At 64.0% G+C, this 54544-nt stretch carries 55 protein-coding genes and 1 riboswitch (2 of these 56 only partly in view); of the genes, 26 read left to right on the forward strand and 29 right to left on the reverse strand.

The window, feature by feature from the left end:
• Both tssC and tssB read right to left on the reverse strand, forming a co-directional pair.
• On the reverse strand, window positions 1-223 hold the 5' portion of the coding sequence (gene tssC, locus ACFOKJ_RS00675; RefSeq protein ID WP_390276055.1) for a type VI secretion system contractile sheath large subunit. Its footprint begins 1313 nt before the window's first position; 223 of the gene's 1536 nt are visible here — the first part of the coding sequence; its start codon is at window positions 221-223; its stop codon lies off the left edge, out of view.
• Between the two features lie 19 nt (window positions 224-242).
• Window positions 243-746, reverse strand: coding sequence for a type VI secretion system contractile sheath small subunit (gene tssB, locus ACFOKJ_RS00680; protein WP_390276056.1), 504 nt, complete (start codon window positions 744-746; stop codon window positions 243-245).
• Between the two features lie 415 nt (window positions 747-1161).
• On the opposite strand from tssB, the gene tssK reads away from it, so the two are divergent.
• The 7 genes from tssK (at window position 1162) to ACFOKJ_RS00715 (ending at window position 9965) form a co-directional block, all read left to right on the forward strand.
• Window positions 1162-2508 carry a type VI secretion system baseplate subunit TssK gene (gene tssK, locus ACFOKJ_RS00685; RefSeq protein ID WP_390276057.1) on the forward strand — a complete coding sequence of 449 codons (1347 nt, stop codon included), beginning with the start codon at window positions 1162-1164 and terminating at the stop codon, window positions 2506-2508.
• Window positions 2505-3185: a DotU/TssL family secretion system protein gene (locus ACFOKJ_RS00690; protein WP_390276058.1), complete on the forward strand. Its 681-nt coding sequence runs from the start codon at window positions 2505-2507 to the stop codon at window positions 3183-3185. The genes tssK and ACFOKJ_RS00690 overlap by 4 nt, the downstream gene beginning before the upstream one ends.
• Window positions 3182-4807: an OmpA family protein gene (locus tag ACFOKJ_RS00695; protein WP_390276059.1), complete on the forward strand. Its 1626-nt coding sequence runs from the start codon at window positions 3182-3184 to the stop codon at window positions 4805-4807. Before ACFOKJ_RS00690 ends, ACFOKJ_RS00695 begins: the two co-directional genes overlap by 4 nt.
• 47 nt (window positions 4808-4854) lie before the next feature.
• A complete protein-coding gene (locus ACFOKJ_RS00700) occupies window positions 4855-5340 on the forward strand; it encodes an Hcp family type VI secretion system effector (protein ID WP_390276060.1) in 486 nt (161 codons plus the stop codon).
• Between the two features lie 104 nt (window positions 5341-5444).
• On the forward strand, window positions 5445-8087 hold the full coding sequence (tssH, locus tag ACFOKJ_RS00705) for a type VI secretion system ATPase TssH (RefSeq protein ID WP_390276061.1): 2643 nt from the start codon (window positions 5445-5447) through the stop codon (window positions 8085-8087).
• A gap of 128 nt (window positions 8088-8215) precedes the next feature.
• Window positions 8216-9601 (forward strand): nicotinate phosphoribosyltransferase, encoded by a 1386-nt coding sequence (locus ACFOKJ_RS00710; protein WP_390276062.1) that lies wholly within the window; start codon window positions 8216-8218, stop codon window positions 9599-9601.
• A 1-nt stretch (window position 9602) separates the two neighbouring features.
• Entirely contained in the window at window positions 9603-9965 is a 363-nt protein-coding gene (locus ACFOKJ_RS00715; protein ID WP_390276063.1) for a nuclear transport factor 2 family protein, read from the forward strand.
• A gap of 96 nt (window positions 9966-10061) precedes the next feature.
• Here the strand turns inward: ACFOKJ_RS00715 and ACFOKJ_RS00720 are convergent, their stop codons facing one another.
• The 10 genes from ACFOKJ_RS00720 to ACFOKJ_RS00765 form a co-directional block, all read right to left on the reverse strand.
• Complete coding sequence (locus tag ACFOKJ_RS00720; RefSeq protein WP_390276064.1) at window positions 10062-10598, reverse strand: hypothetical protein; 537 nt, start codon at window positions 10596-10598, stop codon at window positions 10062-10064.
• Between the two features lie 564 nt (window positions 10599-11162).
• Window positions 11163-11792, reverse strand: a complete 630-nt coding sequence (locus ACFOKJ_RS00725; protein WP_390276065.1) for a VC0807 family protein — start codon at window positions 11790-11792, stop codon at window positions 11163-11165.
• Window positions 11782-12327: a cysteine hydrolase family protein gene (locus tag ACFOKJ_RS00730; protein WP_390276066.1), complete on the reverse strand. Its 546-nt coding sequence runs from the start codon at window positions 12325-12327 to the stop codon at window positions 11782-11784. The genes ACFOKJ_RS00725 and ACFOKJ_RS00730 overlap by 11 nt, the downstream gene beginning before the upstream one ends.
• Window positions 12328-12455: 128 nt before the next feature.
• Window positions 12456-12908, reverse strand: coding sequence for an SRPBCC family protein (locus ACFOKJ_RS00735; RefSeq protein ID WP_390276067.1), 453 nt, complete (start codon window positions 12906-12908; stop codon window positions 12456-12458).
• A gap of 79 nt (window positions 12909-12987) precedes the next feature.
• Complete coding sequence (locus tag ACFOKJ_RS00740; protein WP_390276068.1) at window positions 12988-13254, reverse strand: hypothetical protein; 267 nt, start codon at window positions 13252-13254, stop codon at window positions 12988-12990.
• A gap of 242 nt (window positions 13255-13496) precedes the next feature.
• Complete coding sequence (locus ACFOKJ_RS00745) at window positions 13497-14327, reverse strand: MerR family transcriptional regulator (RefSeq protein ID WP_390276069.1); 831 nt, start codon at window positions 14325-14327, stop codon at window positions 13497-13499.
• Between the two features lie 133 nt (window positions 14328-14460).
• Window positions 14461-18303, reverse strand: coding sequence for a DUF3683 domain-containing protein (locus tag ACFOKJ_RS00750; RefSeq protein WP_390276070.1), 3843 nt, complete (start codon window positions 18301-18303; stop codon window positions 14461-14463).
• Window positions 18304-18603: 300 nt separating this feature from the next.
• A complete protein-coding gene (pdxA, locus tag ACFOKJ_RS00755) occupies window positions 18604-19590 on the reverse strand; it encodes a 4-hydroxythreonine-4-phosphate dehydrogenase PdxA (RefSeq protein WP_390276071.1) in 987 nt (328 codons plus the stop codon).
• Window positions 19591-19797: 207 nt separating this feature from the next.
• Window positions 19798-21075 (reverse strand): peptidylprolyl isomerase, encoded by a 1278-nt coding sequence (locus ACFOKJ_RS00760; RefSeq protein WP_390276072.1) that lies wholly within the window; start codon window positions 21073-21075, stop codon window positions 19798-19800.
• Window positions 21072-23252 carry an LPS-assembly protein LptD gene (locus ACFOKJ_RS00765; protein ID WP_390276073.1) on the reverse strand — a complete coding sequence of 727 codons (2181 nt, stop codon included), beginning with the start codon at window positions 23250-23252 and terminating at the stop codon, window positions 21072-21074. The genes ACFOKJ_RS00760 and ACFOKJ_RS00765 overlap by 4 nt, the downstream gene beginning before the upstream one ends.
• Before the next feature lie 89 nt (window positions 23253-23341).
• Here ACFOKJ_RS00765 and amgK point away from each other — a divergent pair, with 89 nt between their 5' ends.
• The 8 genes from amgK to ACFOKJ_RS00805 all read left to right on the forward strand — a co-directional run bounded on the left by amgK (window position 23342) and on the right by ACFOKJ_RS00805 (window position 29441).
• Window positions 23342-24388, forward strand: coding sequence for an N-acetylmuramate/N-acetylglucosamine kinase AmgK (gene amgK, locus ACFOKJ_RS00770; RefSeq protein WP_390276074.1), 1047 nt, complete (start codon window positions 23342-23344; stop codon window positions 24386-24388).
• 116 nt (window positions 24389-24504) lie between these two features.
• Window positions 24505-25206, forward strand: a complete 702-nt coding sequence (gene murU, locus ACFOKJ_RS00775; RefSeq protein WP_390276255.1) for an N-acetylmuramate alpha-1-phosphate uridylyltransferase MurU — start codon at window positions 24505-24507, stop codon at window positions 25204-25206.
• Window positions 25203-25733, forward strand: coding sequence for a crossover junction endodeoxyribonuclease RuvC (gene ruvC / locus ACFOKJ_RS00780; protein WP_390276075.1), 531 nt, complete (start codon window positions 25203-25205; stop codon window positions 25731-25733). The genes murU and ruvC overlap by 4 nt, the downstream gene beginning before the upstream one ends.
• 82 nt (window positions 25734-25815) lie before the next feature.
• A complete protein-coding gene (locus ACFOKJ_RS00785) occupies window positions 25816-26289 on the forward strand; it encodes a hypothetical protein (RefSeq protein WP_390276076.1) in 474 nt (157 codons plus the stop codon).
• A gap of 49 nt (window positions 26290-26338) precedes the next feature.
• Window positions 26339-27289 (forward strand): prenyltransferase, encoded by a 951-nt coding sequence (locus ACFOKJ_RS00790; RefSeq protein WP_390276077.1) that lies wholly within the window; start codon window positions 26339-26341, stop codon window positions 27287-27289.
• A gap of 16 nt (window positions 27290-27305) precedes the next feature.
• Window positions 27306-27899 carry a Holliday junction branch migration protein RuvA gene (gene ruvA / locus ACFOKJ_RS00795; protein ID WP_390276078.1) on the forward strand — a complete coding sequence of 198 codons (594 nt, stop codon included), beginning with the start codon at window positions 27306-27308 and terminating at the stop codon, window positions 27897-27899.
• A 2-nt stretch (window positions 27900-27901) separates the two neighbouring features.
• Entirely contained in the window at window positions 27902-28648 is a 747-nt protein-coding gene (locus ACFOKJ_RS00800) for an SDR family oxidoreductase (protein WP_390276079.1), read from the forward strand.
• 16 nt (window positions 28649-28664) lie between these two features.
• Window positions 28665-29441, forward strand: a complete 777-nt coding sequence (locus ACFOKJ_RS00805) for an NYN domain-containing protein (protein ID WP_390276080.1) — start codon at window positions 28665-28667, stop codon at window positions 29439-29441.
• Window positions 29442-29641: 200 nt separating this feature from the next.
• On the opposite strand, the gene ribB is transcribed toward ACFOKJ_RS00805, so the two are convergent.
• Window positions 29642-30274 carry a 3,4-dihydroxy-2-butanone-4-phosphate synthase gene (ribB, locus tag ACFOKJ_RS00810; RefSeq protein WP_390276081.1) on the reverse strand — a complete coding sequence of 211 codons (633 nt, stop codon included), beginning with the start codon at window positions 30272-30274 and terminating at the stop codon, window positions 29642-29644.
• Between the two features lie 126 nt (window positions 30275-30400).
• Window positions 30401-30541: riboswitch (FMN riboswitch) on the reverse strand.
• A 209-nt stretch (window positions 30542-30750) separates the two neighbouring features.
• Here ribB and ruvB point away from each other — a divergent pair.
• Genes ruvB through ACFOKJ_RS00825 form a run of 3 tightly spaced genes read left to right on the forward strand, consistent with a single transcriptional unit; the run spans window position 30751 to window position 32961 of the window.
• A complete protein-coding gene (gene ruvB / locus ACFOKJ_RS00815) occupies window positions 30751-31785 on the forward strand; it encodes a Holliday junction branch migration DNA helicase RuvB (protein ID WP_390276082.1) in 1035 nt (344 codons plus the stop codon).
• Window positions 31782-32492 carry a glutamine amidotransferase gene (locus ACFOKJ_RS00820; RefSeq protein WP_390276083.1) on the forward strand — a complete coding sequence of 237 codons (711 nt, stop codon included), beginning with the start codon at window positions 31782-31784 and terminating at the stop codon, window positions 32490-32492. Before ruvB ends, ACFOKJ_RS00820 begins: the two co-directional genes overlap by 4 nt.
• A 43-nt stretch (window positions 32493-32535) precedes the next feature.
• Window positions 32536-32961, forward strand: a complete 426-nt coding sequence (locus ACFOKJ_RS00825) for a hypothetical protein (RefSeq protein WP_390276084.1) — start codon at window positions 32536-32538, stop codon at window positions 32959-32961.
• 249 nt (window positions 32962-33210) lie between these two features.
• On the opposite strand, the gene proB is transcribed toward ACFOKJ_RS00825, so the two are convergent.
• The 3 genes from proB to bioA all read right to left on the reverse strand — a co-directional run bounded on the left by proB (window position 33211) and on the right by bioA (window position 37399).
• Entirely contained in the window at window positions 33211-34329 is a 1119-nt protein-coding gene (gene proB / locus ACFOKJ_RS00830) for a glutamate 5-kinase (protein ID WP_390276085.1), read from the reverse strand.
• A 52-nt stretch (window positions 34330-34381) separates the two neighbouring features.
• Window positions 34382-35968 carry a hypothetical protein gene (locus ACFOKJ_RS00835; RefSeq protein ID WP_390276086.1) on the reverse strand — a complete coding sequence of 529 codons (1587 nt, stop codon included), beginning with the start codon at window positions 35966-35968 and terminating at the stop codon, window positions 34382-34384.
• 72 nt (window positions 35969-36040) lie between these two features.
• A complete protein-coding gene (gene bioA, locus ACFOKJ_RS00840) occupies window positions 36041-37399 on the reverse strand; it encodes an adenosylmethionine--8-amino-7-oxononanoate transaminase (RefSeq protein WP_390276087.1) in 1359 nt (452 codons plus the stop codon).
• Window positions 37400-37655: 256 nt separating this feature from the next.
• Between bioA and ACFOKJ_RS00845 the strand changes: the two genes are divergently transcribed.
• The 4 genes from ACFOKJ_RS00845 (at window position 37656) to ACFOKJ_RS00860 (ending at window position 40847) form a co-directional block, all read left to right on the forward strand.
• A complete protein-coding gene (locus tag ACFOKJ_RS00845) occupies window positions 37656-38090 on the forward strand; it encodes a pilin (RefSeq protein ID WP_390276088.1) in 435 nt (144 codons plus the stop codon).
• A gap of 38 nt (window positions 38091-38128) precedes the next feature.
• Window positions 38129-38560: a pilin gene (locus tag ACFOKJ_RS00850; RefSeq protein WP_390276089.1), complete on the forward strand. Its 432-nt coding sequence runs from the start codon at window positions 38129-38131 to the stop codon at window positions 38558-38560.
• Window positions 38561-38696: 136 nt separating this feature from the next.
• Window positions 38697-40451, forward strand: a complete 1755-nt coding sequence (locus tag ACFOKJ_RS00855) for a PglL family O-oligosaccharyltransferase (protein ID WP_390276090.1) — start codon at window positions 38697-38699, stop codon at window positions 40449-40451.
• Window positions 40452-40514: 63 nt separating this feature from the next.
• Entirely contained in the window at window positions 40515-40847 is a 333-nt protein-coding gene (locus ACFOKJ_RS00860; protein WP_390276091.1) for a hypothetical protein, read from the forward strand.
• Window positions 40848-41017: 170 nt separating this feature from the next.
• Here the strand turns inward: ACFOKJ_RS00860 and pyrE are convergent, their stop codons facing one another.
• Window positions 41018-41662: an orotate phosphoribosyltransferase gene (pyrE, locus tag ACFOKJ_RS00865; RefSeq protein ID WP_174873564.1), complete on the reverse strand. Its 645-nt coding sequence runs from the start codon at window positions 41660-41662 to the stop codon at window positions 41018-41020.
• Window positions 41663-41732: 70 nt separating this feature from the next.
• On the opposite strand from pyrE, the gene ACFOKJ_RS00870 reads away from it, so the two are divergent.
• Both ACFOKJ_RS00870 and ACFOKJ_RS00875 read left to right on the forward strand, forming a co-directional pair.
• Window positions 41733-42506: an exodeoxyribonuclease III gene (locus ACFOKJ_RS00870; protein WP_390276092.1), complete on the forward strand. Its 774-nt coding sequence runs from the start codon at window positions 41733-41735 to the stop codon at window positions 42504-42506.
• Complete coding sequence (locus ACFOKJ_RS00875) at window positions 42506-43102, forward strand: RBBP9/YdeN family alpha/beta hydrolase (RefSeq protein ID WP_390276093.1); 597 nt, start codon at window positions 42506-42508, stop codon at window positions 43100-43102. Before ACFOKJ_RS00870 ends, ACFOKJ_RS00875 begins: the two co-directional genes overlap by 1 nt.
• Before the next feature lie 209 nt (window positions 43103-43311).
• Here ACFOKJ_RS00875 and ACFOKJ_RS00880 read toward each other — a convergent pair whose 3' ends face one another.
• The 5 genes from ACFOKJ_RS00880 to hemF all read right to left on the reverse strand — a co-directional run bounded on the left by ACFOKJ_RS00880 (window position 43312) and on the right by hemF (window position 46881).
• Window positions 43312-43926: a DJ-1/PfpI family protein gene (locus ACFOKJ_RS00880; protein WP_390276094.1), complete on the reverse strand. Its 615-nt coding sequence runs from the start codon at window positions 43924-43926 to the stop codon at window positions 43312-43314.
• A 70-nt stretch (window positions 43927-43996) separates the two neighbouring features.
• Window positions 43997-44845 carry a sulfurtransferase gene (locus tag ACFOKJ_RS00885; RefSeq protein WP_390276095.1) on the reverse strand — a complete coding sequence of 283 codons (849 nt, stop codon included), beginning with the start codon at window positions 44843-44845 and terminating at the stop codon, window positions 43997-43999.
• Between the two features lie 130 nt (window positions 44846-44975).
• Window positions 44976-45374 (reverse strand): HIT family protein, encoded by a 399-nt coding sequence (locus ACFOKJ_RS00890; protein WP_390276096.1) that lies wholly within the window; start codon window positions 45372-45374, stop codon window positions 44976-44978.
• A 53-nt stretch (window positions 45375-45427) separates the two neighbouring features.
• Window positions 45428-45970 (reverse strand): hypothetical protein, encoded by a 543-nt coding sequence (locus ACFOKJ_RS00895; protein ID WP_390276097.1) that lies wholly within the window; start codon window positions 45968-45970, stop codon window positions 45428-45430.
• A 2-nt stretch (window positions 45971-45972) separates the two neighbouring features.
• The gene (gene hemF / locus ACFOKJ_RS00900) at window positions 45973-46881 is read right to left on the reverse strand and encodes an oxygen-dependent coproporphyrinogen oxidase (RefSeq protein WP_390276098.1); all 909 of its coding nucleotides are present in this window, start codon (window positions 46879-46881) and stop codon (window positions 45973-45975) included.
• Between the two features lie 91 nt (window positions 46882-46972).
• On the opposite strand from hemF, the gene ACFOKJ_RS00905 reads away from it, so the two are divergent.
• Window positions 46973-47593, forward strand: coding sequence for a glutathione S-transferase N-terminal domain-containing protein (locus tag ACFOKJ_RS00905; protein WP_390276099.1), 621 nt, complete (start codon window positions 46973-46975; stop codon window positions 47591-47593).
• A gap of 172 nt (window positions 47594-47765) precedes the next feature.
• Here ACFOKJ_RS00905 and ACFOKJ_RS00910 read toward each other — a convergent pair whose 3' ends face one another.
• The 7 genes from ACFOKJ_RS00910 to ACFOKJ_RS00940 all read right to left on the reverse strand — a co-directional run bounded on the left by ACFOKJ_RS00910 (window position 47766) and on the right by ACFOKJ_RS00940 (window position 53244).
• Complete coding sequence (locus tag ACFOKJ_RS00910) at window positions 47766-48356, reverse strand: porin family protein (RefSeq protein ID WP_390276100.1); 591 nt, start codon at window positions 48354-48356, stop codon at window positions 47766-47768.
• Window positions 48357-48483: 127 nt separating this feature from the next.
• On the reverse strand, window positions 48484-49812 hold the full coding sequence (locus ACFOKJ_RS00915; protein WP_390276101.1) for an ATP-binding protein: 1329 nt from the start codon (window positions 49810-49812) through the stop codon (window positions 48484-48486).
• Window positions 49809-50507: a winged helix-turn-helix domain-containing protein gene (locus tag ACFOKJ_RS00920; protein WP_390276102.1), complete on the reverse strand. Its 699-nt coding sequence runs from the start codon at window positions 50505-50507 to the stop codon at window positions 49809-49811. The genes ACFOKJ_RS00915 and ACFOKJ_RS00920 overlap by 4 nt, the downstream gene beginning before the upstream one ends.
• Before the next feature lie 62 nt (window positions 50508-50569).
• Window positions 50570-50935, reverse strand: a complete 366-nt coding sequence (locus ACFOKJ_RS00925; RefSeq protein WP_390276103.1) for a hypothetical protein — start codon at window positions 50933-50935, stop codon at window positions 50570-50572.
• 88 nt (window positions 50936-51023) lie between these two features.
• Window positions 51024-51962, reverse strand: coding sequence for a homoserine kinase (locus ACFOKJ_RS00930; RefSeq protein WP_390276104.1), 939 nt, complete (start codon window positions 51960-51962; stop codon window positions 51024-51026).
• Window positions 51963-51971: 9 nt separating this feature from the next.
• Window positions 51972-52253 carry a DUF2782 domain-containing protein gene (locus ACFOKJ_RS00935; RefSeq protein WP_390276105.1) on the reverse strand — a complete coding sequence of 94 codons (282 nt, stop codon included), beginning with the start codon at window positions 52251-52253 and terminating at the stop codon, window positions 51972-51974.
• 262 nt (window positions 52254-52515) lie between these two features.
• Window positions 52516-53244 (reverse strand): LOG family protein, encoded by a 729-nt coding sequence (locus tag ACFOKJ_RS00940; protein ID WP_390276106.1) that lies wholly within the window; start codon window positions 53242-53244, stop codon window positions 52516-52518.
• 4 nt (window positions 53245-53248) lie between these two features.
• Here ACFOKJ_RS00940 and polA point away from each other — a divergent pair, with 4 nt between their 5' ends.
• Window positions 53249-54544: the 5' portion of a DNA polymerase I gene (gene polA / locus ACFOKJ_RS00945; RefSeq protein WP_390276256.1), read on the forward strand. The gene runs 1530 nt beyond the window's last position; only the first 1296 of its 2826 coding nucleotides appear in the window; its start codon is at window positions 53249-53251; the stop codon falls past the right edge of the window.

Raw genomic sequence — 54544 nt, forward strand, 5'->3', positions numbered from 1 at the left:
GCGCGGAGCCCTGCACCATCTTCAGGAACACATTCACCGCTACCGCGATGCGTTCATCCAGCGAGGATTCGGACAATGCCTCGCTGTTCTGGAAAGTTTCGAATGGCCGGGCATGGCTTACCGGGCTGAGGTTGATGCGGTTACACAGCGATTCATAGACGCTGGAAGGGTTGTCCAGCACCTGCGCGCTGCTCGGCTCTGCCGGTTGGGTAGAAGTATTCATGATCAGGGTTCTCCAGTGCTCAGGCCTCATGGTCCACGGGGGCAATGCGTTCCAGCTCGGTGCGCAGGTTGTCGGTAAGGGCGGGGTCTTTCAGGATTTTTTCCAGTTCGCGGCGGAACGAGGCGTTATCCAGCAGGTTGGATTTCAGGTCGCGCAGCAGATTGCGCATTGCCAGCAGTGCGGAAAGCTGCGGAATGCGACGTGCCACCTCTTCCGGGCTGAAATCCTTCATCGATTTAAAATCCAGGTCTACCGGTAATTCCGAACCGTCGCCGGCCAGTACGTTTTCCACGGCAATCCGGGCTTTGGGATTCAGCTCCGCCAATACGGCATTAAAGTTGTTTTTATTGATAGAGACCTTGGGTCGCTCGGCCACGATACGCGTATCCTGCCCCTGGCTGAAATCACCCATTACCACCAGTTTCAGTGGTAATTCCACTTTCTTCTGTGCGCCGCCGGTATGCAGGTCAAGCTTGATATTGACCCGTGCTGGCGGGACTTCATTCTGGAAACTTTCAGCCATGGCTACCTGACTCCTGAAATGCCTGTTTTTGCGAATCGGTATTATCTGAATACCGCTAGGAAAACAGGTGTATTGATAAATACATCTCGACCATCAACTAAGAATAAATATTTATCAAAATGAAGCGTCGCCAATTGAAGCTGAATTGACGATTGCCATTTCGATTTGGCGGATATTACAATTCGTCCATGACGCTGGCAATATCATTTGACTGTGATGAAGTTTGATTCGGCGCTCATTAATTAATCCGCGAAATAATTGGCATCAGAAAATGCCTAAATATATTTGGCTCAGTAAAAACTAAATTGAAATTATTGCGAGCGGCTTTTTTACTGGCTGCCGCTCGCTGTGAACAAATAAAGCAACCCTTTCCCGGCGATAAGCCGGCACGGGAATGAAATGGAGCGTGGCTGGCATGAATTTGCATCCTCCGCTGTGGCATGAAGGCGCCTTGCTGCTGCCACAGCATTTTCAGCAACAGCAGCTGCTGCATGCTGCGGAAGCCGCATCTGCTGCGCAGCTGGCGGTAGCTCACCCATGGGGGGTGCGAAGAGTGCTGTGGGATAGCGCAGCGCTGGAGACCGGCCACCTCAAGCTGCAACAGTTGCAGCTGCGGCTGCCGGATGGCAGTACGGTGGATAGCCGGCGTGGGCAGCCACTGCCGGCGGCACGGCTGCTGTCGGATGTGCCGGCTCAGCTATCGGCGTTTACCGTGCTGCTTGGCCTGCCACTATGGGAAGCGGAGGGCAATAACGTGGCGCAGCCGGGCGAGCATCACGCCCGTGCCCGGCGTTTTGTCGCCGCGCATGAGCAAGTGGCTGGCCTGTTCGGCGAGGAGCCCAGTGAAATGGGGGTGGCCAGGCTGAACCTGGTGCTGCTGCTGGAGCACGAGCCGCAGGCGGATTACGTGTGTTGTGCGATAGGGCGTTTCGTGCGCAATGCCGCAGGTAGCTTCGAGCCGGATACCGGCTGGCTGCCGCCAGCGCTGACGCTGGATGCCCATGACAGCCTGCAGGGCGTGGCCAGCCGCATGGCGGACATCCTGCTGGCGCGCAGCGTGCGCCTGGCGGCGCGGCGCGGCGAGCGTAATCAGAACCTGGCGGATTACTCGGTATCCGATGTGTCGCTGTTCTGGTTGCTGAATGCGGTGAATGGCGCCTGGCCGGATCTGCTGCACCTCAGTCGCCACCCGGTGCAACACCCCGAGCGGCTGTGGCTGGTGCTAGCCCGACTGGCGGCTGCCTTGGCCAGCTTCTCGCTGGAGCCGGTACTGCCGCGCATTCCACCCTATCGGCACGACGATCTGCAAGCGGTATTCGGCCAGCTGGAGGCGCTGGTGCGCGAGCTGCTGGACACGGTGATTCCGTCGCCGGTGGTGCCGTTGCAGCTGGAGCGGCTGCGGCCAACCTTGTGGCACGCCACGCTGCACGACGAGCGCCTGCTGCAGGATGCCGATTTCTTCCTGTCGGTGCAGGCGGCGGTGCCGGGCCATCAGCTGCAGCAGCAGCTGCCGGTGGTGGCAAAGATCGGCGCGCCGGACGAGGTGGAGCGCATCCTCAATTCCGCGCTGACCGGCGTGCCATTGCAGCCGCTGGAGCGGGTGCCGTCCGCAGTGCCGTTGCGGCTGGAGAACCAGTACTTTGCGCTGGACGGTCAGCACCCTGCCTTCCGCCGCATGCTGGATGCCCGCAGCTGCAGTCTTTATATCCCGGCATCGCTCACCGATGCGGTGCCTGAACTCTTCGCGGTACTGCGTGCATGAGCTCCCAATCGATTCTGCCCCCGGATGCCACCCTGATTGGCACCTTGTTCCGTGATACCGCCATGCAGGTGATCTTGCTGGCGGATGGTGCCACGCCACCGGATGCCGGTAGCTGGCGCGCAAATGCCATCAGTCTGGTGGCACAGCTGCGTAGTGCACTGACCGAAAACCAGGTGCCGGAGGCCATGGTGGACGAGATCTGCTATGCGCAATGTGCGCTGCTGGATGAGCAGGCGCTGGCACAGATGGCGCGTAGCAACGAGGCCGCCTGGTCGGTATGGGCCGCCGAACCGTTGCAAGTGCATTTCTTTGGCAATTACAACGCCGGCGAAGAGGTGTACCAGCGCATTGCCACGCTGTTGCTGCAGCCGACGCCCTCGCCACTGCTGGTCGGCAGCTACCGCACCATGCTCAGCCTGGGTTTTATCGGTAGGCATGGCCGGCTGGATGCGCCTGAACGGCTGGAAGTCTGCCGGGCACTGAATGGCGCCGCCGGCCAGCCGGAGTTGCCATCGTTGCAGGTGGCTGCCGGCGCATCGCGCTGGCTGGCGTTCTGGCGGCGCTATGGCCTGCTGGGCTGGACGTTGACGGCGCTGCTGATCGTACTGTTGCTGTGGCTGCTGCTGGGCTGGCATATGAGCAGCCTGGCAGGACAACTGGCCAGGGGCGGCGCATGAGCAACAGGCGCCTGCGCTTTGTACTGCTGAGCTGCTGGGCGGCGCTGCTGGGGCTGGGCTTGCTGCTGTTCTGCCTGCCGCTGGGCGGCTGGCTGCGCTGGGGGATGGTCGCATTGTTGCTAGCCGTGCTGCTGCTGGCACTGTGGTGGCGGCTGGGGCGCGGGGAACTGGATGGCGAGCGGCTGGCCTGGCTGCCAGTTGGCGTGGATCCGGCAACGCCGGTCATTCTGTGGCGGCTTGCAGCAAGTGCTGATACCGCCCCGGTGGCGGTGCTGCACGATGGCCAGGCGCTGTGGTTGTACGCCGCCGATGGCGACCAGTTGCAGGCCTTGGCCGAAGATATCACCCACTGGCGCGGCCGGCCGCCGGAGGCGGCGTTGCTGCTGGTGGCGCCGGCCTTATGTCAGCAGCTGGGGGCCTTGCATGGCGAAGTCGCCGCCTGGCGTTATGGCCTGCAGCTGCTACGCCAGCGCTACGGCAAGCGTATTTCGCACTGGCTCGGCTTGTATGTTCCTGGGCAGCAGCTGGAGGCCGCATCGCCTGCCTGGCGCGGGGTGCTGTATCACCCGGATCAGCCCGCGCAGCCAGCCGCCGCGCTGCTGGAGCGCGCCATGACGCGGCTGGATCTGGCCGGACGTGCTGCCGTAGCGGATGTCGCCGGCGAAATGCGCACCCAGCTGGTGTTGCGCTGGGCGCAGACGCAGCTACTGCCGGCCTTGTGTGATCTGTCGCGCGGACTGCCGGCTATGCGTTTGCATGGCGTGTTGTGCGGCGAGCTGCCGGGGCAAATGACAAGTAGCGTGCTTGGGCAATGGTCGCAGCAGCAGGCCACGTTGCAGCTCAAAAACATTGCGCACGCCGGGCGTTGGCCACTGCCGGCGGCACTGGTGCCGCTGCTGGTGCCGCTACTGGTGCAACCGCAGCGGCTGGTGGCTGGCTGGCGCAGCCTGCTGCATGCCATACAGTTGGCCGCATTGGCGCTGGTGATTGCGCTGGCCTGTTCCTATCTCGGCAACCGCCAGCTGTTACAGCGAGTAGCGGCGGATCTGGCCAGCTGGCAGCAGTTGCCGGCACAGGCTGGCTCGGCCGAACGGCTGGCTGTGCTGGCGCAACTGCGTGCCGATCGCGCATTACTCAGTGGCTATGCCCGTGACGGCGTACCGCTGCGGCTGGGCTGGGGTCTGTATCGCGGCCAGCAGCTGCTGCAGCCGCTGGAGCGGGCGATTGCCTCCTGGCACCCGCCGGCGCCACCGGCTCCGCCCGTGGTGATCGCGCTGGATAGCCTGTCGCTGTTCGACAGTGGTTCGGCACGGCTGAAGCCGGATGCCGGTCGCGCGCTGGTGGGTGCACTGCTGGCGATCTCCGCGCATCCGGACAAACGGGTGCTGATTGCCGGCCACAGCGACAACACCGGCAACAGCGCGGCCAACCAGCGGCTGTCCGAGGCCAGGGCCGGCGCGGTGCGCGACTGGTTCGTGGCCATGTCCAAATTACCCAGCTCGCATTTTGGCATCCAGGGCTACGGTGACAGCCGCCCCCTGGTGCCCAACGATTCCCCGCAGAACAAGGCGCGCAACCGCCGCGTGGAAATCACCCTGCTGCCGGACGAACCGGCGCATTGAGGCAACCCGGCCCGCCAGAGGGCAGGCCATAAACCAGGAGTAATGACATGGCGATTCCCGCATACATGTGGCTGAAAGACGATGGCGGTGCCGATATCAAGGGTTCCGTCACCATCCAGAGCCGTGAAGGCAGTGTCGAGGTGCTGGCGCTGGATCACAGCGTGCACATTCCCACCGATGGCAATACCGGCAAGCTCACCGGTACCCGCGTGCATGACCCGCTGGTGTTCTACAAGGAAACCGATGCTTCCTCGCCCTATCTGTACAAGGCGGTAACCAGCGGCCAGACACTGAAGGGCGTGGAGATCAAGTGGTACAAGATCGACGACGCCGGCAACGAGGTGGAGTACTTCAACACCAAGCTCGACAACGTCAAGGTTGTGGCGGTTTCGCCGGTGATGCACAACATCAAGGACCCGCTGAAGGACAAGTACAACCACCTGGAAAAAGTGGAGATGCGTTACGAGAAGATCACCTGGGCCTACAAGGACGGCAACATCATTCACTCCGATAGCTGGAACGAAGGTCGCTAAGGCCGCTGCCGCCCGGCGGCGCATACCGCTGGGTGGCCCCGTTTCCTGCCTGCCGCCAGGCAGGCAATTCTGCTTATCGCTTGCCCATTTTCTGGATCGTTCCCATGCCTGTTCGCGACCCCGCCCGCCTGCTGCGTCAACTCAATCCCTACTGTGCCCGTGCGCTGGAAGCCGCTGCCAGCCTGGCGCAAACCCGTGCCCATACCGATATCACCCCGGTGCACTGGCTGATCAAGCTGCTGGAGCCAGGCGATGGCGACCTGCCCATCCTGCTGCGCAGCTACGATTTCGACATGGACACATTATGGGAAGGCTTGCTGGCGGCGCTGGATCGTCTGCCGCATGGCCTGCGTGGCAAGCCGGGCTTGTCGTCGACCCTGAGTGAATGGCTGGAAGAAGCCTGGATGCTGGCATCGCTGCAGGCAGGGGGCGGGCCGATCCGTTCGCTGCATTTGCTGCAGGCGCTGCGGGGCGCCCCGCACCTGCTGCCAGTGCCGGATGCCTGGCCGCTGTTGACGCTGGCGCCGGTGCAGATCGAGGCACGGCGCGCGCAGCTGGACGAAATTTCCTGCGAGTCGTCCACCGCACAGCTGGATAGCGATGCAGCAGACTACACGCCGGCAGAAAGCAGCGCACCAGCTGCTGCCACAGGAGCTGGTACTGCGCCGAGCTCGCCACGTGCCGCCGAGCGCGGCGATGGCGTGCTGGGGCGCTTTACCACCGACCTCACCCAAAAGGCACGCGACGGGCAGCTGGACCCGGTATTCTGCCGTGAAACCGAGATCCGGCAGATGGTCGACATCCTGGCGCGGCGGCGCAAGAACAACCCCATCCTGGTGGGCGAGCCAGGCGTGGGCAAGACCGCGCTGGTGGAAGGCTTGGCGCTGAAGATCGTGGCCGGTGAGGTACCGTCCAGCTTGCAACCGGTGCAGCTGCGGGTGCTGGACCTCGGCCTGTTGCAGGCCGGTGCCGGGGTGAAAGGCGAATTCGAGCAGCGGCTGAAGCAGGTGATCGAGGCGGTACAGGCTTCCACCGTGCCGATCCTGCTGTTTATCGATGAGGCGCATACCCTGGTGGGGGCCGGCAATAGCGCCGGCGGCGCCGATGCGGCCAACCTGCTCAAGCCGGCGCTGGCGCGTGGCGAGCTGCGCACCATCGCCGCCACTACCTGGTCCGAGTACAAGCAGTATTTCGAGCGTGATGCCGCACTGGAGCGCCGCTTCCAGCCGGTAAAGGTAGACGAGCCGGACGATGCTGGGGCCTGCCTGATGCTGCGCGGTCTGCAGCAGCGCTATGCCAGTCACCACGGTGTACACGTGCGTGACGATGCGGTGGTGGCGGCGGTACAGCTGTCGCGGCGTTACATCAGCGGCCGTCAGCTGCCGGACAAGGCGGTGGACCTGCTGGATACCGCCGCGGCGCGGGTGAAGGTAAGCCTGGATGCGCCGCCTGCCGCCATCGAGCAACTGCGCGCGCGGCAGGCCGGGCTGGCGACCGAGATTGCCGCGTTGCAGGCCGACATCGCGCGCGGTGTGCCGCAGCTGGACGCCCGGCTGGCCGATCTGCAACAGCAGGCCGAGACCTGCGAGCAGGCGCTGGCCGCACAGACCGCCGCCCATGCCAGCCAGCTGGAACTGGTACTGACCTTGCAAGGCGAGGAGTTGGCCGCAGAGCAGCGCGAGGCGCTGCGCAGCCAGTTGGCCGAGGCCTGGCAGCAGCACGGTGCCTTGGTGTACCCGGAGGTGGATGCCACGGCGATTGCGCAAGTGGTGGCGGACTGGACTGGCATCCCGCTGGCCTCGTTGCGCAAGGACGAGCAAACCGGCTTGCTGGAGTTGGAGTCCCACCTGGGGGCACGAGTGATCGGTCAGAGCGAGGCGATTGCACAGTTGGCCGCAAGCCTGCGCAGCGCCCGTACCGGGCTGAATACCAGCGATGGCCCTACCGGCGTGTTCCTGCTCACCGGCCCGTCCGGCGTGGGCAAGACCGAAACCGCGCATGCGCTGGCCGAGGCGCTGTTCGGCGGCGAGCGCGCGCTAATCACCATCAACCTGTCGGAATACCAGGAGGCGCACACCGTATCGCAGCTCAAGGGCTCGCCGCCGGGCTATGTCGGCTACGGCCAGGGCGGGGTGCTTACCGAGGCGGTGCGCCAGCACCCGTACTCCATTGTGTTGCTGGATGAGGCGGAAAAGGCGCATCGCGATGTGCTCAACCTGTTCTACCAGGTGTTCGACCGTGGTTTCATGCGTGATGGCGAAGGCCGTGAGATCGACTTCCGCAATACCGTGATCATGATGACCTCCAACCTGGGGGCGGATGCGTTGCTGGAGCTGCACGAAGCTGAACAAGTGCCCAGCTATGCCGAAATGGATGCCGCCGTGCGGCCGCAGCTGGTGGCGCATTTCCAGGCCGCGCTGTTCGCCCGCTTCCAGACGCTGCTGTTCCGCCCGCTGGACGCAGCCGGACTGCTGTCGATACTGGAACTGAAGCTGGCCAAGGTGGCAAAGCGGCTGGCGACACACTACGGGGCCGAGCTGGTATGCGAGCCGGCGGTGCGCGATCAGCTGGTGGCAGCCTGCAGCGCGCCGGATGCCGGCGCCCGCAGCCTGGACCACCTGCTCAACCGCCAACTGCTGCCGGCGGTATCGCAGGCGCTGCTGCAGTGGCAGGCGCAGCATGCCGGCAGCCCCGCCACGGTACGCCTGTATTGGCAGGAGGAAAGCCTGCAGGTGGAGGTGGCGTAGCACGCTGGCCGCCAGGCGCATGCGGCCAAGCTGGGGGGCTGCTGCGTCCGTACCGGCTGTTCGCCGCCATGACAGTGGCAGTACCCCGGCGTATGCTAGGGCGCATTGTGACGCGCACGTGAACTGACATGGCCTTCAATCCCATCCTCAATACCGATTCCTACAAGCTCAGCCACTGGAAGCAGTACCCCCCCGGCACCGACGGCATGTATTCCTATGTCGCCGCTCGCGGTGGTACTGCTTCGCACGTGCTGTTTTTCGGCCTGCAGGCGCTGCTGAAGCAGTACTTCAGCCAGCCGCTGTGCGCTGCGGACATCGACGAGGCGGAGGCGCTGGTGGCGCTGCACGGCGTGCCGTTCAACCGTGCCGGCTTCGAGCGCATTCTCAGCCTGCACGGCGGCTACTGGCCGGTACGCATCCGCGCGGTGGCCGAGGGCGAGCTAGTGCCCACCGGCATCCCGATGATCACCATCGAATCCACCGACCCGGAGCTGTTCTGGGTGGTGTCGTTCCTGGAGACCGCGCTGCTGCGCAGCTGGTACCCGATCAGCGTGGCCACGCGCAGCTTCCGCGCCAAGGAGATCATCCGCCGCTACCTGGCGCAGACCGCCGACAGCCTGGAGGGGCTGCCGTTCAAGTTGCACGACTTTGGCGCGCGCGGCGTTTCCAGCTACGAGAGCGCGCAGATCGGCGGCATGGCGCATCTGGTCAACTTCATGGGTACCGACACCCTGGCCGCGGTGGCGGCGGCGCGGCGCTACTACCACGAGCCCTGCGCTGGTTACTCGATTCCGGCGGCGGAGCATTCCACCATTACCGCCTGGGGCCGCCCGCACGAGGGGGATGCCTTTGCCAATATGCTGTCGCAGTTCGCCAAGCCCGGTGCCATCCTGGCCGTGGTCAGCGATAGCTACGACGTGTTCCATGCGGTAAGCGAGCTGTGGGGCGAGCGCCTGCGTCAGCAGGTCATCGACAGCGGCGCAACCGTGGTGATCCGTCCCGATTCCGGCGAGCCGGTGCAGGTGGTGGCCGAGGTGATCGACCGGTTGGCCGCAAGCTTCGGCACTACCGTCAACAGCAAGGGCTACCGCGTTCTCAACCACGTGCGGGTGATCCAGGGCGACGGCGTGAACCTGGCCAGCATCGAAGCCATCCTGTCGCGACTGGCCAAGCTCGGCTATAGCGCCGACAACGTGGCCTTCGGCATGGGGGCGGAACTGCTGCAGAAGCTGGATCGCGACACCCACAAGATGGCGCTGAAATGCTCGGCCATCCGCATAGCCGGCGAATGGCGCGATGTGTTCAAGGACCCGGTGACCGACCCCGGCAAACGTTCGCTGGGCGGGCGCGTGGTGGCGGCGCGCAACAGCCGCAGTAGCTGGGGGCTGAATACCCTGGAGCGGGTCAGTGATGCCGACCTGCAGATGCGCGTGGTGTGGGAGAACGGCAAGCTGCTGCTGGATGAAGATTTCGCCACCATCCGCGCCCGCGCCGCCGCCCACCTGGAGCATTGAGATGCAGACCCCGGAACAAGTGGTGGCCGCACAGCTGGACGCCTACAACCGTAAGGATCTTGACGCGCTGCTGGCCTGCTATGCCGACGATGCCAGCATGTATGTCTACCCGGCCACGCTGGTGGCCAGCGGCCATGCCGCGCTGCGCGAGCGCATGGCCCTGCGCTTTACCGAGCCCGATCTGCATGCCGAGCTGCGCCAGCGCGTGGTGCTAGGCGAGGTGGTGATCGACGACGAGATCGTGACCCGCAACTTCCCCGAAGGGCGTGGCCACATGCGCATGACCATGATCTACCGCGTGGTGGCTGGCCGCATCGTCGATGCCTCGGTGATTGCCGGCGAGCCGGTGCTGGATGCAGGCTAAAGCCGCAGGCAGAATGATCCGCCGGCAGTATCTGCCAGCCCCTGGCCGCGATGCACCGGGCGCTGGCATCTCCGATCCGCTGGAAAAAGCTGCTACCTAGTCAGGGTAGGCAAGGTTGTCCCAGCAAAGCTGCTTTCTGGTACTAGCCGGTAGGCTATCCATATTGACGATCAGTCTGTCCACGATGTCCGCGGCCGGGGTGCCGTCGGCTCGCTCCTGATCGTATACCTGCACTTTCATGTGATGGATCGCCAATAGCACGTGCTGCAGATGGCAGTCGCAGGCTGCGTGGAGTTGTTCCCCGCTGGCCAGGTAGCGGGGGGCATCACGGTCATGGCATGTGGTATGCAAATCCAGCAACACCGCCTGCAAACCGTGCATGAAAAAGTGCAGCAAGGCTTCCGCCGCCGGCTGGCTGGCATGGGCATCACGGGAAATCCAGCTTTGCCGCGCCTTGTGCAGGGCGGCTGGTGTGTACGCTACCGGTGACACGATATAGGCAAATGCCGGGTCGACAGAGGAGGCCGCCCCCGTTGGCCGCAGCGTGATGCCTGTGAGTGGTTGTGACGCAGGCTCCCACTGGCTGTGTTGCTGCGCGCTATTGTCACTGCTGGAGGGGAATGGGAATTTCATGCTGTGCTCCTGTTGCCGCCAGGCGGCGATTCAACACCTTCGGTTGAGGTGGTGCGTCCTGGCACTGCGCAGCTGACATGGCGGCATGATGTACCACTTCCTCACCACCGCTTACTGCCAGCGGTATCTGGATGATGATGTGCTGACAGCTGGCGGTGATGGTAGTGCAAATGCATATGTCATTGCGAAGTCAGGTTTGGTGATCGCAATCAGCACTTGCCATGCCATAGCAATAGGTGACTGCAGTTTGTAGAACTTTGATGCTGAAAATCAGCAGAATGATCGCTATTGACCATGATGCTTCGCAGTTTCGATAGCGACAGATGCTGCTAGATGCATTGGCGCGGTGGACACAATGGTGTCAGTGGCCGCGCCTGGTTTGGAAACGGCAACAATTGTCGGCGGAAATTGCCTGCTTGCCGTTATGGTTGGTGACTGGCCGCAGAGGGTGAAGCGAGGTGTGGTGGAGTCACAAGACGGCAAGCCGCGCTGGCATTGCACGGCCTGGGGCATGGCGCTGCTGGTTGCTGAATAAAGCTTGGCCGCGGCCAAGCTTTATTGCTTTCAGGCTGCGTGCAGCTGCTGGCGCTGCAAGCGGCGCCGCCACAGCCAGGTAGCTGCCGCCAGCAGTGCCATGATGCCGTAGCTGATCCATGGCCCGATGGCTACGGCGCGGGCGACTGGCCAGTGGAAGGCCAGCCAGATGCGGCTGGCACATTCCGCCAGCAGGCCGCCGCTCCACAGCAGGGTCATGCCGCGCATCACCCGCTGCATTGCCGGCAGTCCCAGCCGGGTCTGCAAGGCTTCGCGCTGTTGCGGCGACTGCCGCGCCGCTGCGGCCAGAGCCAGCCGGCTGATCAGCGGTTGGCGCCACAGCAGGCTCAGCAGGAACAGCATGCCTATAGCGCCGGTTACCAGCGATTCGCGTACCAGCAGCCAGCGGCTATCGCCGTCGCCCAGCATGGCCAGCAGCGACAGCGCGATGCCGACCAGTACCAGCACGCTCATGGCATCCAGCCGACGGTGGCGGTACAGCTCCCAAAAACTCCACAGCGTAGGTGGCAGCGCCGACCACAGCAGCGCGCCGTACTCGCCCCAGCCGGCCACGGTCTGGTCGTAGACCAGCCACGGCAGCAGCAGGTTGACGGCCAGATCGACCAGCAGCGCAAGGCGGGGGCGCCAGTCAGGCTTCATCGTCACCGTCTTGCAGCGCGGTCAGCGGCAGTACGCGGATCGGGTTGCCCGGTACGTCCATATTGGTCCACAGCCAGTTCAGGTGTGCCACCAGCGTCTCGCCGCTGGCATGCGGGCGGTTCTTGCAGGTGTGGGCATCTGCCACCACTGTCACCGCGTAGCCCAGCGAGGCGGCGCGACGCACGGTGGTATCGACGCAGAAATCGCTGGCATAACCGCCCACCCACAGGTTCTCGATCTCCTCGCTGTCCAGGTACTGGCGCAGGCTGGTGTCGAGAAAGCTGTCGCAGGCGGTTTTCTCGATCACCGGGTCGCCCGGCTGGCGGTGCAGGCCGGGATGCAGCTGCCACTCCACGCTGCCACGCGGCAGGTCGTCGGCCACGTGCTGGATGAACACCACCCGGTGGCCGCAGTTGCGGGCGTGGTCGATCAGCTGGTTGAGGGTGGCCAGGGTTTCGGCGCCGCGCGTGGCGCGCGGTTCCATGTCGATCAGGCCGTACTGGAAATCGATGACAAGCAGGGCGGTGTTGCTCATGGCAGTCTCCGGTGGGACCGGCCGGCGGTAGCCGACCGGGGAGGCGGTATGCTAGCAGCAAAGCTACTGGCCGCAACAGCCGCGTTCCGGCCAGGGACGGGACGCTTGCGGCCAACCCTAGGTGCGAGTTAGCAGGCTTTGTCGCGCCAGGCCAGGATCAGGCTGCGCCATTCGGTCAGCATGGCGTCGTAGCCGGCAGCAAACTCGCGGATGGCGGCGTTACCGGCCTCGCTGAGCCCGGTGAGGGTGTAGCTGACGCAGACCCGGGTGTTGGCCGCATCCAGCGCTTGGCACTGAACCGCCACCTGCACGAAGCGCGAGCCGGGGGTGACCCGCACATAGCGGTAGCGGTAGCTGGCGGGGTCGTAATCCGCCAGCGTCCACAGCGTGGTCTCTCCGCCGTGGCCGGTACTGAACACCATGCCAGCGCTGGTGTGGCCATCGGCAGGATGGAAGTACTGCGGTTGCCAGTCCGGTACCCACAGCGTTTCGCCGGCAGGGGTGAACAGCGGATAGACGGTGTCGATGTCCAGCGGCAGGGTGAATTCGCCGCTGAGGTGTTGCTGTAGTGCCTGGAACATGTGTGCCCTTTCCAAAAAAACGGGTACACCGCAGCGCCCCATGGCGTGCGGCATGGCATGTCAGCGGCAAACGACGGGCTCACTCTCCCTTGCGATCCTGCAGGCGGTGGCTGGCTTCGGCGTCCAGGTCCAGGCCGTAGATGGCCTTGAGCTGGGCGATGGTGGCCAGGGTTTCCGGCGAGAACGGCTGCTTGCCGTCGAAGGCGTGCAGCACGATGCCTTCCAGCAGGTCACCCAACGTCATGTCCTTGTGCTCGGCCAGCGCCTTCAGCACCTTGACCAGCCGTTTCTCCAGCCGCACCCCGGTCTGGATGCGTTCCACTGCGATAGCTGCTTGTTCGGGCATGGTGAACCCCGTCATTTCATGTGGTACATATGTACCAAGATAACTTGATTTGGGGCGGGAAGGCAACTGCGGGTGGTAGGGCGGATGCCCCGATACATCGGGGCGATCCGCCGATCAAGGGTTGGCCGCAGCATGGCGGATCGCCCTTGCGGGCATCCGCCCTACGAGTTGGGCTGGCGAATGTGGAGTGAGGTGGCGCCCCGGATGCGCCTGCGGCTTATCCGGGCTACGAGTAATGCCTGTCAGGCATCGTCGTCGGTGGCGTCCATGTTTACCGGGATGTACAGCTCGACCACGCTGTCCGGGTGATCCGGCCCCAGGAAGCGGGCGTCCACCAGCTCGAACTCGATGCCGGGCACTGCCACCAGTCCGGCTTCCGGCAACCATTCGGTATAGGCAGCACTGAAGGTATCCGGCAGCCCCTGCACCGGGCCGTGGTGCTCCACTACCGCGTAGTGCTGCGCCGGGATGTCGATGGCCACCATGCCGGCAGGCACGGGGGTATCGGCGGCGACTTCCAGCCCGGCGATGTAGCGCCAGCTGCCGTCCGGGTGGGCATCGCACACGCCGTAGCTGTTGGCCGACTGCACATTCTGGATTTCCGGGATGCGCGGCACGAAGCGGGTCCACAGTTGGGCGATGGTGCCGCCATCGGCCTGTTGCCATTGCATGCCGATGACGCGAAAGGCGGGGCGGGTAACCAGGGAAGGGGTTTGCATGGTGGTTTGACTCCGTGCGGGATGTTCCAGAAAGTGCGCCAGCTTGCTCAGCTGGCGCTGGCGGGTATCGATTTCCGACTGTAAGAGCCGTGCATGCCGGCTCAGGGCCTGGCGGAGTTGTGCACTGTCCTGCCAGGTATCGTCATGCAGCAGGCTGCCGATCTCGGGAAGCGACAGTCCCAGGCTGCGCAGCCATACGATGCGAGCAAGCCGCTGTACATGCTGTGGCTGGTAGTAGCGGTAGCCATTGTCGTGGCCGGTATGTCCGGGGCCAAGCAGGCCGATGGCATCGTAGTGGCGCAGGGTGCGGGTTGTCAGCCCGAAGCAGCGGGCGAGCTGGCCTATGGTAAGCATGTTGGTAGCGCGGGTGGATGGCTAATGCAGGGTAGTGTCGACGTTAGCGTTACGACAAGGTCAAGCACAAAAAAGCTTGGCCGCCAGCCTGTTACCAGGCTTGCGGCCAACCTTGTTCACATGGCGTGACGGTTTACAGCAGCACGCGTTCGATGCCGCCGTTGCGCGCCTTCTCCACGTAATCCTTCATCCAGTTGTCGCCCAGGATGTGCTTGGCCATTTCCACCACGATGTAGTCGGCCTCGGTGTTGGTGTCGTCGCTGTAGCGGCTCAGACCCTGCAGGCAGGACGGGCAGGAGGTGAGGATCTTCACCGGCTTGTCGGTGTCGCCGAGCTTGGCCAGATCCTTGTTGATCTCCTCTTCCTTGCGGAAGCGCACCTGGGTGGCGATGTCCGGGCGGGTGGCGGCAAAGGTACCGGATTCGCCGCAGCAGCGGTCGTTCTGGATCACGCCGCCGCCCAGCAGCTCGTTCACCACCTTCATCGGCTGGTAGGCCTTGATCGGGGTGTGGCAGGGGTCGTGGTACATGTATTTCTGACCGCTGACGCCGTCCAGCTTCAGGCCCTTCTCCATCAGGTATTCGTGGATGTCGATGATGCGACAGCCAGGGAAGATATCCTCGAAGCGGTAGTTCGCCAGCTGGTCGTAACAGGTGCCACAGCTCACCACCACGGTCTTGATGTCGAGGTAGTTCAGCGTGTTGGCCATACGGTGGAACAGCACGCGGTTCTCGGTGGTGATGGCGTCGCCCTTGTCCTGGTAGCCGGCGCTGGTCTGCGGGTAGCCGCAGCACAGGTAGCCCGGCGGCAGCACGGTCTGGGTGCCCACGTGCCACAGCATCGCCTGGGTGGCGAGGCCAACCTGGCTGAACAGGCGCTCCGAGCCGCAGCCCGGGAAGTAGAACACCGCTTCGGCTTCTTCGCTCAGCTGCGGGTTGCGGATCACCGGGATCACGCTGGCGTCTTCCACGTCCAGCAGCGCGCGCGCGGTTTTCTTCGGCAGCCCGCCCGGCATCGGCTTGTTGATGAAGTGGATCACCTGCGCCTTGATCGGCGGTTTGCCCAGGGTGGCTGGCGGTTGCGCGGTCTGCGCGCCGGTGACGCCCAGCTTCTTGCCGATGCTGTTGCCCAGGCGCTGCGCCTTGTAGGCGAGGCCAACCAGGCCGCCACGGATGGTCTTGATGGTGGCTGGGTCCTTGGCGGTGAGGAAGGCCATGCCCAGTGCGGTGCCGGGATTGAACTTCTTGTTGCCGGTCTTGCGCAGGAAGTTGCGCATCGCCACCGACACATCGCCGAAGTCGATCTTCACCGGGCACGGCTTCACGCAGCGGTGGCACACCGTGCAGTGGTCGGCCACGTCGGACAGCTCCTCGAAGTGCTTGAGGCTCACACCGCGGCGGGTCTGCTCTTCGTACAGGAAGGCTTCGGTGAGCAGGCCCACGCCCAGGATCTTGTTGCGCGGGCTGTACAGCAGGTTGGCGCGCGGCACGTGGGTGGAGCACACCGGTTTGCACTTGCCACAGCGCAGGCAGTCTTTCACCGAGTCGGAGATCTGGCCGATGTCGGATTGCTCCAGAATCAGCGATTCTGCGCCCAGCAGCGAGAACGACGGGGTGTAGGCCATGGAAAGGTCAGCACCCGGCAGCAGCTTGCCCTTGTTGAAGTGACCGTTGGGGTCGACACGTGCCTTGTATTCGCGGAACGGCTGGATTTCGTCGTCGGAGAGGAATTCCAGCTTGGTGATGCCGATGCCGTGCTCGCCGGAGATCACGCCGTTCAGGCTGCGTGCCAGCGCCATGATGCGCTCCACCGCGCGGTGCGCGGTCTGCAGCATTTCGTAGTCGTCGGAGTTCACCGGCAGGTTGGTGTGCACGTTGCCGTCACCGGCGTGCATGTGCAGTGCCACGAAGGCGCGGCCACGCAGCACTTTCTGCTGAATGCTGCGAATGGCGTCCATCACCGGCGCGTCGGCCTTGCCGGCGAACAGGCTTTCCAGCTCGGCCAGCAGCTCGCGCTTCCAGCTCACGCGCAGCTTGAAGTCGCGCATGGCGATGAACACGCTGGCTTCAGTGTTGGCCGCAGCATCTTCCATCGGCGCTTGCGGCCAACGGCCGGTGTAGCTGCCCAGCGGCAGGTCCAGGTTGTCCAGCAGCCACTGCCAGCGGTCGCGCACCTTGCCGATCAGCTCCAGCGCGGTTTCGCGGCGGTCGCCGATCAGCTCGTCGGCAGACAGGGTTTCCTCGCTGTCCACCGGCAGGCGGCCGTGGAAGTAGTCGGTAAGGCGGTCCAGCAGCTTGATCTTGCTGGCGATGGACAGCTCGATGTTGATGCGCTCGATGCCGTCACTGTAGTCGCCCAGGCGATCCAGCGGAATCACCACGTCTTCGTTGATCTTGAAGGCGTTGGTGTGGCGGGCGATGGCGGCGGTACGCGAGCGGTCCAGCCAGAATTTCTTGCGCGCGTCCGGGGTCACGGCGATGAAGCCTTCACCGTGACGGGCGTTGGCGTAGCGCACCACCTGGCTGGCGGCCTCGGCTACGGCGTTTTCGTTGTCCGACACGATGTCGGCGATCAGCACCATCTTCGGACGGCCCTTGGACTTGGCCTTGGTGGCGTAGCCCACCGCACGCACGTAGCGCCAGTCCAGGTGTTCCAGACCGGCCAGTTGCACACCGGCATTCAGCCCGGCGCCGCCCGGCTTGAAGTAGTCGGTGATCTCGACGATGGCCGGGGTGGCCTCGGCCACGGTGCCGAAGAATTCCAGGCACACGGTGCGGATGTGGCTGGGCATGCGGTGCAGCACGAAGCGCGCGCTGGTGATGATGCCGTCGGTGCCTTCCTTCTGCACGCCGGGCAGGCCGGCCAGGAATTTGTCGGTCACATCCTTGCCCAGGCCCACCTTGCGGAAGGTGCGGCCCGGGATGTCCAGCTGCTCACTGGAGATCACCGTTTTGCCGTCGTCTTGCAGGCGGGTAACGCGGAAGCTGGCCACGTCCACGTCGTGGATCTTGCCGTAGTTGTGGTTCAGGCGTTCCACGAACAGCCAGTTGCCGTTCGGGTCCACCATCTTCCAGCTGGCCAGGTTGTCCAGCGCGGTGCCCCACAGTACGGCTTTCTTGCCGCCAGCGTTCATCGCTACGTTGCCGCCGATACAGGAGGCCTCGGCCGAAGTCGGGTCCACCGCGAATACCAGGCCGGCGGCGCTGGCGGCTTCCGATACGCGGGCGGTCACCACACCGGCGCCGCACTGGATGGTGGCATGCTTGCCTTCCAGTCCCGGCAGCGCGATGTATTCCACGCCAATGTGGCGGTCGAGTTTCTCGGTGTTGATCACCGCGCTGCGGCGATCCAGCGGTACGGCACCGCCGGTGTAACCGGTGCCGCCGCCACGCGGAATGATGGTGAGCTTCAGCTCGATACAGGCTTTCACCAGCGGGGCGATCTCGGCCTCGGTATCCGGGCTGAGCACCACAAATGGATACTCGACGCGCCAGTCGGTGGCGTCGGTCACGTGCGATACGCGGGCCAGGCCGTCGAACATGATGTTGTCGCGGCGGGTGATCTTGGCCAGACGCTTGAGGATGGCGGCGCGCAGTTCGCGGGTTTCGCCGAACTGCCGTTCGAAGGTGTCCACCGCCACATGGGCGGCGGCGATCATGCGGCCAACCTTGTCATTGCCGTCGCGGCGCTTTTCCACTTCGGTGAGGCGGTGGCGCATGGCGCCGACCAGGGCGGTGAGACGCTGCGGGTTGTCCAGCAGGTCATCCACCAGGTAGGGGTTGCGGTCCACCACCCAGATATCGCCCAGCACTTCGAAAAGCATACGGGCAGAGCGGCCTGTTTTCCGCTCTGCCCGTAGTTCTTCCAGTAAAAGCCACATCGGCTCGCCCAATAACCGGATGATGATCTCGCGGTCTGAATACGAGGTGTAGTTGTACGGAATTTCCCGTACCCGCTGCTGGGTGGTGGTGCTCATTTTGTCCCTGAACTTCGTCAAGTATTTGAAAACTGTTGCCAATGGTAGCTGAAATGCTGCGTCGCGAAAATTGACGCGTGCGTCAGGGTTATTCGCAGATTGTTGATTGCATACGATCCGGATGGCGGATTTCTGGGCAAATGTCGTCGGGGTACTACAAGAACGGGTCGCAAAGCGGCTTGCAGCCTGCGTTTGCCAGTGTTGCTGACGGTTTTTGTGCGGCGGCCGGGAATATGACTTTGTGCTGATCGGCGCCTTTTTTGCTGCGCTGCAACAAAAAAGGCGCCGATAGCGACAGGCTTAATTGCGCTGGCTGGCTGCCAGCGCCAGGGCCAGCTGGGTGGCTTCGAACAGGCTGCCGGGGTCGGCGCGGCCGCTGCCGGCCAGATCCAGCGCGGTGCCGTGATCCACCGAGGTGCGGATGATGGGCAGGCCCAGGGTAATGTTGATGCCGGTGCCAAAGCTGGCGTGCTTGAGCACTGGCAGGCCCTGGTCGTGGTACATCGCCAGCACCGCGTCGGCGCCGGCCAGTTTGTCCGGGTTGAACAGCGTGTCGGCCGGCAGCGGGCCGATCAGGTTCATGCCTTCTGCCCGCAGCGCGGCCAGCACCGGCTCGATGACATCGATCTCCTCGCGCCCCATGTGGCCGCCCTCGCCGGCATGCGGGTTGAGGCCGGCCACCAGGATGCGCGGCGCTGGCAGACCGAACTTGTGCGTGAGGTCGGCATGCAGGATGCGGATAACCGCGCTGAGGCCATCGCGGGTGATGGCATCCGGCACAGCTCGCAGTGGCAGGTGGGTGGTGGCCAGCGCCACGCGCATGCCGCCGCCGGCCAGCATCATCACCACCAATGGGGTATGGGTGCGCTCGGCCAGGTACTCGGTATGGCCGGAAAACGGCACGCCGGCCTCGTTGATCACCCCCTTGTGCACCGGTGCGGTGACCATGGCGGCGAATTCGCCACGCACGCAGCCGTCGATGGCGGCGTCCAGCGTGGCCAGCACGTAGCGGCCGTTGGCCGCATCCAGCTGCCCGGCCACGGCCGGCGCGGCCAACGGTACGTGCAGCACTTCCAGTGTTCCCGCTGCAGGGTTGGCCGCAGGCTGGTAGTCCTGCAGCTGCACGTTCAGCCGCAGCTCGGCGGCGCGCTGCTGCAGCAGCTGCTTGTCGGCGATCAGCACCAGGCGGGCAGGCAGTGCCAGCTCGGCCAGGCGCAGCACGATGTCGGGGCCGATGCCGGCGGGTTCGCCAGCGGTGATGGCCAGTACGGGCAGGGTAGGGTTCATGGCAGGTGCTATGGCGGAGTACAAAGCAACGGAGCCGGCAGGTGCTGGCTCCGGTCATGCCTTATGGGCTCCTCGAAAAACTCCAGCTTTCGTCGCGATACTGCGTTGCTCACGAAAAATTTCTCCTTACATATCAAATATATGCTGCGTCGAAATTTTTCGTTCGCGCCTTGCCTCGCTTAAAAATCCGGGCTTTTCTAGGCGCCCTTATTTCTCGATCAGGCGATCATCGATGAAGGCGGCGGCGCGTTGCTGCTCCAGCCAGTCGGTATAGCTCTGCTCCATCTTGCGCTGGCGCAGCTGCTGTTTCAGCCCCAGGCGCTCGCGCTCCTCGCTGACATTCTGGCTGCGCACTTCGTCCAGGCGCAGGATGTGCCAGCCGAACGGGGTTTTCACCGGTTCGCTGACTTCGCCAGCCTTCAGCGCATGGAAGGTGCGCTCGAAGTCCGGCACGGTATCGCCATCGGACAGCCAGCCCAGATCACCACCCAGCGCCGCGGTGCCATCCTCGGAGAACTGCTTGGCCAGGTCCTCGAACTTGGTGCCGCGCTTCAGGCGATCCTGCACTTGCAGGATGCGGTTGTAGGCATCGGTTTCCGAGGTGGCTTCATTGGTCTTGATCAGGATGTGGTGCACCTTGTACTGCTGTACGAACTGCGGAGCCTTGTCGTTGCGCTTTTCCACCAGCTTGAACAGGAACAGGCTGCCGCTGGTGCGCACGATGTCGGTCACGCCGCCTTGCGGCAGCTTGTCCAGCATCTGCGAGAAATCGGACGGCAGTGAGTTGGCGCTGCGCCAGCCCATGTCGCCGCCCTGCAGTGCGTTCGGCGCCTCGGAGTAGCTGGCGGCTACCTGGGCGAACGGTTTGCCGGCCTTCAGTTCGGCTGCGGCCTGCAGCAGTTTCTGCCGGCGCTGCTCGAACACGACACTGTCGGCACGCTCCGGTACGTTCACCTGGATCACCGCCAGCCGGTATTCGGTGGTGTTGAGCGTGCTGGTGCTCTTCAGGATCTGGTCGACTTCCTGGTCGCTTACCGTGACGCGGCTGGCGATTTCCTGTTCCCGCAGACGCTGCAGCAGCATGTCGCGGCGCAGCTGATCGCGCAGTTGTTCCAGCGTCATGCCATCTTGTGCCAGCAGTTTGCCCAGGCCCGGCAGGTCGGTCTTGTTCTGCTGTGCCACGTTTTGCAGCGCGTTATCCAGTTCCAGCTCGCCGACACGGATGCCGCTCTTGCTGGCGTACTGCAGCTGCAGCTGTTCGTTGATCATCTGATCCAGCACCTGGCGCGACAGCAGCTGCGCCGGTGGCAGCTCGATGTTCTGGCGCTTGAGGTTGCCGCTGACCAGCGCTTCGCGCTGTTGCAGTTCGGACAGGGTGATCACGCTGTTGTTGACCACGGCAACGATGCGGTCAACGGTGCTGACGGCATGGCTGGGTGCGGACAGGGCGGCAAGCAGGCTGGCTGCAAGGAGAAGCTTTTTCATTCTGTCTCCGGAATGTTGTTGATATCGCTGTAGCCCGGAATGGCCAGGCGCAGCGTTTCCATGGGGTTATTGCCGAGACTGCTCAGGTCTTTCAGTTCCAGCTGCAGGTAGACGGCATTCTTGTACTGGCTGACGTCGGTCAGATAGCGTTCGCCCACCACGCGCACGATCCAGCAACCCTGGTTGTACTCCACGCCAGCCAGACGCTGCAGCACCTTCTTGTCCTGCAGCGAGTAGTTCTGGCGCGCTACCAGGTACCAGTTGCGCGCAATCGGCCACTGGCCGGCGATGTCGACGGTGCGCAGCGGGCCGTAGTTGCCGTCATTGTCCAGCAGTTCGTTACGGCCAAAGCGATAGCGCACGCTCAGGGTCTTGCCTGCGGCCGGACTGTAGCGCAGCTGGGTGGTGAAGCGCTCGGTTTTTTTCAGCGCCTGGTTGTACTGGTAGCTGGCATCCAGCCGCAGCGCGCTGGAGAGGTCGCCCCCCACGCTGGACAGAATGTCGGAACGCTTCTGTTCGCGGCTGGCAGTGCTGCCGCTGAGGGTGATGTCGTCATCGTTCAGATAGAAGCGCTGGCCGATGGCCACGCGCAGTCGTTCCAGCCCGCTCTCGTTATCCTGCAGGCGGCTGGTGACGGCGGCGGTGACCTGCTTGGCGGCATTGATGCGGTCATAGCCGGAAAAGCGGTTTTCGCTGAACAGCTGGGCAAAGCTCAGATCGTTTTCCGAAGTATCGAAGTTCGGCAGCTGGCTCTGGTCTTCGCGTGGGATGTTGACGAAGTACAGCCGTGGCTCCAGCGTCTGGGTCAGGGCGCGGCCCTGGAAGCTGGTGTCGCGCTCGAAGAACAGGCCGCTGTCCAGCGTGGTGATCGGCAGTGTGCGGTTGTGGGTGCTGGCCGCGGCGCCATTGTAGGCATCCAGCGAATAATGGGTGTAATGCAGGCCGGCCTTGGCCAGCAGGAAGCCCCACGGCTTGTCCAGCCTCCAGCTGATGCTGGGGTAGGCGACACTGCGCCAGCCATCCTGCAGCGTGCGATGTTCGAAGCGGGTGGTTTCACTTTCCAGCTGGGCGCGGAAACTGCCGAATTGCCGGCTGCTGGCAATGGTCAGCTTGGGTACCCGCGCATATTGCTCGGTGCCGCCAGCCAGGGTCTGGTAGCGCGAGGCGCTGAGATTGAAGCTGGCCCAGCCTGGGTTGTAGTTCATCCAGGCCTGGCGCAGCAGGTTGCTGCTGGTGGCCGCGGCGGTGCTGTTGCCGAAGTCGTCGTAGTAGTCCGGGTCCGACACGATTCTGCCGTCCAGCCCGAAGGTCAGTTGCTGGTTCAGCTGCTGCTGGTGTTCCAGCTGCCACATGTGGCGATCGGTATTGGCTTTCTTGTCGCCCGGCAGCTGTTCGGTATACACCCGACCCTGGTAGCCCGGCTGCAGGTAGCGGGCTTCCAGTCCCAGCATGGTGCCGCGCTGTTCGATATAGCGCGGGGTGATGGTGGCATCGTAGTTGGGGGCGATGTTCCAGTAATACGGTACTGCTACCTGCAGGCCATCGCTGCCGGTGGTGATGGTGGGGAACAGCAGGCCGCTCTTGCGGCCGCCATCCAGCGGGAAATCCATCCACGGCGTGTACAGGATGGGTACCCCCTCGAACTGCACCCAGGCGTTTTTCGCCACGCCGACATTGCGGCCATAGTCCAGGTCGAGGCTGCCGGCACGAAGGTACCAGGAATCGTCACCCGGCTCGCAGGTATTGGCGCGGGTGCCTTGCAAACGGTACTTGCTCTTGCCTTCCATGATCAGTGCATCGGCATGGCCGCGCAGCACGCGGCGGTCGTGGCCAAAGGCGAAGTCGGCATTGCGGGCGCTGCCGCTGTCTGTGGCCAGGTAGGCTTCTAGCGCGTCGGCATCCACCGCGCCATCCGGCTGGCGCATGCGCGCACGGTCACCGGCGCGCAGCAGTTGCTTGTCTACATAGTATTCCAGCCAGTCAGCCTCGAACTGCTGGCCATCACGGGTGGCCTTCACCGAGCCGGTGGCGCGCAGTTGCTGCTCCATCTGGCCGGAAATGGTATCGGCCTCCACCTGCAGCGAACCCAGCGGCAAGGTCTCCGCGAGGGCAACAGGGGCGAGGAACAAGGGCAGCAGGGCCGCGGACAGCGGCGCAAGACGAAAGCGGGAGCGCATGGATAACATCAGCCTGTCGGTGAGTGTGGGGGCTGGTCAAAGCGGGTTACAATCGCGTCATTGTACCCAATTTGCCGATATACGCGACTATGCAGCGACTCGAAGCCCTCAAGGCGTGGTTGGCCACGCAGTTTCCCGGTCAGGATATCGCGGTGGAATTCGCCGCCGCCGATGCCGATTTCCGCCGTTATTTCCGCGCCATCTTTCCGGATGGCAGCAGCCGCATCGTGATGGATGCGCCGCCGGACAAGATGAATACCGACCCCTACGTGGCGGTGCGCGACGTGCTGGCGCCTGCGGCCAAGGTGCCGGCCATCGAGCTGCGCGACCGCGAGCAGGGCTTCATGCTGCTGCAGGATCTGGGCAAGGTCACTTTCCTCGCCGCCCTGCAGCACGACGAGCGCCCGATGGTGCACAAGCACCTGCTGCTGGAAGCCATCGATACCCTGATCGACATCCAGAAGATCAGCCAGCCGGGTGTGCTGCCGGAATACGACCATGCGCTGCTGATGCGCGAGGTGAGCCTGTTTCCGGAATGGTTTGCCGCCAAGGAACTGGGCAAGCCATTCACCTTTGCCCAGCGCCAGCGCTGGGATGCGGCGCTGAAAGTGCTGCTGCCGCGCATCGAGGCGCAGGCCAAGGTGTATGTGCACCGCGACTTCATCGTGCGCAACCTGATGCTCACCCCGGATCGCCCCGGCGTGCTGGACTTTCAGGACGCGGTGTACGGCCCGATCAGCTACGACCTGGTGTCGCTGCTGCGCGACGCCTTCATCGGCTGGGACGAGGAATTCGTACTCGACCTGGTGGTGCGCTACTGGGAGAAAGCACGCGCCGCCGGCCTGCCGGTGCCGGAGCAGATCGACGACTTCTACCGCGATTTCGAGTGGATGGGTGTGCAACGCCACCTCAAGGTGGCCGGCATTTTCGCCCGCCTGTACCACCGCGACGGCAAGGACAAATACCGCGGCGAGATTCCGCGCTTCATCAAGTACCTGAAGAAGACCACTCGCCGTTACAGCGAGCTGCTGCCGCTGTTCCAGCTGCTGGTGGAGCTGGTGGGGCTGGACGAAGACGACAACGACGACAGCATCCAGTCGGTGTTCAGTGCCACCAAGCTGTCCTCGGATCAGTAAAGGCGATTGGCCACGAAAACCACGAAATAACACGAAATTTTGCGCCAGGCAGGGTAGAGCCGATGCCGGACAGTGTTTCGTGCCTTTCGTGGGGTTCGTGGCAGGAAAACACCATGATGAAAGCGATGATCCTTGCCGCCGGCCGCGGCGAACGCATGCGGCCGCTCACCGACCACACCCCAAAACCGCTGCTGCCGGTAGGCGGCCAGCCGCTGATCGCCTGGCACATCCAGCGCCTGGCAGCTGCCGGCTTTGACGACATCGTCATCAACCACGCCTGGCTGGGGGAGAAGATCGAAACCGCGCTAGGTGATGGCAGCCGCTACGGCGTGCGCCTGGCCTACTCGCGTGAAGCCACGGCGCTGGAAACTGCCGGCGGCATCGCCACCGCCTTGCCACTGCTGGGCGAAGCACCGTTCCTGGTGGTGAATGGCGACGTGCTGACCGATGTCGATTTCGCCGCCTTGCGGCCAACCCTGGCGGCACTGGATGGCAAGCAGCATCTGGCGCATCTGCTGCTGGTGGCCAACCCGGCCCATCACCCGGGTGGCGACTTCGGCCTGCTGGCGGATGGCCGGCTGTCGGCCAATGCCGCCGACGGCATCGGCCTGACCTTCTCCGGTATCGGCCTGTACCACCCGGCGCTGTTCGCCAGCACGCCGGCGCAGCAGCCGGCTAAGCTGGCACCGCTGCTGCGCACCGCCATGGCGCGTGGCCAGGTGAGCGGCGCGCGCCACGACGGCCTGTGGCTGGACGTAGGCACGGTGGAGCGGCTGGCGGAGGCCGATGCCATCGCCAAGGGTTGGCCGCAAGCGTGAAGCGCCGCATCCTCGGCATCGACCCAGGCAGCCGCATCACCGGCTTCGGGGTGATCGACATTGTCGGCAACCAGCGCCACTACGTGGCCTCCGGCGCCATCCGCACCCCGCAGGGCGCCACCCTCGCCGAGCGGGTCAAGGTGCTGGTACACGGCATCCACCAGGTTATCGATACCTACCAGCCCACCGAATCGGCGCTGGAACAGGTGTTCGTCAACGTCAACCCTGCAGCCACGCTGATGCTGGGCCAGGCCCGCGGCGCCTGCATGACCGCGCTGGTGCTGCGCGATCTGCCGGTGGCCGAGTACACCGCGCTACAGGTGAAGCAGTCGGTCGTGGGGCAGGGCAAGGCCCCCAAGGAGCAGGTGCAGTACATGGTGGTGCGCATGCTGAATCTGTCCGGCACGCCGCAGGCCGATGCCGCCGACGCGCTGGCGGTGGCGCTGACCCATGCCAGCCACAGTAGCGGCGCGGTGGGCAAGCTGGCGCTGCAGGGGCTGAAGGTGCGCGGCGGGCGGCTGGTGTAGCCGGCTGGTTTTCTTGCCCGTGGCCAAGGTTGGCCGCAAGGATGTTGCCCACACTGTTGCCATCAGAATATTGGAGCCTGCCATGTGGAACGACTACGCCATTGCCCGCGCCCTGCACGTGCTGGCCATCCTGCTGTGGGTGGGCGGCGTCGCCTTTGTCACCGTGGTGCTGATTCCGGCCATCCGCCACCACATTCCGGCACAGCAGCAGTACGCACTGTTCGAAACCGTGGAGCACCGCTTTGGCGCCCAGGCGCGGCTATGGGTGCTGCTGGCGCTGGGCAGCGGGCTGTGGATGCTGCACGTCACCGCCGGTTGGGCGCGGTTGCTGGATACCGGCTGGCTGCAGCTGATGCTGCTCGCCTGGCTGCCGTTCTTCCTGATGCTGTTTCTGCTGGAGCCGCTATTCATCCACCGCTGGTTGCGGCAGCGCGCGGCGCGTGACCCGGCCGGCAGCATGCGCCTGCTGCAATGGCTGCATGTGGGCCTGCTGGCGCTGACGCTGGCTGCCGCCGTGGCAGGGGTGGTGGGGGCGCACGGCGGCTGGCGTTTCTAGTGGCTGTGCGTAGAGTGCATAACACTCTGCTTTGCGGTATACCGTAGCCATGAAATCCACCTCTCTGCACCCCGGCGAGCCGGCCTATGCCGCGCTGGCCGTCCTCCCGTCGCGCTGGCTGCTGGCCACGCGCCCGGCCTTCCTGACCCTTACTCTGGGTGGCGTAGTGCTTGGCTTTGCCGCCAGCGGCGCGGCCTGGCAGCAAGCTTGGCCGCAAGCGCTGCTGGCCTTGTTGCTGGCGCTGCTGTGCCACGCGGCGGTGAACGTGATCAACGACGTGGCCGACCACGACAACGGCAGCGATGCGGCCAACGCGGCGCGGCAGTTTCCGTTTACCGGCGGCAGCCGCTTCATCCAGAACGCGGTGCTCAGCCGCCGCGACATGGCGCGGCTGGCGCTGGGGCTGTTCACGCTGGTGATTGCCGGCGGCCTGCTGCTGGTGTGGCGCAGTGGCCCGTGGCTGCTGGCCATCGGTGTGGTGGGTGTGCTGCTGGGCTGGGGCTATTCGGCGCCGCCGCTGCGGCTGAACAGCCGGGGCTGGGGGGAAGTGTGCGTGCTGCTGTGCTTCACCCTGCTGCCGCTGGGCGCGCAGGTACTGCTCACTGGCACGCCGTCGCTGCCGCTGCTGGCGGCGGCCTTGCCCTACGGCCTGCTGGCCGCCGCGCTGCTGTACATCAACCAGTTTCCGGATCGTGATGCCGACGCATTGGCCGGCAAGCGCCACTGGGTGGTGCGGCTGACGCCGCAACAGGCGCGCGTCGGCTATGTGTTGCTGGTCGGCACGGCGGCGCTGTTGCTGCCTGCCGGCGTAGTGGCTGCCCTGCTGCCGTGGCAGGCGCTGCTGGCTTTGCCGCTGTGGGGGCTGTCGGCACGGGCGGCCGCCACGCTGTGGCACAATGCGGCGCAACCGGCCCGGCTGCGCCCGGCCATCATCCAGACCATTGTTGCGGCCAACCTGTACCCGCTGCTGATGGCGCTGATTCTGACCCTGTATTCCTGACTGAAAGACCCTGCGCATGATCGGACGACTCACCGGCAACCTGATCGAGAAACTGCCGCCGCAAATCACCGTGGATGTGAACGGCATCGGCTACGACGTGGATGTGACCATGACCACCTTCTACCAGCTGCCGGTGCTGGGGCAGAAGGTGACGCTGTTCACCCACCTGGTGGTGCGCGAAGACGCCCACCTGCTGTACGGCTTTGCCAGCCGCGACGAGCGCGAAACCTTCCGCCAGCTGATCAAGGTCAGCGGCATTGGCGCCAAGATCGCGCTGGCCATCCTCTCCGGCATGACTGCCGACGAGCTGGCCATCGCGGTGGCCAGCGAGGACATCAAGCGGCTGTCGTCGGTGCCCGGCATCGGCAAGAAAACCGCCGAGCGCCTGGTGCTGGAACTGCGCGGCAAGCTGGCCACCGGCGGCAACCTCACCGTGCCGGGCGGGCTGCCATTCGCCGCCACGCCGGATGAAAAGAGCGACATCGTCAATGCGCTGCTGGCGCTGGGCTACAACGAGAAGGAGACCGCCGCGGCCACCAAGGGTCTGCCGGCGGAGGTTACCGTCAGCGAAGGCGTGCGCCTGGCGCTGAAGAACCTGATGAAGGGCTGAACATGAGGAAGGTGCTGCTGATCACCGGCGCCAGCCGCGGCATCGGCGCTGCCACCGCAAGGTTGGCCGCGCAGCAGGGCTGGGCGGTAGCGGTGAACTATCACCACAACCACGCTGCGGCCGAGGCGGTGGTGGCCGACATCCGCGCCGCCGGCGGCAAGGCTGTGGCGATTGCAGCCAACGTGGCGGACGAAGTGGACGTGCTGCGCATGTTCGCCGAGTGCGAAGCGGCGCTAGGGCCTCTGTCGGCGCTGGTGAACAACGCTGGCGTGCTGGAGCAGCAGATGCGGCTAGACGAAATGAGCATGGCGCGCTGGCAGCGCATCATGGCCACCAATGTGCTGGGCCCGCTGCTGTGCTGCCGCGAGGCGGTGAAGCGGCTGTCCACCCGCCACGGCGGGCCGGGCGGCGGCATCGTCAATGTCTCCTCCGCCGCCGCGCGGCTGGGCTCGCCGGGTGAATACGTGGACTACGCCGCCAGCAAGGGCGCACTGGACACGCTGACCATGGGCCTGGCCAGGGAAGTAGCCGCCGAGGGCATGCGCGTCAACGGCGTGCGCCCCGGCTTCATCTACACCGAGATGCACGCCGACGGCGGCGAGCCGGGCCGTGTTGACCGCGTGAAAAGCGCGGTGCCGATGCAGCGCGGCGGCCAGCCGGAAGAAGTGGCGGCTGCCATTCTGTGGCTGTTGTCCGACGCGGCATCGTTTACCACCGGCCATTTGCTGGATGTGGCCGGTGGGCGTTAATACCTGAGGAGGCGCAATGCCAAACGTAGCGGTACTGATAGACGCGGACAATGTGTCGCCGGCCTGGATCGAGGACGTGCTGGAAGAGGCCGGCAAGCTGGGTGTGCTGGCGCTCAAGCGCGTGTATGGCGACTTCAGCCGCCACGACAAGGCCTGGCGCGAGCTGTGCGCGCGCTTCGCCATCCACCCCATCCAGCAGTTTCCCAACACCAAGGGCAAGAACGCTTCCGACATCACCCTGGTGATCGACGCCATGGACATGCTGCACTCCGGGCGCTACCACAGCTTCTGCCTGGTCTCCAGCGACAGCGACTTCTCGCGGCTGGCCACCCGGTTGCGCGAGGACGGGCTGGAGGTGTGGGGCTTCGGCGAGGAGAAGACGCCGGGCGCCTTCGTCAACGCTTGCAGCAAGTTCGTGTACGTGGAAGTGCTGGCCATGGCCGACGAGGTGGCCAAGGCGGAAGAGGCCGGCAGCAAGGAAGGTGCTCCCGACAGCAGCCGGCAGCAGCCAGTGGCGCGGGTGTTGCGGCCACTGGATAAAAAACTGCGTGCCCAGTTCCAGAAGGGCATCGAGAGCATGGACGACGAGGAAGGCTGGGCCGACCTGGGCGGCGTGGGCAGCCTGCTGGGGCAATGGATGCCGGACTTCGACCCGCGCAATTACGGTTTTGCCAAGCTCTCCGACCTGGTGGTGAAGTCCGGCTGGTTCGAGGTGTACAAGGCCGGTGGCGGCCGCGGCGGGGTGTCGATCCGCCTCAAGCCGGGCAACGGCGGCGGCAAGAAGGCGAAGTAGCTGTATTGCCGTAGGGTGGGCAAAGCGCAGCGTGCCCACCAGTATCTTGTCGGTGGGCACGGCCCTTGGCCTTAGCCCACCCTACGGGCTGACTCTATGTGTCGTGGGTAGCCCGGATAAGCGCAGCGCATCCGGGAACGACGAGTCGGTGCTTTCCCGGATGCGCTGCGCTTATCCGGGCTACGGGTGGTCGCACTAGCTCAATGCGCGTTGCGCTCCAGCCATTCCACCAGCTCGGCCACGGTCAGTTGCGGCAGGCCGTGGCGTTCTGCGTAGGCATCCAGCTCGGCGCCGCGCATCATGCTGCCGTCCGGATTCATCAGTTCGCACAACACGCCGGCCGGGCTGAAACCAGCCAGGCGCGCCAGATCCACCGCTGATTCGGTATGGCCACGGCGTTCGCGCACACCGCCGGCGCGGGCGATCAGCGGGTAGACATGGCCGGGGCGCGCCAGATCGGAGGGCACTGCCTGCGGGTTGATGGCGGCGCGGATGGTGGTGGTGCGGTCGGCGGCGGAAACACCGGTGCTCACGCCCTCGGCGGCCTCGATGCTGACGGTGAAGGCGGTGCCGTAGCGGCTGCCGTTGTTGGGCACCATCGGCGGCAGTTCCAGCCGTGCGGCGTGTTCCGGGGTCAGGCACAGGCAGACAATGCCGCTGCAGTCGCGGATCATGCGCGCCATTTCTTCCACGCTCAGCGCGTCGGCGGCCAGGATCAGGTCGGCTTCGTTTTCGCGGTCGTGGTCGTCGGCGACGATTACCGGCAGGCCGCGGCGCAGTGCGTCGAGCGCGCTGTGGATGCGCAGGGAAAGGATGTCGGTGTTGGCATTCATGGGAACGGTCCTCAAGTACGGCGTTTGAGAAACACGTCACCGGGCAGGAAGCGGCGGCCTTGCGGCCAACCTTGCGCCACGCGGAATGCGCGCGCAGACACAGAGCCGCGCATGGCGCGGAACTGGCGTCATCTTCTTTCATCCGGACTGTTACCGTCGGCTCTGGATTCGCACCAGATCTGCTGACCCTTCACATGAAGGCGCTCGCGGGCTTGGCCTTGCAGCCTTACCGCCGGTGGGGAATTGCACCCCGCCCCGAAGACGTACGGGCCTTCCGCAATACAGCTAACTTCACGATCTTGCGAGCTAGAGCGAGACAAGGCGAAAACGGCTGAGGAAGCGGAGTTGACATGCAGTCAATGAGCATTCCGAAGACGTTTTCAACGCAGTATCGCCGACGCGCAGCAGATCGTGCGGAAGGCAAGGGCGAGTATAGCAGTGGTAACATCCTGACTTCGATTGCGAGCGACTGTTACATGATCCAGACCGACAACCTGATGGGCGGCGCCCCCGAGCGCCGCATCGTGACCCAGCAAAGCCTGTCACAGCAGGAAGAGGCCCTGGAGCGCGCGCTGCGGCCCAAGCTGCTGGACGAGTACGTGGGCCAGAAGAAGGCACGCGAGCAGCTGGAGATTTTCATCGAGGCGGCAAAGAAACGCGGCGAGGCACTGGACCACGTGCTGCTGTTCGGCCCGCCGGGCCTTGGCAAGACCACGCTGGCGCACATCGTGGCGCGCGAGATGGGGGTGAACCTGCGCCAGACTTCCGGCCCGGTGCTGGAGCGCGCCGGCGACCTGGCGGCGTTGCTCACCAACCTGGAGCCGCACGATGTGCTGTTCATCGACGAAATCCACCGCCTGAGCCCGGTGGTGGAGGAAATCCTCTACCCGGCGCTGGAGGATTACCAGATCGACATCATGATCGGCGAAGGGCCGGCGGCGCGCTCGGTGAAGATCGACCTGCCGCCGTTCACCCTGGTGGGTGCCACCACCCGCGCCGGCATGCTCACCAACCCGCTGCGTGACCGCTTCGGCATTGTGGCGCGGCTGGAGTTTTACACTGCCGAGGAGCTGACGCGCATCGTCATCCGCTCGGCCGGCCTGTTGAATGTGCAGCTGGCTGATGATGGCGCTTTCGAGGTGGCACGCCGTTCGCGCGGCACGCCGCGCATCGCCAACCGCCTGCTGCGCCGGGTGCGCGACTATGCCGAGGTACGTGCCGACGGCGTGGTAAGCGCCCAGGTGGCCGATGCCGCGCTGGCGATGCTGGACGTGGACCCGGCCGGGCTGGACGTGATGGACCGCAAGCTGCTGCAGGCCATCCTCGACAAGTTCGGCGGCGGCCCGGTAGGGCTGGACAACGTGGCAGCGGCCATCGGCGAATCCACCGACACCATCGAAGACGTGATCGAACCGTTCCTGATCCAGCAGGGCTACCTGCAACGCACGCCGCGCGGCCGCATGGCTACCGCGCTGGCCTACACCCACTTTGGCTTGCCCATCGAATCATGAAACAGCGACTGATCATCAAGACCGGCGAACCGCACGCCGAGGTACAGGCCGAGCACGGCAATTTCGAGCAATGGATTGTCCGCGAGCTGGGCAGCGACGGCGCCGCCTGGCGCGTGGTGGATGTGACCGGTGGCGAAGCGCTGCCGGCGGTGGCCGAGGTGGCCGGCGCCATCATCACCGGCTCGCCGGCGATGGTCAGCGACCGCGCCGACTGGAGCGAGGAAGCGGCCGCCTGGCTGCGCGCGGCGCATGCGGCCAACGTGCCGCTGCTGGGCATCTGTTTTGGCCACCAGTTGCTGGCGCATGCGCTGGGTGGCGAGGTGGGCTATCACCCGGGCGGGCCGGAGGTGGGGACGGTACAGGTGCAGCGCCAGCCGGCCGCAGCGGGCGATGCGCTGTTCGACGCCATGCCGGCGCAGTTCGCCGCCCAGGCCCTGCACTGGCAGAGCGTGCTGCGCCTGCCGCCGGGCGCAGCGGTGCTGGCAGGCAATGCCTTCGAGCCGCATCACGCCTTTCGCCTTGGCCGCAGCTGGGGGGTGCAGTTCCACCCGGAGTTCGATATCGCTGCCAGCGTGAGCCTGATCGATGTGCTGACACCGGCACTGGAAAAGGAACAGCAGCCGGTGGCTGCACTGCGTGCCGGCGTGTGCCCGACGCCGGAGGCAGCCACGCTGCTGCCGCGCTTCGCTGCCTTGCTGGCAAGCTAAAGCGGCGTACAATGCGCAACACTATAAAGTTCAGGGAGCGAACATGTTCTATGCCTTGTTGATCGTGACGCTGGCGGTGGCGCTGGTGACATCGCTGCTGGTGGCGCGCTTTTTCAGCGACGCCATCACCAAGATTCTCAACCGCATCATCGGCCCGGATCTGACCGAAGCCTGGCGCAAGTACATGAGTTTCGCCATTGTGGTGGTGGGGGTATCCGGCGGCGTGAACATGTGGGAAATCCAGAAATACCTGCAGAACGGCCGCGAACAGACGCTGGAGTTGAACGGCCCGCGCTGGACCATCGAGATCTATCGCACCGCCATCGATACGCTGTCGCAGATTTCCTGGGTGATGCTGCTGTTCTTCCTGTGTGCCATGGTGGCCTACGTGATCATGCGCGTGGCGGAAAGCAGCCGCACCAACCGGCTGCCGCGCGAGGACGGCCAGGACGATGACACGGCAGCTTGATTGCGGCGACAAGTAAGGCACAACGGCCCGCTACCTGACAGGTGGCGGGCCGTTGGTTTTTGTAGTAGTCCGTAGCCCGGATAAGCGCAGCGCATCCGGGGCAAGCGCATGCCGCTGTGTACCGACTCCCCGGATGCGCCTGCGGCTTATCCGGGCTACCACATGCTACATATGGCAACGGCCCGCATCGATAAGGTGACGGGCCGTTTGCTGGTGTGTTTTTTGCGGCCAACCTTGGCCGCATCATGCTTACAGGGTGACCATATTGTCGCGGTGGATCAGCTCCGGTTCCACCAGGTAGCCCAGCACGCCCTCGATGTCGCGGGTGGCCTTTTTCATGATCAGCCGGGCTTCTTCCGAGCTGTAGTTCACCAGCCCGCGCGCCACTTCGGCCCCCTGCTGGTTGACGCACACCACCGCGTCGCCGCGCAGGAAGCTACCCTCAACCGCGATGACGCCAATGGGCAGCAGGCTGGTGCCGCGCTCGCGCACCGCCAGTGCCGCACCGTCATCCAGTACCAGTTTGCCGGACAGCTGCAGGTGGTCGGCCAGCCACTGCTTGCGGGCGGCCAGGCGGGTGGTGGCAGCATTGAGCTGGGTGCCAATACTCTCGCCGTCAGCCAGGCGCGACAGCACATTGGCCTCGCGGCCGCTGGCAATCACCGTGGCGGCACCGCTGCGCGCTGCGCGTTTGGCTGCGATGATCTTGGTATACATGCCGCCGGTGCCCACGCTGGAGCCGGCGCCACCGGCCATGGCTTCCAGCTCCGGCGTGCCGGCCTCGGCCTCGTGCATGAACTGTGCATCCGGCTGTTTGCGCGGGTCGGCGGTGTACAGGCCGCGCTGGTCGGTGAGGATCACCAGCGCATCGGCTTCGATCAGGTTGGTGACCAGCGCGCCCAGGGTGTCGTTGTCGCCAAAGCGGATCTCGCTGGTGACCACGGTGTCGTTCTCGTTGATGATCGGCACCACGCCCAGGGTGAGCAGGGTGGCGATGGTGGTGCGGGCGTTGAGGTAGCGCAGGCGGTCGGACAGGTCTTCGTGGGTGAGCAGTACCTGCGCGGTTTTCAGGCCGTATTCGCGGAACGCGCTTTCATATGCCTGGCACAGCCCCATCTGGCCGACGGCGGCGGCGGCCTGCAGTTCGTGTACCGCCTTGGGACGCTTGCTCCAGCCCAGGCGCTGGCAGCCTTCGGCAATGGCGCCACTGGAGACCAGCACCACCTGTTTGCCGCGACGGCGCAATTCGGCGATTTCCGCTGCCCAGCGGGCAAGCGCGGCATGGTCCAGGCCCTTGCCGTCGTTGGTTACCAGGCTGGAGCCGACTTTGACCACGATGCGCGTGGCCGTGTGAATCACCGATTGCATCCGAACTGCTTCCTGTGGGGTAAAACGGAAAGCCAGTTTACCCGATTCGGCGCTAATGGTGCGTTGCGGCGGCCAGTACGCCGGGGCGGTATTCCACGAACTGGTAGCCGGCGGTCTGCAGCGACAACGCGGTGCTGCTGACGGTCTGTCTACCATGGCCATCCAGCAGATAGAACTCGCGCTGGCGCTGGTACTGGCGACCGCTGATGACCAGCTGCGCCTGCCTGGCCGGGCGGGGGGATGCCGGTAGCCGCAGTGCCATGCGGTAGTGGTCGTTAGGGTGGGTAAGCACCGGCAGCAGCAGCACCGCTTCTGGCTGCGGGCCTACCAGTTCCACGCCGCATTCTGTTTCCATCTGCTCGCCGCACAGGTTGACCCAGCGTACCACTGCCAGCTGCCAGGGCTTGCCGCTGTGACGCAGCAGCAGCAGCTCGCCGGCGCGCAGCGGGTGGTGTTGCGATTCGCCGCGCAGCAGCATGCCGGAGGCGCTGGTGTTGACCACCTTCATGCTGGTAGGCAGTGGTGGCGGCATGCGCTGCAGCTTGCCGCGCATGCCGTTGTCCGGTAGCAGCTCCTGCGGCAACGCCTCACCATTGGGGAAGGTCCACGCGGCACCATTGGTAATGAACCAGATGGTGGACAGGCTGCTGACCAGCTCCACCTCCTCGCTGCATGGCAGCCGCTCATGGCGACGCTGGATCGAGCTTTGCCACTCCATCGACAAGTAGAGCACGTGCTGGATTTCTTCCTCCAGCGCGAACGGATTGCCCTGGTGGCGAGCCAGATATTGCAGCTTCTGCAGCTTGCTTTTCAGCTCCGCTTCCAGCGCGTGGGTGTCCAGTACCCAGATGCCTTGTGCGCTGGGGGTGTCCGGTGCCTCGCTGATATAGCGCGGCGGGTGGTCCATGCCTGGCTGGAAGGCAAAACTGCCGTGGCCGCTGCTGAGCTGCCCCAGGTGCAGCAGATCCAGCAGGTTGGCATGCTTGCGGATCAGCAGCAGGCTGTAGTCGATCAGTGCCGGTGCCATGCGGTTGCTGGCGGTCATGCCCAGCAGCAGGATCTGGCGGTAGTAGTGCGCCGGGCTCTTGGCCTGCCCGGGCAGCGGGGTGTTTTCCCAGCCTTTTTCCAGGGCATGGAAAAACAGGCTGTGGCAATCCAGCCAGAAGCCTTCCGGAAGATTGGTATAGGTGCGGGCATACAGGAAAGCCAGCTGGCGCGCACTGCGAATCACCAGGCACACGGCTTCGGTCTTGTACTTGTCCAGCGCCAGCAGACCGTGTTCGCCGCTGCGATCCATCAGCAACAGCTTGTAGCCGTTATGCAGTGCCAGCATCAACTGCTGTGCCAGCCGGGCGGCATGGCGGGCGCGGTGCTGGGTAGACAGCTCGCCATTGACGGCCAGGCGTTCCAGCAGCGGCAGCAGTATCTTGTGTTCCTGCTGATGGCGCTCCAGCAATCTGGCGCGCAGGGCGGGGGGTAGGCGTACGCGGTTGAGCTGTTCTAGCGCCTGGCGCAGCAGTTCTGCACACTCCAGCGGCTGGCCCAATGGGCATTGCCGCAGCCAGACATCCAGCTGCGCCGGGTCGGACATCGCCAGCGAAGCATCCAGATAGGGGGGCGCTACAGACAGTTTCAACATCGCGACTGCCGCTCCAGTAATTATAGAAATGGCATAGTCTACTGCCATTTGTCGTATTGGTAAGCCTTTGTTTTATGGCAAAGGCGTCTCCACATTGCCGCCACGTGGCTCTGCTTGCTGGCGTAATTCAGCCAGCACGGCCGCCGTGCTTTCCGCCAGTTGTTGCATATGGCTTTCCTCCAGCACATAGGGCGGCATGAAGTACACGGTACTGCCGATGGGCCGTGTCAGGCAGCCGCGCGCCAGCATGGCGGCATAGAACACCTGGCTGAAATCGCTGCGTGCGGTGTCGACATCAAACGCCCAGATCATGCCGCGCTGGCGGAAGTGGCGCACGTCAGGCGCTTGCTGCAAGCCGGCCAGGTGGTGACTGAACCGCGCGGCTTTTTCCGTGTTGCGGGCCAGAATGTCTTCATCCTCGAATATCGCCAGCACTTCCAGCGCGGCGCGGCAGGCCAGCGCATTGCCGGTGTAGCTGTGCGAATGCAAAAAGCCGCGGCCAACATCATCATCGTAGAACGCGTTATAGATATCGTCGCTGGTTAACACACAAGACAGTGGCAGATAGCCACCGGTAATGCCCTTGGACAGGCACAGGAAGTCTGGCCGGATGCCGGCCTGCTCGCAGGCGAACAGCGTGCCGGTGCGGCCAAAGCCGACGGCGATCTCGTCGGCGATCAGGTGTACCTGGTACTGGTCGCACAGCGCGCGCAGCCGGGTCAGGTAGATCGGGTCGTACATCAGCATGCCGGCAGCACCCTGTACCAGCGGTTCGATGATGATGGCGGCAATCTGCCCAGCCTCGCGCTGGAACAGCTGCTCCACGTCGGCAATGGTGCGTAGCGCCACATCGGCAGCGGTTTCGCCTGGCAGCGCCAGCCTTGCATCCGGCGATGCCACGCGCAGATTGCTTTGCAGCAGTGGCGCGTAGGTGGCGGAGAACAGCGGCACGTCGGTTACCGCCAGCGCGCCGGCCGTTTCACCGTGGTAACTGTGCTGCAGGCTGACAAAGCGATGCTTGTCAGCCTGGCCGCAGTTGCGCCAGTAGTGGAAGCTCATCTTCAGCGCGATTTCGGTGGCGCTGGCCCCATCTGAAGCATAAAAGGCATGCCCAAGGCCGGTGAGTGCGTGCAGCTTCTCCGACAGCTCCACCACCGGGCGATGGGTGAAGCCGGCCAGGATCACGTGTTCCAGTGTATCCAGCTGCTGTTTGATGGCGTTCTTGATGCGGCCTTGATTATGGCCAAACAGGTTCACCCACCAGGAGCTGATACTGTCGATGTAGCGCTTGCCATCGAAATCCTCCAGCCACACGCCATCACCGCGGGCGATCGGAATGATGGGCAAGCGCTCGTGGCGCTTCATCTGGGTACAGGGGTGCCATACGGCGCTACGGCTGCGCTGCAGCCACTGTTGGGAATGGTTCGACATTGCTTAGCTCCTGTTTGCGCTGCATGCTAGCAGAGCTGCCGCGGTGCGTTGACTGACAAAAATTGTCAGTCCCGAGCAGGATTTGTCATCGCTCGCCCCGTTGGGGGCCAATGGCAAGCTGGGGCTGGCGCGAGATATTGATTTATATTTGTTTGGTTTTAGGGAGTTTTGCATCTTGCGGTGTCGTGTCTGGTCAGGCTGGCCCGATATTTGCATTAACTGCATGCCGCACCAGTGGCTGCCGGGAGAGAGGCGAATGAAACGACAAGAATCGGGGTTCACCCTGATCGAACTGATGGTGGTGGTGGCGATTATCGGCATCCTGGCTGCGCTGGCGATTCCGGCGTACATGGACTATACCCGGCGTGCCTATCTGGCCGAGGCGTTCAACGTGGCGGGTGCGGCCAAGACCTCGATCGAGGAATACCATGCCGCCAACAGTGCCTGGCCCAGTAGCAATGCCAGTGCCGGCCTGTTCCCGGCTGCGACCTACAGCGGGCAGGCGTTTACCGAAATGCGGGTGATGATGTCCGGTACGGTATCCATCATCCGCATGCAACTGAATGAAAAAGTCGCCAGTGGCGGCCATGTCTGGCTGGAGCCCTTGCCGGATGTGTCTGGCTCCTACCGCTGGCGCTGTGGTGGCGACACGGATTTGACACAACTATTGCCCTCCAACTGCCGGGGCTAATGGTTACATTTGTTTGGCAGTGACCCAGGAGGAAACTCATGAAACGCGTTCAACAAGGTTTTACCCTTATCGAACTGATGATCGTGGTAGCGATTATCGGTATTCTGGCAGCCATCGCCATTCCGGCTTACCAGGACTACACTAAGCGTGCACACGTGTCGGAAGGTCTGCAGCTGGCTGGCGCGGCGAAGACCGGTGTGGCGGAGTATTACTCTTCCAATGGTGTGTGGCCCGCAAATAACACTTCTGCAGGTTTGGCAGATTCGCCGTCTGGTAATGCAGTGAGCTCGGTAGTGGTTACTGATGGTGTGATTACCATCACTTACAATGAAAAAGTTGCAGTAAGTGCAGCTATTACTCTCACGCCGGATCCTGTTAGTGGCTCTATTAAATGGACATGCGCTGAAGCAAGTCCGACGGCTACCAACCCGATGGAAACCAACTGGCTGCCGTCCAACTGCCGTAGCTAATCTTGCTAAAGCTATTAAAAAGGGTGCTGCGGCACCCTTTTTTGCTGACCTAAGCTCCCCTATGCCACGATCCTTTCCCGCGCTGTTACTGGCCATACTGCTGTCTCTGGCAGTGTCGTTACCGTTGTTCAATTACATGCGCACCGTACCGTCGCCGGACTGGTGGACGCATGCGGTCACGCTGCTGTGTCTGAGTGGTGTGCTGTTCGGCAGCCTGTTGACCAGCGCTGCGGCCAACTGGTCGCGCGGCTTTTTGCTGTTGTTGCTGTGGTGGCTGTGTGCGTTCTTGCCATGGTTCCTGCGGCAATCCGGCAATCTGTACCAGTTACCGCTGTCCGAGGCGCTGGCTACGCTGTTCGTGATCGTGGCTGCGGCGCAGGCGGCTAACCTGCAGGAAAAACTGGGGCGCGAGCGGCTGGTAACGGTGCTGGCCGCCGTGATCTTGCTGGCCGCCTTGCTGCAGGGGCTGATCGGTTATCTGCAATTGCTGGGCGTCGCTCCGATGGCGCATGGCTGGTTGGTGTATGACCAGGCAAGTCCGCAGGACAACATCATGGGTAATATTGGTCAGCGCAACCAGTTTGCCCAGTTCCTCACCTGGGGCGTGCTGGCTGCGGCCTATCTGTTCATCAAGCGCCGTTTGCGCGTGTGGCTTGCCGTGCCGGCGGTATTGTTTCTGGTAACGGTAATGGCATGGTCCGGTGGCCGTCTGCCCCTGGCTTATGCCGGGGCCATGGTGGTGGTAGCACTGGTCTGGTATCGACACAGCCAGGATCGCCGCCTGCTGCGCACCTTGCTGCTGGCGGCCGTGGCCATGCTGGGAGCGCAGTTGTGGGGGCAGCATGTGGCGCACTGGCTTACCGGGCTGGATATCGCCAGCGGGCTGGATCGACTGGATGCCGCCGACTTTGGGGCGCGCCGCCGTATCGAGTGGCTGAAAGCCTGGCAGATCGTGCAGGCCTACCCGTGGTTTGGCGTCGGCTTTGGTGGGTTTGCCTACCAGTCGGTGTGGCTGGAGGCGTTTGCCGGTCATGACAAAATTCCCGAGAGCTCGCTGTTTACCCACAGTCATAACCTGATTGCGCAGCTGCTGGCGGAAACCGGGGTACCAGCTACCTTGCTGGCTGCCGTGGTCTGCATTGTCTGCCTGCTGCCGTACTGGAAAAAGGCTCAGGCTACCGCCGAGAACGCATTCCTCACCTTGCTGGCAGCGGCCATTCTCGGCCATTCCATGTTTGAGTACCCGTTATGGTACCTGCCGTTCCTGGCCATGTTCTGCATCATCCTGGTGCTCAGCCCGGTGCCTGGCATCGAGGTGCCGGTACGGCCGGCGCTGCGCAAGTTCGGTGCTGCCCTGCTGTTGCTGGGAGGCATCGCCTATCTGGTTAACGGCGTGCAAACCTTCCGTGTGCTACAGATCGCGGTACAGCCCGTTCGCAGTCAGCAGGAAAACTACCAGCGGGTGGAAACCCTGCTTGGCGTTTCCAGCAACCCGTTCTGGTCTTACGAGGCGGAGATCGCGCTGTCCAGCTACCTGCAGCCCTCGAAAAAAGATCTGGCAGTCAAGCGGCGTCATTACGAGCAACTGGTCGCCTACCGGCCCTACCCGCTGCTGCTGTGCAATCTGGCGATGCTGCGCTACTGGTCCGGGGATGTGCAGGGCGCCCAGGACCTCATCATCATGGCGCTGGCAACCTACCCCGCCAATGCCACGCTGGTGTTGTCGCGCCTGCAGTATGCCGACGATCCTGGCATGCAACCGATGATAGACATCGCCAGCAAGGCCGTGCAGGCATTTCAGCGTGGCGGCGACCAGGCAGCCGCCGAAGCCGCTACACAAGGTCTGCCCAAGCGTGGCCCGCAGTTGCCGGACCTGTCCCGCTTCCGCTGAGCGTGGCCCAGGCAGGCAGCTTGGTGGTATCTTGTCGGCCTTGATGTTGTGGATGAAAACGGCATGAACAGATGGACACTATCGCTGCTGCTGACGCTGTCGGCAGTAGCGCAGGCACAGGCGGCGGGGCCGACTACGGACCAGCAGTTGCTGTCGGCGCAGATGTCATTCCGCGCGGCGGACAACAAGCAGCTGCAGGCACTGAAGCTGGAACAGGCGGCGGAGCTGGCAGTGAAGGAAGCCGAGCAGAAGCTGGCCAGCGCGCAGCAGCAGTTGCAACTGAGTCAGCAGCAGTTGCAGGACGCGCGTGCGGCGCGGCAGGCGGCGGATGCCGAGCTGTCGCAGGCTACGCAGCAGCTGCAGCAGGCCTGGACGCTGAAAGAAGGCGCGCAATGACAAACCGGGGCAGCTGCCCCGGTTTTGTTTTGCAATCTGAACGACTAAAAGGCGGCTGGCGCCACTAACAAAATCGCGCAGCGTACCTGAGCCAAGGCGCGCCGCCGCCGACAGTACCAAAAGTACGGCAAGGCGGCGCAACGCAGGATCAGAGGGATTGTTAGTGGCGCTTAGCCCTGCACGCCGTACTTGGCGCGGTAGGCGCTAACCGCCTCCAGGTTGGCCGCAAGCTCCGGGCTGCCGGCCAGGAAGCCCAGCAGGTCGTTCAGGTTGGCAATTGCCACTACCGGCAGATTGTAGTCGCGTGCCACTTCCTGCACCGCCGACAGCTCGCCGGTGCCGCGTTCCATGCGGTCTAGTGCGATGGCCACGCCAGCAGGTTCGGCGCCGGCAGCGCGGATCAGCTGTACCGATTCGCGTACCGAGGTGCCGGCGGAGATCACGTCGTCGATGATCAGCACCTTGCCCTTCAGCGGCGCGCCCACCAGGGTGCCGCCCTCGCCGTGGTCCTTGGCTTCCTTGCGGTTGTAGGCGAACGGTACATTGCGGCCCTGCTCGGCCAGCGCCATCGATGCGGCTGCTGCCAGGATGATGCCCTTGTAGGCCGGGCCGAAGATCATGTCGAAGCCGATGCCGCTGGCGCTGATCGATTGCGCGTAGAAGCGCGACAGCTGCAGTACGCTGTCGCCGTCATAGAACAGGCCGGCGTTGAAGAAGTAGGGCGAGGTCCGTCCTGCCTTGGTGACAAACTCGCCGAAGCGCAATACCTGCTTGTCCAGCGCAAAACGAATAAAATCCTGACGGAAATCGCTCATTACAAACCCTCTTTCACTTAAGTCTTTGTTGCTGCTTGAAAATGGCGGCAAGGATACCACGGGAGACCCCATGCTTCGAATCGTTTCGGCCAACCTCAACGGTATCCGCTCGGCGGACAAGAAAGGTTTCTTTGACTGGCTGGCGGGCCACAACGCCGATTTCGTCTGTGTGCAGGAGCTGAAGGCGCAGGCCGGCGACCTGTCCGAGCGCATGCGCGCGCCGGATGGCTACAGTGGCTACTTCCACTACGCCGAGAAGAAGGGTTACAGCGGCGTGGGCATCTACAGTCGCCACCAGCCGGATGCGGTGGTGGAAGGCCTGGGCGTGGACTGGATCGATGCCGAAGGCCGTTACCTGCAGCTGGATTTCGGTAACTTGTCGGTGGTGTCGCTGTATCTGCCGTCTGGCTCCAGCAGCGATGAGCGCCAGCAGGTGAAATTCCAGTTCCTGGACGTGTTCATGCCGCACCTGGACAGCCTGCGCGAAAGCGGCCGCGATGTGGTGATCTGCGGCGACTGGAACATCGCCCACAACGAGATCGACCTCAAGAACTGGAAAGGCAACCTGAAGAACTCCGGCTTCCTGCCGGAAGAGCGCGCCTGGATGACCGACCTGCTGTCGCGCGGCTGGTGCGATACCTGGCGCCGCTTGTACCCGGAGGCGCCGGGCTACAGCTGGTGGAGCAACCGTGGCCAGGCCTATGCCAAGGACGTGGGCTGGCGTATCGACTACCACATCGTGTCGCCGGGCATGATGGAGGCTGCGCGCGCAGCCAGCGTGTACAAGGACGAGAAATTCTCCGACCACGCACCGCTGACGGTGGATTACGACAGGGCACTGTGATGTGGGACGATGATGATGTGTTCCTGGTGACCGTGCCGGGCTGGGGCAACTCCGGCCCGCAGCACTGGCAGAGCTACTGGGAAGTGCTGTACCCGCTGGCGCGACGCGTGGAGCAGGACAACTGGCTGTACCCGACCCGTGCGGAATGGGTGGAACGGCTGGCGGCCACGGTAGACGATTGTGCCGGCAAGGTGGTGCTGGCGGCACACAGCCTGGGCTGCCACACCGTGGTGGCGTGGCTGGCGCAGGCCAGCCTGATGCAGCAGCGCAAGGTGCTGGGCGTGCTGCTGGTGGCGCCGCCGGCGCTGCCGATCACGCCAGAGCGGGCGCTGGCCAGCGGCGAACTGCCGGCAGGTGCCGCGCTGCCGGATTTTGCCGGCTTCGAGCAGGCACAGGCGCTGCAGCTGCCGGTGCCGGTGCGGCTGGTAGCCAGCCGTGACGATCTGTTCTGCGACTGGGCCGAAGCCGAGGCGATGGCGATGGGCTGGGGGGCGAAGTTGCTGGATGCCGGCAACGCCGGCCACATGGGCAGCCACAGTGGCTTGGGCGACTGGAAAGCTGGGCAGAAGCTGATTCAGCAGTTGATGCTGGGCTGAACCTCTGAGCATATTCACGATCAGCTGCGCGTCGGCGATACCGCGTTGAATTCGATTCAGGAATGCGCATTTACTCTGTGTAAACTCCGCTTCCTCAGCCGTTTTCGCCTTGTCTCGCTCTAGCTCGCGTGATCGTGAACACGCTCAGCCCATAAACAACAAAAGGTTGGCCGCATGCGGCCAACCTTTTGTTGTTTCAAGCAGGTAAATCAGGCGACGGCGTGCTGGCCGGCATCAGCCTGACGCAGCACTTGCAGCGCGTGCGCCACGTAGCTTTCCTTCTCGCCCACCGGCGCCATGTAGTGCAGTGCGGCTTCCGCGGCGGGCTCGCCGGCCAGGCGCGAGATCAGCCAGCCTGCCAGATAGGCGGAGGCCAGGCAGCCACCGGCGGTGGCCACACTGCCGTTGACGTGCAGCGGTGTCTGCAGCGGACGCACGCCCAGTTCCTGCAGCCACGGCGCGGTGGTGAGGTCGGTACAGGCCACGCCGTCCTGCAGCAGGCCGAGCCGCGCCAGGATCAGCGCGCCGGAACACTGCGCAGCGATCAGCTGCCGCGAGCGGTCCAGCTGCAGGCGCGCCAGCATCGCCTCGTCCTGGATGATGTTGCGGGTCTGGATGCCGCTGCCCACCAGTACCGCATCGGCGCTGGCGGCCTCTTCCAGCGTGATGTGGCCGTGCAGCGTCACCCCGTTCATCGAGGTGACCTGCGGCGTGGGCGTGGCCAGTGACACGCGCAGCTTGGGCGTGACGCGGTTGAGGATGCCCAGCGCGATCAGCGAGTCCAGTTCGTTGAAGCCTTCAAAAGTCAGGATGGCGACGTGCATGGGCGGTCCTCATTAGAAGTCAGTGATCAATGCATGCTGGCGCGGTGCGCAGCAGTTCGTGTGCCGGTTCTCAGGCGCCGGTAGCTACCGGGCGGCTCGCATCGCTGCACCACTCGCTCCACGAGCCGGGGTACAAGCGGGCCCCTGCCAGGCCGGCATGTTCCAGCGCCAGCTTGTTGTGGCAGGCGGTGACGCCGCTGCCGCAGTACAGCACCACCTCGTCGGCCGGGGTATCGCCCAGCACTGCCTGCCACTCTGCGGCCAAGGTTGCTGCCGGCTTGAAGCGGCCGTCCTGCAGATTGAGCTGGAAGAAGCGGTTACGTGCGCCGGGAATGTGGCCACCGACCGGGTCCAGTGTTTCGTTCTGGCCGGCAAAGCGGTCCGGGGCGCGGGCATCCACCAGCTGGAAGGCCGGCTTGGCCTGATTTGCAAGGTTGGCCGCAACTTCATCCACCTCAAGCATCTGTTCCAGCGCCGGGTGCATCACGAAGCGGGTGCTGCGTTTCTCCGGCGCCTCGGTGCTGATGGCGCCATCGGCGGCCTGCCAGGCCTGAAAACCGCCGTCCAGTACCGCCACCGCCTCGTGGCCCAGCCAGCGCAGCAGCCACCAGGCACGCGCGGCGTACATGCCGCCGGCGTCGTCGTAGGCCACCACCTGGGTGTCCGGGCCGATGCCCAACGCGCCGAAGTTGACCGCCAGGCGCTGGCCTTCCGGCAGCGGGTGGCGGCCGTTGCTACCGTTCTTGGCGCCGGACAGGTGGTAGTCCAGATGCAGGTAGTGTGCTTCCGGCAGATGGCCGGCTTCGTACACGGTGGGGCCGTAGGCCGGGTCGGCCAGCTGGAAGCGGCAATCGAGAATCACCAGTTCTGCCGGGTCTAGCTGTTGCAGCTGTGCTGCCGAGATAAGGGTGCGGTACATGACGTTCTCCTGTCTGTGCACCTTGCGAAGCCAGTCAACTGGCGGCCGGCTTCGCAAGGCGCCCTGACCACCGTGGCGGCCAAGCATTGTTTGAAATTTTAAACGTTCGTCACCTTAGCACGGCCAGCAGTCAGCCTGCCAGTTTGTCGCGCAGCCGTGCGGCCAACTGTGGCAGGCCATGCGCCACGCCCTCGCGCTGAGCCGCACCCCACAGCGGGTTGGGGAAGTGTTTGTCGTCGGCAAAGCGCGGAATCACGTGCCAGTGCAGGTGCGGCACCATATTGCCGAAGCTGGCCAGGTTGATCTTGTCCGGGTTCAGCACATCACGTAGCGCCTGTTCGGTGCGCAGCACCCAGTCCAGCACATGGGCACGATCGGCGCCGTCCAGGTCGGTCATCTCCTTGACGTGCGCGTGCCAGATCACGCGGCAGAACGCCGGGTAGTCGGCATCGGCCACCAGGATCACCCGCAGCTTGTCATCGCGGTACAGGATGTCGCCACCATCCTGGTGGCAGAGTTCGCATTGCATGTTTTGTTCCTTCTGATTGTCGCTGTGTCGGTTGGTGGGTATGCCGATATGCGCTAATCCGCGAGGCCAGCGAGGGGCGAGAAGTCGGTAAAAGTCACCGGGCGAAGGTTGTTGCCCTTTTGGGTTGTGATACCGATGGGGAGCTCAGTGTTACCGACTCTCCCGAAGCTGGTCAGCATGACCTCATCGAGTAACCAGGTTTGTTTTGCGCGGTTCCAGGAGAAGCGCTGTTTGAAAAGACAGTTTCCCACTCTGTGGGCCAGGCTGAACCAGCCGGTGCCGATACGTATTTCTTGGAAAGGGTCGGAAAACCAGCCCTTGGGCAGAATGGCATGGTCGTTGCGGGCGGCCTGCACCAACTTGCCATCACTATTGCGCAGCAACAGTAGCACTGGGCGGGCCTCACCCTTGCCCTCAAGGATCAATAGCACGTCCAGTTGGTCATCATTGTTGAAATCGTTGACCAAGTAACGTTGCGTCTGGAAACCGGCGGGGACGAACGCAGCTACTTCCGGCGGCACGCTTTCTTCAGCCCTGCTGGGATGGCTGAATGCCAGGCTCAGTACAAAGGCTCCCAACAAGGTTGGCCGCAACATGCTCACACCCACTCGCGCGGCGGCAGGAAATCGCTATAGAGCGCCGCTTCCGGGCTGCCCGGTTCCGGCTGGTAGCCGTATTCCCAGCGCACCAGCGGCGGCATGGACATCAGGATGGATTCGGTTCGGCCGCCGGTTTGCAGGCCGAACAGCGTGCCGCGGTCCCATACCAGGTTGAATTCCACGTAGCGGCCGCGGCGATAGAGCTGGAACTGGCGCTCGCGCTCGCCCCACGCGGTAGCCTTGCGGCGTTCGACGATGGGCAGATAGGCATCGAGAAAGCCGTTGCCTACCGCCTGCATGAAGGCGAAGCTGGTGTCGAAGTCCGGCTGGTTGAGATCGTCGAAGAACAGCCCGCCCACGCCGCGCGCCTCGCCGCGGTGTTTAAGATAAAAGTACTCGTCGCACCATTTCTTGTATTTCGGGTAGCTGTCGGCACCGAATGGGGCGCACAAATCGCGGGCTACCGTGTGCCAGTGCACCACGTCTTCCACGTTGCCGTAGTAGGGGGTGAGGTCGAAGCCGCCGCCGAACCACCAAACCGGTGCTTCGCCATCCTTTTCTGCGATGAAGAAGCGCACATTGGCGTGGCTGGTGGGGACGTAGGGGTTTTCCGGGTGGATCACCAGCGATACGCCCATGGCTTCGAAGCGGCGGCCGGCCAGTTCCGGGCGGTGTGCGGTGGCGCTGGCGGGCAGCGCCTCGCCGCTGACATGCGAGAAGTTCACCCCGGCCTGCTCGAACACCGCACCGCCAGTGAGTACGCGGCTTTTGCCACCGCCGCCGGCCGGGCGCTCCCAGCTGTCCTCGCGGAACAGGGCACCTCCGTCGGCGGCCTCCAGCCCGCTGCAGATACGCTGCTGCAGCTCCAGCAGAAAAGCTTTGACTTGGTTGGCGTGCGGGTGGCTCATTCACGTATCCTGCATTTTTTTCTCGATGACCGATTGTAACCCGTTCGCCGGTGGCGGCACGCATTGCCATGGCAAGCGGCAAGGAGCCAGCATGATCGATCTGTATACCTGGGGCACGCCCAACGGCAAGAAGGTGTCCATCGCACTGGAGGAACTGGGGCTGGCGTACCGGGTGATTCCGGTGGACATCCACAGCAATCAGCAGTTTGCGCCGGACTTCCTCAAGATCAGTCCCAATAACAAGATTCCGGCCATTGTCGATCACGACGGCCCGGGCGGTGCGCCGCTGGCGCTGTTCGAATCCGGCGCGATTCTGACTTACCTGGCGGAGAAATGCGGCCAACTGTTGGCCGCAGCTGGTGCCGAGCGCTACCAGACCTTGCAGTGGCTGATGTTCCAGATGGGGGGCTTCGGGCCGATGCTGGGGCAGGCGCATCATTTTCTGCGTTACGCGCCGGAGCCGGTGCCGTATGCGCAGAAGCGCTACCACGACGAGACGCTGCGTCTGTACGGCGTGCTGGATCGCCAGCTGGCGGCACATCGCTACGTGGCCGGCGAGCACTACAGCATCGCCGACATCGCCATCTACCCGTGGGCGGCGCGGCACGAGTGGCATCACGTTGATCTGGCCGACTTCCCGCACGTGGCGCGCTGGTATGCCGAGCTGGGCGCGCGGCCGGCGGTACAGCGCGGCATGGCGGTGCCGGGCTGAAAAAGGGGCTTCACGGCTTCGTGGGCACGCCATGCTTTGCCCAAGCTACAAAAAAAGAAGCCCGTCCGGACGGGACGGGCCAAGCAACGCACTTCAACACACTTCAACAAAAAATCGCCCGCCGCCAGGCGGGCCAAGGGACACACACGAGGAGGAAACTGCAGCTAAGGTTTTAGAACTGGTAGCTGACGCCAGCCTTCACTACCGATACCGGGGCGGTGTCGGTAATGTCCTTGTGTTCGATATTGCCCAGGGTTTCATATTCGGCACGCAGGCTTACCTGCTTGTTCAGCTTGTAGGCCGCGCCCACCCCCAGGCCCAGGCCAACGGTGTCGTCCTTGCTGCTGGCCAGTGCGGCATTGCTGCTGTGGAACTTGCTGCGCAGGTAGTTGGCCGACACCTTGCCGTACACCTCGAACTTGTCGTTCACGGGAATGATGCCAAGTGCAGCTGCACGAAAGGAGTCGTAGTCCAGGCTGCCGGCGCCGTTCAGGCCGATGGCTCCGCCATGGCGCAGGTAGCTGCCTTCCACCGCGAAGTTATCGTTGATGCGCTGGCCAACGCCGATTTCCACCATGCTGTCGCTGGCATCGTCACGGTTCACCTTGGTGCTGCCCACGCCGGCACGGCTGGCGGCACCGTCGCTGAGGGTCCACTGGCTGCCGGAGGCGCCCAGGTTGCCGAACACATAGTTACCGGTATCGGCGGCGAAAGCAGAAGAACCGGCGGCGATCAGTACAGAAGCGATAAGCAGTTTTTTCATGGAGCACTCCGAGTCATCGGTGAAGTTGATGGGCTCATTGTGCGCAGCGGCGGGGCTTAACACTATGCTGCTTGCGTGGGCGGAATGTGCCGGCTGCGTGGCGGTGTGTGACGCTGTGTGACGGCGCTCAGGGTTGCGGCGGGTGTTGCGGCAGGGTAATGGTCATGCGTGCGCCGCCCAGCGGGCGAGCCTCGCTGGCGCTTGCCACACCACCATGGTGCAGGGTGATCAGCCGCACGAAGGACAGCCCCAGACCATGCCCGCCGGTGGCGCGGTCGCGCGAACGATCCAGCCGCTGGAACGGCTCGAATACCCGGTCGCGTTCGTCCGCCGGGATACCCGGGCCGTCGTCATCCACGTCGATATGCAGTTGCCCGGCGGCCAGCCACACCTGCATGTGTACCTGGCTGGCGGCGTACTTGAAGGCATTCAGCAGCAGGTTGCGGGTGGCGACGTACATCAGCTTGCGGTCGAAGGTGGCGTCGCCGGCCACGCAATCCAGGCTCAGGCTGATATGCGGTGGTTTTAGCGGGTGCATCAGCTGCACCAGATCCTCGAACCAGGTGGTCAGGGCGATGGTTTCGTACTGTAGCGCCACCTCGCCGCGGTCCAGCCGGGCGTAACTGAGGCTGATGTTGAGCAGCTCGTCCAGTTCGGTCAGGTCGCGTTCCATGCCCTCGCGGAACTGGCCGCGCTCGCTGTCATCCTCGGCTTCGTCCAGCATGGTCAGGCCGAAGCGCAGCCGCGCCACCGGGGTGCGCAGCTCGTGCGCCACCGCATGCGCCAGCGCCTGGCGAGTTTCCATCTGCCGTTCCAGCCGGGCTGCCATATCGTTGATCAAGCCGGCCAGCGGGCCGAACAACGGGCTCTTGATGTTGGCCGCACGCGCTGACAGGTCGCCGTCCGCCAGCTGGGTGGCGGTGGCGCGCAGGGCTTTCAGTGCCTGCCAGTGCGGGCGCAGATTGAAATAGATCAGCAGCGCCATTGGCACGCCGAAAAAGCCGAACCACAGCAGGAACAGCCCGGCCTCGCTCTGCAGCCAGCCCTTGCCCATGCTGTCTTCCAGCGGCCCCAGCTGAATGATCTGGCGGGTACCCGGCAGCGGTGCGTACAGCAGCTGGCGGTCGCTATCCAGCCAGTTGTTGCCGCTGGCCAGCCAGGCGCGGGCTTCGTCGTTCAGGGTTGCCGGTGCATCCGGCAGCAGTTGCAGCGGGTAGGCGAACAGCTCGGCAATGCTGGCCAGCTCGGCGGTACGTGCCGCCGGCGGCTGGGTCAGCAGCTGGCGCTGGATCATGCGTACCGGGCCGGCCATCTGCTGCTCGATGCGGTCGCGTTCGGCGCCGGAGGTGAGCAGGATCAGCAGGCCGACAAAGCCCAGCAGCAGCACGAACTGCACCACCATGGTCTGCACGAAGTAGCGGGCAAACAGTGGTGCCAGACCCGGCAGCGGTTTCACTCCCAGTCGCTCCGCGAGAACAGGTAGCCCTTGCCACGCACGGTCTTGATACGGGTGGGCGTTTCCGGGTTGTCGCCCAGCTTCTTGCGCAGCCGCGAGATGCGCGCGTCGATGGAGCGGTCCAGACCGTCAAAGCCGATGCCGCGCAGCGCGTTCATGATGTCGTCGCGCGACAGGATCTCGCCGGCATGGCAGGCCAGCAGCCACAGCAGGTCGAATTCGGCGGTAGTCAGCTCCATGGCCTCGCCGCCCAGCGTGGCTTCGCGGGTGGCCTGGCTGATGCTGAACTGGCCGAATTGCAGGCTGCCATCCGCGTTTTGCGGCGTATCACCGTCATTGCGGCGCAATAGCGCCCGGATGCGCGCCAGCAGTCGGCGTGGCTCCACCGGCTTGGACAGGTAATCGTCGGCGCCCAGCTCCAGGCCCAGGATTTCGTCGATCTCCTCGTCGCGGGCGGTCATCATCAGGATACGGCCGTGGTAGCGCGGGCGGATGTCGCGGCACACCTCGAAACCGTCCTTGCCCGGCAGCATCACGTCGAGGATTACCAGCTCGGGGTTGGCCGCAAGAATGGTGTCGGCGGCGGTATCGCCACGCGGGTGGTGTGTCACTTCGTAGCCATGTTTGGCCAGGTACTGGATTACCAGATCGGCCAGCCGCTGGTCGTCTTCCACCAGCATTAGTCGGTTGGACATGGGGTTCTCCGTCTGCTCGCGGTTATCGTTGGAGGTAAGCGGTCCACCGCTTGACCGAAAGGTTAGAGCTCGCGTGGCTTGCTCCAACAGAGAAATTTTGCATTCTCAGCGCTACCCATAGCTTGAATTACCGCCTCATTGTTAAAGCCCGGTAATTTTTGCAGGTGGGCTAAAAGCTCCTTGGCACCATCCGCCTCACTAGGTACAAGGCATCCAGTGTCAGTGCCAGACAGAACCCAAAACACGTCGTCGACAAACGGCCCCTCATCAGACGTGATGATTGAGACCTCCTGTAGTTCGGCCCATTGGAGGGTTTCTTGGTTTCCGTCGCGCATGGTCCGAGTGATCTTGGTTTCATCGAACACCACGGTTTCATTGGCCTTGTAGGTCGATTTCTTTCTGCCAAAGATGCGTGAGAGAAGGGACATGATGGGCTCTATCGATAGGTTTATACCGCACAGGTAGCGGGGCAAGCAAAACAGCCCGCAAGGCGGGCTGTTGCTGGCAACGGCTGGCTTACAGCCAGAAATGCTGGCGCTGGCGATGCGCCTGCAGCAGACGGCCAAACACCCCTGGGTCCTTGGTGAACGTCATCTCGCCGCTGGCAGGGTGGTAGTAGTCCAGCAGGCGCGAAGTCCAGAAGCGGATGGCGGCGGCGCGCAGCATCAGCGGCCAGGCCTTGACCTCGGCAGCGGTGAGCGGGCGTACCGACTGGTAGCCGGACAGCAGCGCGCTGGCCAGCGTGTCGTCGATGCTGCCATCGTCCAGCCGCGCCCAGTCGTTCAGCGCGATGGCCACGTCGTACAGCAGGATATCGTTGCAGGCGTAGTAGAAATCGATGAAGCCGGCGATACGGTCGCCATCCATCAGCACATTGTCCTTGAACAGGTCGGCGTGGATCACGCCCTGCGGCAGGTCGTCGAAGCGATGGCTGGACTGGTGGGCGATCTCGTCGCGCAGCAACGTGGCTTCGTCGGCCGGCATGTGCTGGTACAGCTCGGCGGCAGTGTGGTTCCACCATGCCGGGCCGCGCGGGTTGGCCATGCGCATGGGGAAGGTGTTGCCGGCCAGGTGCATCTGCGCCAGCATTTCGCCCACCGCGAAGCACTGCGTGGCATTGGGGTGGCTGATGTCCTTGCCGTTCAGGCAGCTCACCAGGCAGGCAGGCTTGCCGGCCAGCATGGAGGCGAAGCTGTCGGTGTGGTCGGCGATCGGTGCCGGGCAGGCCACGCCATGACGCGACAGGTGGCTCTTGAGCTTGAGGAAGTACGGCACTTCGGCAAGTGTCAGCACCTCGAACAGCGTCAGCACGTAGCGGCCGTGCGTGGTGGTGACAAAGTAATTGGTGTTGGTAACGCCGGCGGCGATGCCCTTGAGTTCGACAAGCTCGCCCAGCGCGTAGCGTTGCAGCCAGGCGCGCATCTCGTCCTGGCTGACGGAGGTGTAAACAGACATGCCGGTTCCTTAAAACGACATCAGCGGCCAGCTGGGTGTCAGCGTCGGGCGTTCGCTGCCGTTCGACTGCGGTTTCACGCCGCGGTCTTCATCCAGCAGCATGTAGCTGGGCGCGCCATCCGGGTTGACCTTGATCTGATATACCTGGCCATTGCGGCGATACTCTTCCACTGTGCTGTTGCCGTAGTCGGTAACCTGTTTTTCCGGCTCCATGCCCGCCGGCGGCAGGGCCGGGGCGGCATGGGCCAGCGCTGTGGCCAGCAGCAGGCTGGCCAGCAAGATGCGTTGCATGAGGGGTTCCTTGTCCTGGATTCTGGCATGGCGAACGGTCTCGGGGCCGCCTCTGCCACTCTGGGACACCTCGAAAAACTCCAGCTTTCGTCGCGATACTGCGTTGCTCGCGAAAAATTTCTCCTTACATATCAAACATATGCTGCGGAGAAATTTCCCGTTCGCGCCTTGTCCCGCTTAGAAATCCGGGTTTTTCGAGGTGCCCTCTGCATTCTAGCATTGCCACCCGCCAGCACGGCGGCTGGCGTGGCTTGGCTGGTGTTTACAGGTTCAGCAATTGTTCGCGTTCTTCCGGCAGCGCCTCGAAACCGCGGGTCTCGTAGAAGCGGAAGATGGTTTCCACGATTTCCTCTGGCTCGTCGATCAGCTGCAGCAGGTTGATGTCTTCCGGGTTGATCATGCCTTCGCCGATCAGGCGGTTGCTTACCCACTCGAACAGGCCGCTCCAGAACGCGCGGCCGCACAGGATGATCGGCATCTTGCGGCTTTTTCCGGTCTGGATCAGGGTCAGCGCCTCGAACATTTCGTCCAGGGTGCCGAAGCCGCCGGGCATTACCACATAGGCAATGGCGTGTTTCACGAACATCACCTTGCGGCTGAAGAAATGGTCGAACTTCAGGCTCAGATCCTGGTATTCATTGGGGCGCTGCTCGTGTGGCAGCACGATGTTCAGCCCCACCGACGGACTCTTGCCGTAGAAGGCGCCCTTGTTGGCCGCTTCCATGATGCCGGGGCCGCCGCCGGAGATCACGGCGAAGCCGGAATCGGAAAGCAGGCGGGCGATGTGTTCGGTCTGCTTATAATACGGGTGGTCGCGAGGGGTGCGGGCGCTGCCGAAGATGCTGACGGCGGGCGTGACCTGCTGCAACTCCTCCGCCGATTCCACGAATTCCGACAGGATTTTCATCACGTGCCAGGCTTCGCGGGCCCGGAAACGTTGCATCATCGCGTAGCGGTCGCTGGTTGGCGGCAATTTATCGGACAAGCTCATTTTTATCGCCTTTATGAAAACGTTGTTATTGATTGACGGCTCTTCTTATCTGTACCGCGCCTTTCACGCGATGCCCGACCTGCGTTCTCCGCAGGGCGAGCCGACCGGGGCGATCTACGGCATGGTGAACATGCTGGCCCGCCTCTGCAAGGAAGTACGGTTCGATTATAGCGCCTGCATATTCGACGCCAAAGGCAAGACCTTCCGCGACGAGCTGTACCCGGAATACAAGGCCAACCGGCCTTCCATGCCCACCGACCTGGCCGCGCAGATCGCCACCGTGCACGAAGTGGTGCGCGCCAGCGGCTGGCCGCTGCTGATGGTGGATGGCGTGGAGGCCGACGACGTGATCGGCACCCTGGCACGCCAGGCCGCTGCCGAGGGCATGCAGGTGATCATCTCCACCGGCGACAAGGACATGGCGCAGCTGGTGACGCCGCAGGTAACGCTGGTCAACACCATGACCAACGAAACGCTGGATGAGGCCGGGGTGAAGGAGAAATTCGGCGTGCCGCCGACGCGCATCATCGACTACCTGACGCTGATCGGCGACAAGGTGGACAACGTGCCCGGCGTGGACAAGTGCGGCCCCAAGACCGCGGTGAAATGGCTGGAGGAATACGACAGCCTGGACGGCGTGATCGCTCATGCGGCCAACGTTGGCGGCAAGGTGGGTGAGAATCTGCGCACCGCACTGGAGTGGCTGCCGCGCGGGCGCGAGCTGATCACCATCAAGTGCGACGTGGCACTGGCTGCCGAGCTGCCGGCCGGCATGGAAAGCCTGCTGCATGGCGAGCGCAACCTGCCGCGGCTGGCCGAGCTGTTCAGCGAGTGCGGCTTCCGCACCTTCCTGCGCGAAGTGCAGCAGGCGATGGGCGCTGCAGAACCGGCCGCCGAGGTGGTAGCCGAGGCTCCGGCAGCGCAGCCAGCCAGCAGCGGCGACCTGTTCGGGGCGACTACGGACCTGTTTGCCGAGCCGCCGGCGCCTGCGGCCAACCCTGCCGTGCCAGCCGCTACCCAGCTGGCGCGCCACTACGAAACCATCCTTGACGATGCGCAGCTGGAGGCATGGCTGCAAAAGTTGGCCGCTGCCGACATCGTGTCGCTGGATACCGAAACCACCAGCCTGGACCCGATGCAGGCACGTATCGTCGGCCTGAGCTTTGCCATCGAACCCGGCCACGCCGCCTACCTGCCGCTGGCGCATCGCGGCCCGGACGCACCGCAGCAGCTGGAGCGCGATGCCACCCTGGCGCGGCTCAAGCCGTGGCTGGAGGATGCCGGCAAGAAAAAGCTGGGG

The sequence above is a fragment of the Vogesella amnigena genome (assembly GCF_042648905.1).
Lineage (GTDB): Bacteria > Pseudomonadota > Gammaproteobacteria > Burkholderiales > Chromobacteriaceae > Vogesella > Vogesella amnigena.

What these genes read in the sequence shown, in the direction of transcription:
- tssB (WP_390276056.1), bottom strand. Translation starts at nt 746, where the DNA reads ATGGCTGAAAGTTTCCAGAATGAAGTCCCGCCAGCACGGGTCAATATC.
- tssK (WP_390276057.1), top strand. Translation starts at nt 1,162, where the DNA reads ATGAATTTGCATCCTCCGCTGTGGCATGAAGGCGCCTTGCTGCTGCCA.
- ACFOKJ_RS00690 (WP_390276058.1), top strand. Translation starts at nt 2,505, where the DNA reads ATGAGCTCCCAATCGATTCTGCCCCCGGATGCCACCCTGATTGGCACC.
- ACFOKJ_RS00695 (WP_390276059.1), top strand. Translation starts at nt 3,182, where the DNA reads ATGAGCAACAGGCGCCTGCGCTTTGTACTGCTGAGCTGCTGGGCGGCG.
- ACFOKJ_RS00700 (WP_390276060.1), top strand. Translation starts at nt 4,855, where the DNA reads ATGGCGATTCCCGCATACATGTGGCTGAAAGACGATGGCGGTGCCGAT.
- tssH (WP_390276061.1), top strand. Translation starts at nt 5,445, where the DNA reads ATGCCTGTTCGCGACCCCGCCCGCCTGCTGCGTCAACTCAATCCCTAC.
- ACFOKJ_RS00710 (WP_390276062.1), top strand. Translation starts at nt 8,216, where the DNA reads ATGGCCTTCAATCCCATCCTCAATACCGATTCCTACAAGCTCAGCCAC.
- ACFOKJ_RS00715 (WP_390276063.1), top strand. Translation starts at nt 9,603, where the DNA reads ATGCAGACCCCGGAACAAGTGGTGGCCGCACAGCTGGACGCCTACAAC.
- ACFOKJ_RS00720 (WP_390276064.1), bottom strand. Translation starts at nt 10,598, where the DNA reads ATGAAATTCCCATTCCCCTCCAGCAGTGACAATAGCGCGCAGCAACAC.
- ACFOKJ_RS00725 (WP_390276065.1), bottom strand. Translation starts at nt 11,792, where the DNA reads ATGAAGCCTGACTGGCGCCCCCGCCTTGCGCTGCTGGTCGATCTGGCC.
- ACFOKJ_RS00730 (WP_390276066.1), bottom strand. Translation starts at nt 12,327, where the DNA reads ATGAGCAACACCGCCCTGCTTGTCATCGATTTCCAGTACGGCCTGATC.
- ACFOKJ_RS00735 (WP_390276067.1), bottom strand. Translation starts at nt 12,908, where the DNA reads ATGTTCCAGGCACTACAGCAACACCTCAGCGGCGAATTCACCCTGCCG.
- ACFOKJ_RS00740 (WP_390276068.1), bottom strand. Translation starts at nt 13,254, where the DNA reads ATGCCCGAACAAGCAGCTATCGCAGTGGAACGCATCCAGACCGGGGTG.
- ACFOKJ_RS00745 (WP_390276069.1), bottom strand. Translation starts at nt 14,327, where the DNA reads ATGCTTACCATAGGCCAGCTCGCCCGCTGCTTCGGGCTGACAACCCGC.
- ACFOKJ_RS00750 (WP_390276070.1), bottom strand. Translation starts at nt 18,303, where the DNA reads ATGAGCACCACCACCCAGCAGCGGGTACGGGAAATTCCGTACAACTAC.
- pdxA (WP_390276071.1), bottom strand. Translation starts at nt 19,590, where the DNA reads ATGAACCCTACCCTGCCCGTACTGGCCATCACCGCTGGCGAACCCGCC.
- ACFOKJ_RS00760 (WP_390276072.1), bottom strand. Translation starts at nt 21,075, where the DNA reads ATGAAAAAGCTTCTCCTTGCAGCCAGCCTGCTTGCCGCCCTGTCCGCA.
- ACFOKJ_RS00765 (WP_390276073.1), bottom strand. Translation starts at nt 23,252, where the DNA reads ATGCGCTCCCGCTTTCGTCTTGCGCCGCTGTCCGCGGCCCTGCTGCCC.
- amgK (WP_390276074.1), top strand. Translation starts at nt 23,342, where the DNA reads ATGCAGCGACTCGAAGCCCTCAAGGCGTGGTTGGCCACGCAGTTTCCC.
- murU (WP_390276255.1), top strand. Translation starts at nt 24,505, where the DNA reads ATGAAAGCGATGATCCTTGCCGCCGGCCGCGGCGAACGCATGCGGCCG.
- ACFOKJ_RS00785 (WP_390276076.1), top strand. Translation starts at nt 25,816, where the DNA reads ATGTGGAACGACTACGCCATTGCCCGCGCCCTGCACGTGCTGGCCATC.
- ACFOKJ_RS00790 (WP_390276077.1), top strand. Translation starts at nt 26,339, where the DNA reads ATGAAATCCACCTCTCTGCACCCCGGCGAGCCGGCCTATGCCGCGCTG.
- ruvA (WP_390276078.1), top strand. Translation starts at nt 27,306, where the DNA reads ATGATCGGACGACTCACCGGCAACCTGATCGAGAAACTGCCGCCGCAA.
- ACFOKJ_RS00800 (WP_390276079.1), top strand. Translation starts at nt 27,902, where the DNA reads ATGAGGAAGGTGCTGCTGATCACCGGCGCCAGCCGCGGCATCGGCGCT.
- ACFOKJ_RS00805 (WP_390276080.1), top strand. Translation starts at nt 28,665, where the DNA reads ATGCCAAACGTAGCGGTACTGATAGACGCGGACAATGTGTCGCCGGCC.
- ribB (WP_390276081.1), bottom strand. Translation starts at nt 30,274, where the DNA reads ATGAATGCCAACACCGACATCCTTTCCCTGCGCATCCACAGCGCGCTC.
- ruvB (WP_390276082.1), top strand. Translation starts at nt 30,751, where the DNA reads ATGATCCAGACCGACAACCTGATGGGCGGCGCCCCCGAGCGCCGCATC.
- ACFOKJ_RS00820 (WP_390276083.1), top strand. Translation starts at nt 31,782, where the DNA reads ATGAAACAGCGACTGATCATCAAGACCGGCGAACCGCACGCCGAGGTA.
- ACFOKJ_RS00825 (WP_390276084.1), top strand. Translation starts at nt 32,536, where the DNA reads ATGTTCTATGCCTTGTTGATCGTGACGCTGGCGGTGGCGCTGGTGACA.
- proB (WP_390276085.1), bottom strand. Translation starts at nt 34,329, where the DNA reads ATGCAATCGGTGATTCACACGGCCACGCGCATCGTGGTCAAAGTCGGC.
- ACFOKJ_RS00835 (WP_390276086.1), bottom strand. Translation starts at nt 35,968, where the DNA reads ATGTTGAAACTGTCTGTAGCGCCCCCCTATCTGGATGCTTCGCTGGCG.
- bioA (WP_390276087.1), bottom strand. Translation starts at nt 37,399, where the DNA reads ATGTCGAACCATTCCCAACAGTGGCTGCAGCGCAGCCGTAGCGCCGTA.
- ACFOKJ_RS00845 (WP_390276088.1), top strand. Translation starts at nt 37,656, where the DNA reads ATGAAACGACAAGAATCGGGGTTCACCCTGATCGAACTGATGGTGGTG.
- ACFOKJ_RS00850 (WP_390276089.1), top strand. Translation starts at nt 38,129, where the DNA reads ATGAAACGCGTTCAACAAGGTTTTACCCTTATCGAACTGATGATCGTG.
- ACFOKJ_RS00855 (WP_390276090.1), top strand. Translation starts at nt 38,697, where the DNA reads ATGCGCACCGTACCGTCGCCGGACTGGTGGACGCATGCGGTCACGCTG.
- ACFOKJ_RS00860 (WP_390276091.1), top strand. Translation starts at nt 40,515, where the DNA reads ATGAACAGATGGACACTATCGCTGCTGCTGACGCTGTCGGCAGTAGCG.
- pyrE (WP_174873564.1), bottom strand. Translation starts at nt 41,662, where the DNA reads ATGAGCGATTTCCGTCAGGATTTTATTCGTTTTGCGCTGGACAAGCAG.
- ACFOKJ_RS00870 (WP_390276092.1), top strand. Translation starts at nt 41,733, where the DNA reads ATGCTTCGAATCGTTTCGGCCAACCTCAACGGTATCCGCTCGGCGGAC.
- ACFOKJ_RS00875 (WP_390276093.1), top strand. Translation starts at nt 42,506, where the DNA reads ATGTGGGACGATGATGATGTGTTCCTGGTGACCGTGCCGGGCTGGGGC.
- ACFOKJ_RS00880 (WP_390276094.1), bottom strand. Translation starts at nt 43,926, where the DNA reads ATGCACGTCGCCATCCTGACTTTTGAAGGCTTCAACGAACTGGACTCG.
- ACFOKJ_RS00885 (WP_390276095.1), bottom strand. Translation starts at nt 44,845, where the DNA reads ATGTACCGCACCCTTATCTCGGCAGCACAGCTGCAACAGCTAGACCCG.
- ACFOKJ_RS00890 (WP_390276096.1), bottom strand. Translation starts at nt 45,374, where the DNA reads ATGCAATGCGAACTCTGCCACCAGGATGGTGGCGACATCCTGTACCGC.
- ACFOKJ_RS00895 (WP_390276097.1), bottom strand. Translation starts at nt 45,970, where the DNA reads ATGTTGCGGCCAACCTTGTTGGGAGCCTTTGTACTGAGCCTGGCATTC.
- hemF (WP_390276098.1), bottom strand. Translation starts at nt 46,881, where the DNA reads ATGAGCCACCCGCACGCCAACCAAGTCAAAGCTTTTCTGCTGGAGCTG.
- ACFOKJ_RS00905 (WP_390276099.1), top strand. Translation starts at nt 46,973, where the DNA reads ATGATCGATCTGTATACCTGGGGCACGCCCAACGGCAAGAAGGTGTCC.
- ACFOKJ_RS00910 (WP_390276100.1), bottom strand. Translation starts at nt 48,356, where the DNA reads ATGAAAAAACTGCTTATCGCTTCTGTACTGATCGCCGCCGGTTCTTCT.
- ACFOKJ_RS00920 (WP_390276102.1), bottom strand. Translation starts at nt 50,507, where the DNA reads ATGTCCAACCGACTAATGCTGGTGGAAGACGACCAGCGGCTGGCCGAT.
- ACFOKJ_RS00925 (WP_390276103.1), bottom strand. Translation starts at nt 50,935, where the DNA reads ATGTCCCTTCTCTCACGCATCTTTGGCAGAAAGAAATCGACCTACAAG.
- ACFOKJ_RS00930 (WP_390276104.1), bottom strand. Translation starts at nt 51,962, where the DNA reads ATGTCTGTTTACACCTCCGTCAGCCAGGACGAGATGCGCGCCTGGCTG.
- ACFOKJ_RS00935 (WP_390276105.1), bottom strand. Translation starts at nt 52,253, where the DNA reads ATGCAACGCATCTTGCTGGCCAGCCTGCTGCTGGCCACAGCGCTGGCC.
- ACFOKJ_RS00940 (WP_390276106.1), bottom strand. Translation starts at nt 53,244, where the DNA reads ATGAGCTTGTCCGATAAATTGCCGCCAACCAGCGACCGCTACGCGATG.